Annotated in this window: 48 protein-coding genes and 5 tRNA genes (2 of these 53 running past the window's edge); 14 read left to right on the plus strand and 39 right to left on the minus strand. The window is 35.9% G+C overall.

The genetic code is table 11. The features are described 5' to 3' along the window. Positions 1 to 630, minus strand: partial view of a DUF5458 family protein gene (locus AC59HC_RS13995; RefSeq protein ID WP_062676366.1) — the beginning only. The gene continues 732 nt to the left of window position 1, outside the view; the window shows 630 of its 1362 coding nt (coding positions 1-630); its start codon is at positions 628 to 630; its stop codon lies beyond the left edge, outside the window. Positions 631 to 650: 20 nt separating this feature from the next. Further along, positions 651 to 1097 (minus strand): type VI secretion system contractile sheath small subunit, encoded by a 447-nt coding sequence (locus tag AC59HC_RS14000; protein ID WP_041461881.1) that lies wholly within the window; start codon positions 1095 to 1097, stop codon positions 651 to 653. Between the two features lie 351 nt (positions 1098 to 1448). On the opposite strand from AC59HC_RS14000, the gene AC59HC_RS14005 reads away from it, so the two are divergent. Beyond that, positions 1449 to 2495: a hypothetical protein gene (locus tag AC59HC_RS14005; RefSeq protein ID WP_343643737.1), complete on the plus strand. Its 1047-nt coding sequence runs from the start codon at positions 1449 to 1451 to the stop codon at positions 2493 to 2495. A gap of 58 nt (positions 2496 to 2553) precedes the next feature. On the opposite strand, the gene AC59HC_RS14010 is transcribed toward AC59HC_RS14005, so the two are convergent. From AC59HC_RS14010 to AC59HC_RS14025, 4 genes are all read right to left on the minus strand, one after another. Continuing rightward, positions 2554 to 4650 (minus strand): M13 family metallopeptidase, encoded by a 2097-nt coding sequence (locus AC59HC_RS14010; RefSeq protein WP_202839698.1) that lies wholly within the window; start codon positions 4648 to 4650, stop codon positions 2554 to 2556. Positions 4651 to 5007: 357 nt separating this feature from the next. Next, positions 5008 to 7065 (minus strand): M13 family metallopeptidase, encoded by a 2058-nt coding sequence (locus tag AC59HC_RS14015; RefSeq protein ID WP_110010726.1) that lies wholly within the window; start codon positions 7063 to 7065, stop codon positions 5008 to 5010. A gap of 172 nt (positions 7066 to 7237) precedes the next feature. Then, entirely contained in the window at positions 7238 to 10636 is a 3399-nt protein-coding gene (locus tag AC59HC_RS14020) for a trifunctional glycoside hydrolase family 18/polysaccharide deacetylase/glycosyltransferase family 2 protein (RefSeq protein ID WP_496558846.1), read from the minus strand. Between the two features lie 88 nt (positions 10637 to 10724). Further along, the gene (locus tag AC59HC_RS14025; RefSeq protein ID WP_202839713.1) at positions 10725 to 11975 is read right to left on the minus strand and encodes a CinA family nicotinamide mononucleotide deamidase-related protein; all 1251 of its coding nucleotides are present in this window, start codon (positions 11973 to 11975) and stop codon (positions 10725 to 10727) included. A gap of 114 nt (positions 11976 to 12089) precedes the next feature. Between AC59HC_RS14025 and AC59HC_RS14030 the strand changes: the two genes are divergently transcribed. Next, positions 12090 to 12563, plus strand: coding sequence for a DUF7832 domain-containing protein (locus AC59HC_RS14030; RefSeq protein WP_110010729.1), 474 nt, complete (start codon positions 12090 to 12092; stop codon positions 12561 to 12563). A 79-nt stretch (positions 12564 to 12642) separates the two neighbouring features. On the opposite strand, the gene AC59HC_RS14035 is transcribed toward AC59HC_RS14030, so the two are convergent. The 3 genes from AC59HC_RS14035 to AC59HC_RS14045 form a co-directional block, all read right to left on the minus strand. Next, a complete protein-coding gene (locus tag AC59HC_RS14035) occupies positions 12643 to 13185 on the minus strand; it encodes a lipocalin family protein (RefSeq protein WP_496558847.1) in 543 nt (180 codons plus the stop codon). Between the two features lie 72 nt (positions 13186 to 13257). Next, positions 13258 to 13992 carry a LytR/AlgR family response regulator transcription factor gene (locus tag AC59HC_RS14040; RefSeq protein ID WP_110010731.1) on the minus strand — a complete coding sequence of 245 codons (735 nt, stop codon included), beginning with the start codon at positions 13990 to 13992 and terminating at the stop codon, positions 13258 to 13260. A 102-nt stretch (positions 13993 to 14094) separates the two neighbouring features. Next, positions 14095 to 15888, minus strand: coding sequence for a tetratricopeptide repeat-containing sensor histidine kinase (locus AC59HC_RS14045; protein ID WP_202839717.1), 1794 nt, complete (start codon positions 15886 to 15888; stop codon positions 14095 to 14097). A gap of 138 nt (positions 15889 to 16026) precedes the next feature. Here AC59HC_RS14045 and AC59HC_RS14050 point away from each other — a divergent pair, with 138 nt between their 5' ends. Both AC59HC_RS14050 and AC59HC_RS14055 read left to right on the plus strand, forming a co-directional pair. Beyond that, positions 16027 to 16701 carry an SIMPL domain-containing protein gene (locus AC59HC_RS14050; protein WP_202839719.1) on the plus strand — a complete coding sequence of 225 codons (675 nt, stop codon included), beginning with the start codon at positions 16027 to 16029 and terminating at the stop codon, positions 16699 to 16701. Between the two features lie 344 nt (positions 16702 to 17045). Beyond that, positions 17046 to 18236 (plus strand): VWA domain-containing protein, encoded by a 1191-nt coding sequence (locus AC59HC_RS14055; RefSeq protein WP_496558848.1) that lies wholly within the window; start codon positions 17046 to 17048, stop codon positions 18234 to 18236. 233 nt (positions 18237 to 18469) lie between these two features. Here the strand turns inward: AC59HC_RS14055 and AC59HC_RS14060 are convergent, their stop codons facing one another. Beyond that, complete coding sequence (locus AC59HC_RS14060) at positions 18470 to 19675, minus strand: NAD(P)/FAD-dependent oxidoreductase (RefSeq protein ID WP_343643745.1); 1206 nt, start codon at positions 19673 to 19675, stop codon at positions 18470 to 18472. A 114-nt stretch (positions 19676 to 19789) separates the two neighbouring features. Between AC59HC_RS14060 and AC59HC_RS14065 the strand changes: the two genes are divergently transcribed. After that, a complete protein-coding gene (locus tag AC59HC_RS14065) occupies positions 19790 to 20170 on the plus strand; it encodes a SpoIIAA family protein (protein ID WP_110010742.1) in 381 nt (126 codons plus the stop codon). 71 nt (positions 20171 to 20241) lie between these two features. Here AC59HC_RS14065 and AC59HC_RS14070 read toward each other — a convergent pair whose 3' ends face one another. Further along, positions 20242 to 21441 carry an MFS transporter gene (locus tag AC59HC_RS14070; RefSeq protein WP_343643746.1) on the minus strand — a complete coding sequence of 400 codons (1200 nt, stop codon included), beginning with the start codon at positions 21439 to 21441 and terminating at the stop codon, positions 20242 to 20244. Between the two features lie 183 nt (positions 21442 to 21624). On the opposite strand from AC59HC_RS14070, the gene AC59HC_RS14075 reads away from it, so the two are divergent. After that, positions 21625 to 22518 (plus strand): AraC family transcriptional regulator, encoded by an 894-nt coding sequence (locus AC59HC_RS14075; RefSeq protein WP_411414370.1) that lies wholly within the window; start codon positions 21625 to 21627, stop codon positions 22516 to 22518. Between the two features lie 252 nt (positions 22519 to 22770). On the opposite strand, the gene lipA is transcribed toward AC59HC_RS14075, so the two are convergent. Then, entirely contained in the window at positions 22771 to 23637 is an 867-nt protein-coding gene (gene lipA / locus AC59HC_RS14080) for a lipoyl synthase (protein ID WP_002981042.1), read from the minus strand. A gap of 115 nt (positions 23638 to 23752) precedes the next feature. Between lipA and AC59HC_RS14085 the strand changes: the two genes are divergently transcribed. Beyond that, complete coding sequence (locus tag AC59HC_RS14085) at positions 23753 to 24385, plus strand: hypothetical protein (protein WP_238349607.1); 633 nt, start codon at positions 23753 to 23755, stop codon at positions 24383 to 24385. A gap of 100 nt (positions 24386 to 24485) precedes the next feature. Here the strand turns inward: AC59HC_RS14085 and AC59HC_RS14090 are convergent, their stop codons facing one another. Next, on the minus strand, positions 24486 to 25046 hold the full coding sequence (locus tag AC59HC_RS14090) for an RNA polymerase sigma factor (protein ID WP_110010746.1): 561 nt from the start codon (positions 25044 to 25046) through the stop codon (positions 24486 to 24488). 128 nt (positions 25047 to 25174) lie between these two features. Here AC59HC_RS14090 and tyrS point away from each other — a divergent pair, with 128 nt between their 5' ends. Further along, the gene (gene tyrS / locus AC59HC_RS14095; RefSeq protein WP_227944052.1) at positions 25175 to 26470 is read left to right on the plus strand and encodes a tyrosine--tRNA ligase; all 1296 of its coding nucleotides are present in this window, start codon (positions 25175 to 25177) and stop codon (positions 26468 to 26470) included. 73 nt (positions 26471 to 26543) lie between these two features. Here the strand turns inward: tyrS and AC59HC_RS14100 are convergent, their stop codons facing one another. Next, entirely contained in the window at positions 26544 to 26963 is a 420-nt protein-coding gene (locus AC59HC_RS14100; protein WP_202839733.1) for a hypothetical protein, read from the minus strand. 199 nt (positions 26964 to 27162) lie between these two features. On the opposite strand from AC59HC_RS14100, the gene AC59HC_RS14105 reads away from it, so the two are divergent. Continuing rightward, positions 27163 to 29136 carry a tetratricopeptide repeat-containing sensor histidine kinase gene (locus AC59HC_RS14105; RefSeq protein ID WP_496558849.1) on the plus strand — a complete coding sequence of 658 codons (1974 nt, stop codon included), beginning with the start codon at positions 27163 to 27165 and terminating at the stop codon, positions 29134 to 29136. After that, positions 29126 to 29764 (plus strand): response regulator transcription factor, encoded by a 639-nt coding sequence (locus AC59HC_RS14110; protein WP_496558850.1) that lies wholly within the window; start codon positions 29126 to 29128, stop codon positions 29762 to 29764. Before AC59HC_RS14105 ends, AC59HC_RS14110 begins: the two co-directional genes overlap by 11 nt. A gap of 49 nt (positions 29765 to 29813) precedes the next feature. On the opposite strand, the gene AC59HC_RS14115 is transcribed toward AC59HC_RS14110, so the two are convergent. Further along, positions 29814 to 30245, minus strand: coding sequence for a hypothetical protein (locus tag AC59HC_RS14115; RefSeq protein ID WP_238349608.1), 432 nt, complete (start codon positions 30243 to 30245; stop codon positions 29814 to 29816). Between the two features lie 243 nt (positions 30246 to 30488). On the opposite strand from AC59HC_RS14115, the gene AC59HC_RS14120 reads away from it, so the two are divergent. From AC59HC_RS14120 to AC59HC_RS14130, 3 genes are all read left to right on the plus strand, one after another. Continuing rightward, positions 30489 to 31127: an alpha/beta hydrolase gene (locus tag AC59HC_RS14120; protein ID WP_110010752.1), complete on the plus strand. Its 639-nt coding sequence runs from the start codon at positions 30489 to 30491 to the stop codon at positions 31125 to 31127. 120 nt (positions 31128 to 31247) lie between these two features. Beyond that, positions 31248 to 32567: a PDZ domain-containing protein gene (locus AC59HC_RS14125; RefSeq protein ID WP_202839740.1), complete on the plus strand. Its 1320-nt coding sequence runs from the start codon at positions 31248 to 31250 to the stop codon at positions 32565 to 32567. 3 nt (positions 32568 to 32570) lie between these two features. Beyond that, on the plus strand, positions 32571 to 33098 hold the full coding sequence (locus AC59HC_RS14130) for a hypothetical protein (RefSeq protein WP_137905441.1): 528 nt from the start codon (positions 32571 to 32573) through the stop codon (positions 33096 to 33098). Here AC59HC_RS14130 and AC59HC_RS14135 read toward each other — a convergent pair. The 14 genes from AC59HC_RS14135 to AC59HC_RS14200 all read right to left on the minus strand — a co-directional run bounded on the left by AC59HC_RS14135 (position 33091) and on the right by AC59HC_RS14200 (position 49595). Then, positions 33091 to 34134 (minus strand): L,D-transpeptidase, encoded by a 1044-nt coding sequence (locus AC59HC_RS14135; protein WP_181397984.1) that lies wholly within the window; start codon positions 34132 to 34134, stop codon positions 33091 to 33093. The two genes, AC59HC_RS14130 and AC59HC_RS14135, sit on opposite strands and share 8 nt — an antisense overlap. A 448-nt stretch (positions 34135 to 34582) precedes the next feature. Continuing rightward, a tRNA-Asp gene (locus AC59HC_RS14140) sits at positions 34583 to 34656 on the minus strand. Between the two features lie 267 nt (positions 34657 to 34923). Next, complete coding sequence (locus AC59HC_RS14145; protein ID WP_429816201.1) at positions 34924 to 36111, minus strand: glycosyltransferase family 4 protein; 1188 nt, start codon at positions 36109 to 36111, stop codon at positions 34924 to 34926. After that, a complete protein-coding gene (locus tag AC59HC_RS14150; protein ID WP_202839744.1) occupies positions 36111 to 37244 on the minus strand; it encodes a glycosyltransferase in 1134 nt (377 codons plus the stop codon). The genes AC59HC_RS14145 and AC59HC_RS14150 overlap by 1 nt, the downstream gene beginning before the upstream one ends. Then, positions 37244 to 38344 (minus strand): hypothetical protein, encoded by a 1101-nt coding sequence (locus tag AC59HC_RS14155; protein ID WP_202839745.1) that lies wholly within the window; start codon positions 38342 to 38344, stop codon positions 37244 to 37246. Before AC59HC_RS14155 ends, AC59HC_RS14150 begins: the two co-directional genes overlap by 1 nt. Further along, complete coding sequence (locus AC59HC_RS14160; protein WP_395972725.1) at positions 38328 to 39245, minus strand: glycosyltransferase; 918 nt, start codon at positions 39243 to 39245, stop codon at positions 38328 to 38330. The genes AC59HC_RS14155 and AC59HC_RS14160 overlap by 17 nt, the downstream gene beginning before the upstream one ends. After that, positions 39235 to 40437 carry an O-antigen ligase family protein gene (locus tag AC59HC_RS14165; protein WP_202839747.1) on the minus strand — a complete coding sequence of 401 codons (1203 nt, stop codon included), beginning with the start codon at positions 40435 to 40437 and terminating at the stop codon, positions 39235 to 39237. The genes AC59HC_RS14160 and AC59HC_RS14165 overlap by 11 nt, the downstream gene beginning before the upstream one ends. Further along, positions 40434 to 41420: a glycosyltransferase gene (locus AC59HC_RS14170; protein ID WP_496558851.1), complete on the minus strand. Its 987-nt coding sequence runs from the start codon at positions 41418 to 41420 to the stop codon at positions 40434 to 40436. Before AC59HC_RS14170 ends, AC59HC_RS14165 begins: the two co-directional genes overlap by 4 nt. Continuing rightward, on the minus strand, positions 41413 to 42477 hold the full coding sequence (locus tag AC59HC_RS14175; protein ID WP_202839749.1) for a polysaccharide pyruvyl transferase family protein: 1065 nt from the start codon (positions 42475 to 42477) through the stop codon (positions 41413 to 41415). The genes AC59HC_RS14170 and AC59HC_RS14175 overlap by 8 nt, the downstream gene beginning before the upstream one ends. A 2-nt stretch (positions 42478 to 42479) precedes the next feature. After that, on the minus strand, positions 42480 to 44000 hold the full coding sequence (locus tag AC59HC_RS14180; RefSeq protein ID WP_262896819.1) for a lipopolysaccharide biosynthesis protein: 1521 nt from the start codon (positions 43998 to 44000) through the stop codon (positions 42480 to 42482). 11 nt (positions 44001 to 44011) lie between these two features. Further along, the gene (locus AC59HC_RS14185; protein WP_202839753.1) at positions 44012 to 45178 is read right to left on the minus strand and encodes a nucleotide sugar dehydrogenase; all 1167 of its coding nucleotides are present in this window, start codon (positions 45176 to 45178) and stop codon (positions 44012 to 44014) included. An 11-nt stretch (positions 45179 to 45189) separates the two neighbouring features. Beyond that, a complete protein-coding gene (locus AC59HC_RS14190) occupies positions 45190 to 46485 on the minus strand; it encodes a nucleotide sugar dehydrogenase (protein WP_202839755.1) in 1296 nt (431 codons plus the stop codon). Positions 46486 to 46539: 54 nt separating this feature from the next. After that, the gene (locus AC59HC_RS14195; protein ID WP_496558852.1) at positions 46540 to 48882 is read right to left on the minus strand and encodes a GumC family protein; all 2343 of its coding nucleotides are present in this window, start codon (positions 48880 to 48882) and stop codon (positions 46540 to 46542) included. A gap of 2 nt (positions 48883 to 48884) precedes the next feature. After that, positions 48885 to 49595 carry a polysaccharide biosynthesis/export family protein gene (locus tag AC59HC_RS14200; protein ID WP_238349609.1) on the minus strand — a complete coding sequence of 237 codons (711 nt, stop codon included), beginning with the start codon at positions 49593 to 49595 and terminating at the stop codon, positions 48885 to 48887. A gap of 1270 nt (positions 49596 to 50865) precedes the next feature. Here AC59HC_RS14200 and AC59HC_RS14205 point away from each other — a divergent pair. Next, positions 50866 to 52332: a phage tail-like protein gene (locus AC59HC_RS14205; RefSeq protein WP_411414359.1), complete on the plus strand. Its 1467-nt coding sequence runs from the start codon at positions 50866 to 50868 to the stop codon at positions 52330 to 52332. A 392-nt stretch (positions 52333 to 52724) separates the two neighbouring features. On the opposite strand, the gene AC59HC_RS14210 is transcribed toward AC59HC_RS14205, so the two are convergent. The 10 genes from AC59HC_RS14210 to AC59HC_RS14255 all read right to left on the minus strand — a co-directional run. Continuing rightward, positions 52725 to 52798 (minus strand) — tRNA-Asp (locus AC59HC_RS14210). 32 nt (positions 52799 to 52830) lie between these two features. Next, positions 52831 to 52904 (minus strand) — tRNA-Asp (locus tag AC59HC_RS14215). Between the two features lie 32 nt (positions 52905 to 52936). Then, positions 52937 to 53010: transfer RNA gene (locus AC59HC_RS14220), tRNA-Asp, on the minus strand. A gap of 32 nt (positions 53011 to 53042) precedes the next feature. Continuing rightward, positions 53043 to 53116, minus strand: a tRNA-Asp gene (locus AC59HC_RS14225). A gap of 126 nt (positions 53117 to 53242) precedes the next feature. Beyond that, complete coding sequence (gene trxA / locus AC59HC_RS14230) at positions 53243 to 53560, minus strand: thioredoxin (RefSeq protein ID WP_027374941.1); 318 nt, start codon at positions 53558 to 53560, stop codon at positions 53243 to 53245. 81 nt (positions 53561 to 53641) lie between these two features. Continuing rightward, positions 53642 to 54817, minus strand: a complete 1176-nt coding sequence (locus tag AC59HC_RS14235) for a cysteine desulfurase family protein (protein WP_202839762.1) — start codon at positions 54815 to 54817, stop codon at positions 53642 to 53644. A gap of 2 nt (positions 54818 to 54819) precedes the next feature. Further along, on the minus strand, positions 54820 to 55287 hold the full coding sequence (locus AC59HC_RS14240) for a hypothetical protein (RefSeq protein ID WP_496558853.1): 468 nt from the start codon (positions 55285 to 55287) through the stop codon (positions 54820 to 54822). Positions 55288 to 55311: 24 nt separating this feature from the next. Next, positions 55312 to 55899 (minus strand): HAD family hydrolase, encoded by a 588-nt coding sequence (locus AC59HC_RS14245; RefSeq protein ID WP_202839765.1) that lies wholly within the window; start codon positions 55897 to 55899, stop codon positions 55312 to 55314. A gap of 3 nt (positions 55900 to 55902) precedes the next feature. Further along, positions 55903 to 56628 (minus strand): SDR family NAD(P)-dependent oxidoreductase, encoded by a 726-nt coding sequence (locus AC59HC_RS14250; protein WP_343644180.1) that lies wholly within the window; start codon positions 56626 to 56628, stop codon positions 55903 to 55905. Beyond that, a protein-coding gene (locus AC59HC_RS14255; RefSeq protein ID WP_496558854.1) for an FAD-binding oxidoreductase crosses the window boundary here: on the minus strand, positions 56628 to 57671 show its 3' portion. 276 nt of this gene lie beyond the right edge of the window; only the last 1044 of its 1320 coding nucleotides appear in the window; its start codon lies beyond the right edge, outside the window — the gene reads right to left on this strand; it ends in the stop codon at positions 56628 to 56630. The genes AC59HC_RS14250 and AC59HC_RS14255 overlap by 1 nt, the downstream gene beginning before the upstream one ends.

A 57671-nucleotide genomic window follows, 5' to 3' on the forward strand; every position in this document is an offset into this window, starting at 1 on the left:
TACTTTGTTTTCGTTACAGATTTTTGCCCACTTCTCGATGACCTTGTTTGATCCTAAATATCCAGGTATGGCAAGGATTGAGTAGTTATCTCTAAGGTCAAGACGGTCATAATAATTTTTGAATTCTTCTGAAATAGCATCAATGAACAAAGGATTATCCAGATCGGAAACCTGCTCAAGGCTTGCATTGACGATACTTACGTTATCCACTTTATCCAATTCTGTATTTTTGTAGAATTGCGCTACTGTTCTGTAGTTGGTCTCCAGCATGCGAACAGCATCCAGTGTATTTTTTAAGTTTTTCTTTAAATTCTCGTCGGCCTGTTGTGCTTTACTTTTGCACGTATCAGCCATTTTATCAGCAGATTCGCTACCTTCTAAAAGGTTTACCCAAAGGTTGATCTTCTGAAGAAGTTCTTTTCTTTCTTCTGCTTTATTGCTGTCGTTCAGGAAGATTTCTTTTCTTGCCTTTCTTGTTGGGTTCATATTGGCAATACCGTCTACAACGGATTCAACAAAGCCAAATCCTCCCATTTTATTTAGCTCTGCAAGCGGGTTGCCCTTCGGCTGCCCTGCGTGTTGCTGCTGACCCTGCTGCTGGCTTTCTTGTGCCTGTAATTTGCTATCCATGATTTAATGTAAGTCTTTAATTATTTTTCAAGTTCTTGTGCCACTTCTTTCAATACCTCTATGAACGCAGCTCTTGTCTGATCGTTCTCCAGCATATTGCGTAGAATTTTGTTTGTTTTCAGCTGACGTACTATTTTATTGTACTGCTCCTGTTCCATGCTCAATTGCTGCAGATAATCCGACTTCTGAGTAAGGCTTTTAGGGGTAAAGTCTCCAAGGTTTTGAAAACGGAATTCTTCTTCTACCACTCCACCATCTTCTGTTTCGTGCTGTACCGATACTGAAGGCTGGAAATGTCTGAAAACGTCTTCCACTGTTTTTAATCCTGTTACGATTTCAGGGGTATAAGACTCTTCTGTTGTAAGCTGGCTTACTATCAGTGATTTATTTTCCTGTATTTCCTGAATAGCTTCATTAGCGTCTACTTTTACCTCGTTTCCGCCAACACCATAATTAAACATTGCCATATTATTGTTATTTTGAGATTTACTATTTTGGTTTGGATCTGTCCTTGAGTAATTTACCGATGAATCAAATAAATTACCAATCCAATGTTTAAATTTAAAAAAAAACTGTAACATACAAAATTTTACTAAGATTTTTCTTGGATCATCAAAATTCTCCTGCATTTATTCAACATAAAATCACCGTATTACGATATCACTAAGCTATGAAAAAATAAATAAAGTCTTTCAAGAAAAATTAAATAATTTTTCGTTCTCGTACTCTGTACAAAATGGTAAAATGAATGTTAAAATAAGAAATCCTCAGACTTTACAAGAAAATATTCTTTATATTTAAAGAAAGTGAACAGTGTTATGAAAGATGTAAAAATAGCGTTCAGAAAACCGATATTTCCAGTTTCAGAAGCATTACAGCAATATTTGGAAAAGTACAACAGAACCACCAAAATTAAGTTTCTGTATGAAGATCTTTTGAGATTTAATGATAGTGTGAGTATTCTGGATAAGGAAGGAAAAGATACCTTATGGCTTGGAGTATTGTATTCTGAATATGAGTTTAAAGAAATAGAAGCTAATTTAAATAAAATTTACACCCTCCTTCATTCTGATGGAGATACCGCTACGCTACCTTATCTGACAGTGGATACCATCGATTTTTGTACTTTCGGAAATTCAAAACCCTTCCGGATCCGGGTGAGAAATGTACTGAATGATAATTATACCTATTTTTATATTAAACAGGCTGATGCTTCCCGGATATTCGGACTGGAACTTGAAGATCTGCTTTCTCCCAACCGGATTAACTTTCTGGTGTATAAAAACACTCTGATTGAAGAGCATATCCTAGGAATTCCCGGGGATATCTTTATTCAGAAACATCTGCCCAACTGTACAGAACTGGAAAAAGCACAGATCTCCAAGGAATTTGTGAAATTCAACGAACGCTGCCTTATCGGGCTTCTTGGTGACATGCGTTCTTATAATTATGTGGTGATTCCCATCCATGATTTCGACCAGGTGATTTACAGAATCCGTCCCATCGATTTTGATCAGCAGACTTACGAGGGAAATCTGAAAGTATATCTTCCCCAGTATTTTAAAGAAAACAATCAGATGGTGAATATGGTTCTGGAAAAACTGAAGCCAAGTTCTATAGAACAGTACCGTAAGGAAGTGCGTTCGCAGATTGTAAAAAGAGTTACGAGCAGCCAAAACAGATTTTATGAGCTCATTTCTATTATGAAAAAAGACAATATTGCGCCGGAAGCCAATGTCATAGAACTAAGGACAGCCTTACAAAAACTCACTTACGATGTCAATTTCAAGTATTGTAAAACCATGGGAGATATTATAGAAACCGGAATAAAGTTTGTGCTCCGGAATTATAAGAAAGAATATTAAAAAGAGAATCCGCCTCAAGTGAGGCGGATTCTTTCTTGTCTAACAATTTAAGGTAAAATTACCAGATTTTTATTCTGTCCTGAGGAGCTTTATACATTTTGTCTCCCGGTTTGATATCAAATGCTTTAATGAATGAGTCCTGATTGACCAACGGACCAAATGCCCTGAACATTCCCGGAGAGTGAGGATCGGTTTTCACCTGGTTGATCATATACTGATCGGTAGCTTTCGTTCTCCAAACTGTTGCCCAGCTCATGAAAAATCTCTGATCCTGAGTGAATCCGCTGATCTTTCCAGGGTTTCCTTTATCTTTTAAGTACATCTGAAGGGCATCATAAGCCACTGCCACTCCACCTAAGTCACCAATGTTTTCACCACTTGTAAATTTACCGTTCACGAAGCTTCCTTTTACAGGTTCGTAAGCACTGTACTGAGCAGCTAACTGGCCTACTTTTGCATCAAAGTTTTTACGGTCTGCATCCGTCCACCAGTTATTCAGGTTACCGTCTCCATCGAAACGGGAACCGCTGTCGTCAAATCCGTGAGAAATTTCGTGACCGATTACGGCTCCGATTCCTCCGAAGTTCACTGCAGCATCCGCTTTAGGATTGTAGAAAGGAGGCTGAAGAATGGCTGCCGGGAATACAATTTCGTTGTTTGATCCGCTGTAGTAAGCATTTACAGTTTGTGGAGACATTCCCCATTCTGTTTTATCAACCGGTTTTCCTACTTTATCTAAGCTTCTCTGATATTGCCATGCAGCAACATTCTGAAGGTTTGAATAAAGCGTAGCTCCTTCTTTTGGAGATTCTACTTTCAATTGTGTATAATCTTTCCATTTGTCAGGGTAAGCTATTTTTACGGTAAACTTGGATAATTTTTCCTGAGCTTTCACTTTGGTTTCAGGAGACATCCAGTCTATGTTTGCGATGTGGGTTTTGAATGATTTTAAAAGGTAATCAATATACGTTTCCATCTGCTTTTTAGCTTCTGGAGTGAAGTATTTGTCTACATAAAGTTTTCCGAAAGCTTCACCAAGAACACCATTGACAAGGGTAAGCCCTCTTTTGTTCATCGGGCGCTGTTCTTTTTGTCCCTGTAAATATTTGGCATAGAAATCGAATCTGATCTGCTCTAAATTGTCATCCAGGTTGCTTGCGTTTCCATTGATGATATGGTATTTCAGATAGTCTTTCAGCAGAGGAAGGTTTTTCTGGGTAATGAACTGATCCATATTCTGGTAGTATTTCAGTTCTCCGATGATCACTCTGTCTGTGTTTACACCTGCATCTTTCAGGTATTTGGCAAGATCAACGTTTTTCACAAGACCTGATAATTCAGATACATTTTTAGGGTTGTATCTTAAGTTGGCATCTCTGTTCTGCTCAAGTGTCAGCAAGTAATTGGCAAGCTGTTTTTCAAAGTCTACCACATTATGTGCAGCCTGAGTTGTATTTTTATATCCTAAAACTCCGAATAACTTTCCAACATACGTCTGATATTCGGCCAGTGTTTTTGTATTGGCATCATTTACTTTCTGGTAATAATCTCTTCCCAAACCAAGATCCGGACCACCAAGATACACCGCATTCATCTTGGAATTCTTCATATCAGCACCTACTCTCCATCCGTAGAAAGAATTATCTCCTAATCTTGTAGCTTCCAAAAGGTATTTCTGAAGATCAGCAAGAGTCTTAATAGCATCTATTTTGGCAAGATCAGCTTTAATTGGTGCCAGACCTTCCGTATTTCTTTTATTTGTATCCATAAAAGAAGCGTAAAGATTCTGGATTTTCTGCCCTTCTGATCCTGCAGGGTATGATTCTGTAAGGATTTTGTTCAAAATATCTAATGAAGCATCATCTACATTTTCTCTCAAGGCATTGAAAGAACCCCAGTTGGCTTTATCGGAAGGAATCTGAGTCGTTTTCACCCAGTTTCCGTTCACATAGCTAAAAAAGTCATCCTGTGGACGGACACTTGTATCCATATACGATAAATTAATTCCCTCTTCTTTTGCTTCTTCTTTTACCGGTTCGGCTACTTTTGCCGTAGCTTCAGTTTTATTCTCTGTCCCTGCAGTCTTAGCTGTACCACACGAATTAAGAAATACAATACCTGAAAGGGCAAGTATTCCAATATTTAGCTTTTTCATTAAAGATAATTTTTGATTTTACACAAACTTATCAAATATACAAACTTTAATGATATGTAGTGAATGATAATTAATATATGGTGAAAAGCGAAAAATTCAATGTTTAATGTTTAATGTTATTAGGTATAGAACCACCCCGTCAAAAATTCTTTGAATTTTTGCCACCCCTCCGTGGGAGGGGAATGATGGGAGCCGTTATTGTAACGATTGTCCCTTCGATTACTTATTACTTATTATTTATCACCTATTTTCCCTAATCCCTAAAACCTGCTACCTACCATCTGCTACCTGCTACCTACCATCTATCACCTGCTACCTAAAAAAACAAAACCGCCCATTGCTGAGCGGTTGTTATTTTTACCAGATTTTGATTCTGTCTTCCGGAGCTTTGTATAATTTGTCTCCTTTTTTCACATCAAATGCTTTATAGAAAGCGTCAACGTTGATTAGCGGACCGAAGCTTCTGAAATATCCAGGAGAATGCGGATCAGTTTTCACCTGATTCACCATATATTTCTCACTTGATAATGTTCTCCAAACGGTTGCCCAGCTTAGGAAGAATCTCTGATCCTGAGTAAATCCGCTGATTTTCCCTGGGTTTCCTTTGTCTTTTAAATACATCTGAAGAGCGTCATAAGCGATGTTTACACCTCCTAAGTCAGCGATATTTTCACCGTTTGTGAAAGTACCGTTTACAAAAGTTCCTTTTACAGGCTCATATTTATCATACTGAGAAGCAAGGGCTTTTGTTGCTTTTTCGAAGTTCGCTTTATCTTCCGGAGTCCACCAGTCTACCAGGTTACCATCGGCATCGAACTGTGCACCTGAATCATCAAATCCGTGGCTCATTTCGTGACCGATAACCGCACCGATACCTCCGAAGTTTACAGCAGCATCAGCTTTAGGGTTAAAGAATGGCGGCTGAAGGATGGCAGCAGGGAATACAATCTCGTTATTTACCGGGTTGTAATATGCATTTACAGTCTGCGGAGTCATTCCCCATTCTGTTTTATCCACCGGCTTGCCTATCTTTGCTAAATCTTTATTGTATTGCCATTCGGTAATGTTCTGAAGGTTCTGATATAGGTTTCCTCCCTTAGCTTCAGAAACGATATTTAATTTTGAATAGTCTTTCCATTTATCCGGATAAGCAACTTTTACAGTGAACTTGTTCAGCTTCTGCATTGCTTTTTCCTTAGTGGTAGAAGACATCCATGCTAAGTTATTGATATGAACTGCGAAACTCTTCTTTAAATAGTCAATCAGTTCTACCATCTGAGCTTTTGCTTCAGCAGGGAAATATTTCTCAACATATAGTTTTCCGAAAGCTTCTCCCAAAGTACCGTTGATCAATTCAAACCCTCTCTTGTTAAGAGCTCTCTGTTCCTGCTGGCCTCTAAGGTATTTGCCATAGAAAGCAAACTTCATATTTCCTAAGTTTTCGCTTAAGTAAGAAGCACTTCCGTGGATCATATGGAATTTAAGATAATCTTTGATCACAGGAAGGTCCTGAGCATTGATCAATTTATCAAAATTCTTATAGAATCCTAATTCGCTGATAATGACCTTATCCGTATTTACTCCTACTTTTTTAAGGTAACCAGGGATGTCTACTCCTTTCACCAATGCTGAAAGTTCAGCCATTGTTTTAGGATTGTACTGAAGTGTATTGTCACGGCTCTGTTCATTTGTCAGATAGGTATTTGCAACACTTTTTTCAAAGTTTACAATACCTTTTGCAGCCTCATCAGCATTTTTATATCCTAATTCTTTTAGCATTGAAGCTACATATTTCTGATATTCAGCAATAGCTTCTGTATTTTTTTCGTTTACTTTCTGATAGTAGTCTCTTCCTAAACCTAAAGTGGCATTTCCTAAATAAACGGCGTTCATTTTAGAATCTTTAAGATCTGCATCCACTCCCCATCCGTAAAGAATGTTCTCTCCTTCTTTCGTTACAGAAGTAAGGTAGTTCTGAAGATCAGCCATATTTTTAATAGCATCAATCTTATTCAGATTTTCCTGGATTGGTTTGATTCCGTCTGCATTTCTTTTCTCCATGTTCATGTATGTAGCATACAGATCCTGGATCTTTTTCCCTTCACTTCCGTCAGCAAATTTATCTTTCAGAAGAGAGTTCAGGATGGTCATGGAATTGTTATCCGTATCCTCCGCCAGTTTGTTGAAGCTTCCCCATGTTGGTTTGTCAGATGGAATTTTGGCTGTTTTCATCCATGTTCCACTCACATAGTTGTAAAAGTCATCCTGAGGACGTACAGAAGTGTCCATCAGGCTAAGGTCTAAGCCTTTATCTGTGTTATTCACTGCTACTTTAGCAGCTTTTGCTTGTGCGCTCATAGTCGTCTGAGTACAGATCCCTGCTATTAAAAACAAAGAAAGCGTTATTTTTTTCATTATGATAACAATTTATAGAATATGTATGATTTATTTTGAATTTGTTACTTGAATATGAAAACAAATTTAAATAAATAACATGAAAGCTTCTTAAGTGGAAGTTGGGAGCAGGAAGCTGTGATGAAAATCCGGAACTTCCAGCCTCATTCTTCCTTCCTGCCTTTATTAGTTATCATGAAGTTGCTATCTCTTTTACATTTCCGGTTCTTTTCAGAACTCCCCAGGACTGCATTTCGCCTTTCAGTGCTTTTCTTAAACTTTTAAATAATACAATATACATCAGCCATCTATACCCGAATCTCTGTGGAATGATATACAGCAGATTGGTTAATTTTTCCCGCTGCATGATGAATGCCACTAAAGCCAGGGAAGCATCTACCAAAAGGAAGATCAGATAATAGGTGAATATTTTGTCTCCGTTTCCGGACAGAATTCCAAAGAACATAATCACATCTGCCATCGGCGAGAAAAATGGGATGATATATTGGAATAATAAAATATTCGGCATCGCCCAAAGTCCCAATCCTTTATATCTGGGGTTAAGGAAAGTCTGTCTTTGTTTCCAGAACATCTGCATGATTCCGTAGGTCCATCGGAAACGTTGTTTTAAAAACTGATTGGCGGTTTCCGGAGCTTCTGTGACGGCAATTGCTCTGTTCTCGTTAGCCACCGTATATCCGGCTTTTAAAATTTTTACGGTAATATCACAATCTTCTGCCAGGGTATCGGATGAATAGCCTCCCGTTTCAATAACCACTGCTCTTTTAAATGCCCCGATAGCACCCGGAATTACAGTAATGGCATTAATGTGAGCATACGCCAGTCTGTCGAAGTTCTGACTCGTTGTATATTCTATAGCCTGCCATTTGGTGAGCCAGTTGACTCTGTTTCCGACTTTTACATTTCCTGCAACAGCTGCTATTTTTTCTTCCGGATCAGAATTTAAAAACCTTGCAATAAGATATTTCACGGCATCCTGCTGCAGTTTGGTATCTGCATCAATACATACTACATATTCGGCATCGGTTTGTGATATTCCGAAATTTAAAGCAGTTGCTTTTCCACCGTTTCTTTTGGTGAAAATTTTCAGTTTCGGATGATCAGGAAATGCAGCTTTTGCTTTTTCATAAGTAGAATCTTTACTGCCGTCATCTACCATAATGATGTCAAAGTTAAGATACGTCTGTTTCAATAAGTTCTGCAGGGAAGACACAATATTCACTTCTTCATTATAAGCAGGAACAATAATGGAAACCTTCGGATAGGATTTCAGAACCGGAAGCTCACCCAGTTTTTTCTCTTTATTTCTTTCTTTAAAAGCCCAGTATGCCATCAGCAATAATCTGATCAATCCTAATACAATGAAAATAGTAAATAATGCCACGAGAAAATGACTTACTCCATAGATAACGGTAGCCAGCACAAGATTCAGCTGCATGATGTAATATGACTTCGTTTTAGGCACTTCAGGCATCAGCTCATTTCTGCTTTTGTGCAAAATGCTGGTAAGGTTGGTAAAATAATAACCCTGTTTCTGAAGGGTCGGAATCAGAATCTTTAAAGCTTTTACCGTTTCTTCTCTGGTATCTCCTCCTGCATCGTGAAGAAGAATGATATTCCCTCTCTCCTGTTTGATTCCGGCTAATACCCGTTTTACAATTTCATCTGCTTTTATTCCCGGCTGCCAGTCTTCAGGATCTATATTTTCTCCAATATCAAGATAATTCTGCTGTCTGGCCAAAGCTACCGGAATAATCTCTTCCGAAGTGGTAGGTTCAGAGTCTGCGTTGTATGGTGCTCTGAACAGGATTGTACTGTGTCCCGTCACACACTCTATAAGCAAACGGGTAAGTTTCATTTCAAGCAAAGCTCTTTCCGGACTTACTTTTGCAACATTTTCATGGGTAAAGGTGTGATTTCCTATTTCATGTCCTTCTCTATAAATTCTTTTCACAAGCGGAAGGTTTTTTTCTGCATTTAAGCCTACCAAAAAGAAAGCGGCCGGAACATGATATCTTGACAATACATCCAAAACCTGCGGTGTAAAGATTTCATCCGGACCATCATCAAAGGTAAGCACGAGTTCTTTCTGAGGAGCACTGCCATATTTCTTCACTTCATAAGAACTTGGATAGGTAACATAGTTTTCGTCTGTGATAATTTTCTCTTTCGGATCTACTTCCAATGCAATTTTTCCGTCATGAGGCGTATTCAGGACATCCAGCACTTCCCCGTCTCCAATGTAATCCACCATGGTCTGCCCTTTTACATTTTCCAATGTTTTTAAGTTCAGTTTGGATAGCCCTGCAAACGTAAGATCTTTATCATAGAAGTTCCACACTCTGCTGTCTTCACTTCCAAGTCTCCAGAGTGCAGTTCCTGCCAAAGGATATTCCGAGGAGAAACGCATTGTATTGAAGATAGAAGCCGCATCATTGAAAAATACAGTGTGGGTAAGATTTTTGGAATCCGTATAAGAATAATTTAAATTAAACGTATTGTCATTAAAATCTATGACCGCTTTACTGGCGCTGGCTTTCGTAATTGCCTGCATATAAGTAACAGAAGTATTGTCATCCGGATTAGAGCTCCAGTCATAGCCATAAGCTCCAAGGCCCAGAATTATTTTTTGCGGGGAGGTTTGTTTTACAATTTTTCCTGTCTGCTGTTCGATCCATTTCTGAGAAGACACCGGACCGGCATCGCTTCCTGCAGAGTATTCATCATAAGCCATCAGCACAAAATAATCTACATAAGGATTCAGCCTTGGAATATTGTAATCATCATTGTCCGTCATGATATCCATGGTAACCAGTAACTGATTTTTTTTGAAAGTCTCTGAAAGCTCTTTCATAAAAGCAATCAGATTTTCATCAGAATTCAGGTTCATATCTTCAAAGTCAATATTAATTCCTTTGAAGTGGTATTTTTTACATTGCTGAGTGATTTTTTGGATCAGATGAGTTCTTTTCTGAGGATCGTTAAGAACTTTTATCAGTCCTTCCGAGCGGAATTCTCTGTCAAAGTTATTACTCAGCATCGGCATGGCAGCCACACCTGTTCTTTTGATCACTTTATAGCCTTCCGGATCTACATTGGTTTTCAGATCTCCGGTTTTAGGATCAAGGAAAAACCATTCGGGGAAAACAAGATTCACGTGTCTGATATTTCTTTTCAGAGACATCAGAGACTGAGGATCCCAGGCTACATAAAATGCAGAACGGATTCCTCCCGGAAACTGAGCCCAGTTTCTGTTCTGATTTTTATATCTTTCTGCTCTTGCTTTCTCAATCTTGTCGAGATTGGTGTGAATTGTTTTTTCAGAAATAAAGCTTCTGAAACCTTTATATTCTTTAGAAATTTTATTCTCCTGAAGGTAAGGTTTATTGGCTGTAATTACTGCTTTATAATCTTCTTTAAAAGGAATTTTAGGACTTTTGTCCAGAGTCATCATCAGACCTAAAGCAAGAAGAAGCAGTACTCCTATAAAAATAAAGACACGGCTTCCCCATTGCACACTTTTCCAGCGTTTTTTGCTGTTGGTCTGAAAAATCTGTTTGGAATTTTCCACGATTTTGAAATTTATTGAATGGCAGTCAAAAAGCGTGAAAAACTGTATAAAAATTAATTAAAAAAAAATTAAAAAAACAATCCTCTATCTAACTGTTTATAAGAAGGCTAACCAAATCCTGAATCACCTTCTGGGAAACGAAATTCATAAAATCTACCCTTTCCAGATGCGGCATGTATAATTTTGAGGTTACTTCCTGATCATTGATTCTGATCGTATAGTAAACTGTTCCAACATCCTTACCGTCTTCTCCTTTCCCCGGACCCGCAACACCGGTTGTAGAAAGGGAAATATGAGTTTCAAACAATTCCTGACAGCCTTTTGCCATTTCCTGTGCCACCTGTTCGCTCACCACGGTAAACTGTTCTACGGTCTTTTCAGAAACATTTAAAATTTTAATCTTTTTCTCTGTGGCATAGGCAACCACTCCACCCAGGAAATATTTCGAGCTGCCGGAAACTGAAGTAATCATTTTTGCCAGTTCACCTCCTGTACAACTCTCTGCTGTGGAGATCGTCATGTTTCTTTCGGTAAGCATTTCTGCCAGAATATTTTCAATTTTATCCTCAGATACTGCAATGACATGGCCTTCTACCAAAGGAAGCAATTTCTGGATTTCTTCTTCTGTTATTTGCTTCAACTGCTCTTCGTTATCACCGGAAGCTGTCAGACGAAGCTTTACACGGGTTCCCACCGGAAGATAAGACAGTGCAATATTTTCCGGAAGTGCCAGTTCCCAGTCTTCAATTTTGTCCGCAAGGATACTTTCAGGAATTCCGACCACAGAAACAATCCGGGTATGGATATAATGCAGACTGAATCTTTGCTGTAAATAAGGAATAATCTGATCTTTAATAAGCGGTTTCACCTCATAAGGAACCCCCGGAAGGCTGTAGCACAATTTTCCGTCCTGTTCCATCATCATACAGGGTGCCGTTCCGTAATGGTTTTGAAAAACGATGGATTTGGTAGGGACAAATGCCTGTTCGCGGTTTCTTTCGAGAATATCTGCTCTTCCACGTCGTTCCATATAGCCTTTCAAATGATTGAATGTCACCTCATCCAAAGCAATTTCATCATCGAAATATTCAGCCAGTGCTTTTTTGGTTTTATCATCACGGGTTGGCCCGAGGCCTCCTGTTGTAATGACTAAATCGCCGGTTTCAAAAGCGGTTTTCAATGCATTTTTAATGGTTTCAATTTCGTCTGAGATCGTAAGAATCTGAATGACTTTTATTCCTATATTTTTAAGTTCAGTCGCAATAAAATTAGAATTGGTATCTACCGTATTTCCGGAAAGGATTTCATCACCGATAGTAATCAGAACAGCTTTTTCCATATGTTTTTTTGTTGAAAAAAATTCTATGCAAATGACGGAAAATTCTGTGGCAGCGGCAATATAAATTGATTTTTTCTATTTTTGAAGAAATTATCTAAAACTACAATACAAATTATGTCTAAATATGATGATGCTTCATGGCATTATGGCGGTGATTTTCCGGAAGGCCTTCCTCAGAAAAACGGGGCTACCCACACAGGAATGTTCCTGAACTGGTGTATCCATAACGATCTGATCTCTGATGAACTGAAGGAAGATGGTGAAGAGGAAATAGAAAAAGTAAAGCGAAGAGAAATAACCGGTGCTGAATTCATTATGGATTCCTGCGACGGAAAATTCTCAGAATATGACCTGAATGAACTGGGAAATCTTTTTGCAAAGGATTATTATGCTGATGATACCGATTTTGGAAACAGATACAGCTCATTCGCTGATGATTACGTGAATATTTTTGATGCTAAAGCAGAAGAAAATGACTATGAATATGAAACTTTCTATCACATTGAGGATACCTATGAAAATTATGATCTGATGAAACAGGTGATAGATCACCGTTTTGAAGAATGGAAAGAATATATTAACAGCTAAAACATAAAAGGGCAAAATTGTACATAATATACTTATCTGCATTTTTGCCCTTCCACTATTTTGCGATTTGGATTATTCTTTACTGATTATGTCTTACCCAGATCAGCTCATCGGTATTATAGCCGATTTTTTTTGCTTTCTGGAGGAAACGCTGACGGATGCTTTCCGGAATGCTCGTAGTACGGGAAAGGATCCACAGATATTTTAAACTGCTTCCTGCCACAAGAGCATATTGATAGTCTTCATCAATATCTATGACGTTGTAACCGGCCCAGATCGGCTTAAAAAATGAAACTTTCAAACGGGCTTCTGCAGGATCTTTTACAAATTTTGCTTCCCCGATAGATTCATTCCATACTTTTTTAGTGTAATCATAGCCTTTATTTCTTACCTGAACGGTACCATCCGGATTCTCTGTATACTCTGCTGTAACATTGTCCATGTTTTTCTCGAACCTGTAATCGAAACGGGCGACCTCATACCACTTGCCCAGATATTTTTTAATATTAAAATTCTTTACCGCAGATGCTCCTCTGGGAATTCTTACAGAACAGGAATTGAAAATAATAAGCCCCAGTGCTCCCAATGAAACGGGAAGTATAATTTTATGAATGGTTTTCATGACAGGAATATTTTGGTGGTTATGATAGAACGTCAAAAATAATGCCTTTGGTCTGTTAAGGACCCATAAATTCTATGAAAATACTTTCAGGAAATTATCTTTAAAGCTTCCTGAAACCTCTATTTCCGTATCATCCGCCAGCATCACGGTTCCGCTTTTATGATAGGATTTTACAAAACCTGTATTAATGATATGAGACCTGTGAACCCTGACAAACGGGTTTTCCAGAAGATCATCAAAGTGTTTCAGAAACCGGCACACCATCTTCTTTGAACCATCGGTAAGGTATACCTGAGTAAAATTTCCATCCGCCTGAAGTCTTACAATATCTTCTGTTTTTACAACGTCAAATCCCTGTAAAGTTGGCAAAATCAGCTGCTGTTTCTCAGGTTTTAATTTCAGATTCTCAAGAAGGATCTTATTCCGGTTGAGCTCTTCTTTTTTCTCAAGGCTTTCCGCCACTTTATTCACTGCCAGAATCAGTTCCTGAATATCGATAGGTTTTAAAATATAATAGCTTGCTGATTTATTTAAAGCCTGTAAAGAATATTGTGAAAATGCAGTAATGAAAATGGTTTCATAGGAGAAATCTTTGGTAGCTTCCAGCACATCAAAAGCATTTCCGAAAGGCATTTCTACATCCAGAAAGACCAGTTGAGGCTGCTTTTCAGCAATTAACGGAACTGCTTCTTTGATATTTTCAGCTTCACCCAGAATTTCCACCTGCGGACAGTATTTGGTAAGATAGCTTCGTAAAACTTCTCTTGCTATAAGTTCATCGTCAACAATGACAGCTTTTATTTTCATTTGAACAGATTTTAGGTGGCAGATAACAGATTGCAGATGCAAATTAGTGATATTTAACCAATCGTACAATTGGTCCAAAACTTACAGTCCGCCTTAATCCTGCTAAGCAAGATTCATCCGGATAGTCACCAAAACTCCACTGTTATTTTCTTTATCCTTTATAGAGCAGGTGATGTCTTTTTTATACAGATCGTTCAGGAGCTGAATTCTTTCCAGTGTATTTTTCATTCCCCTGCCCTCTCTTGTTTTTTGATGTTCTGTTTTTTGCTTTTTACTTTCCTCAATACCTATTCCGTTGTCTTCAATAAGGATTTTAAGATGCGATTCACTTTTTTCGAAGCTTAATGTTAAAAATCCTTTTTCGGTTCTGTAACGGAGTCCGTGCCAGACAGCATTTTCCAGAAATGGCTGTATCAGCATTCCCGGAACCTGAAGGTTTTGCATATTCAGATTTTCATCTACTTCAATTTCGTAATCGAATTTATCTGCAAAACGGGTCTTTTCAAGCGCCAGATAATTTTGCAAAAGGTCAAGCTCCTGCTGAAAAGGAATAAAATCTTCGGTGGAATTTTCCATTACACCGCGCATCAGCTTCGAAAATTTTGTAAGATACTGATTCGCTTCAAGCTCATTATTGGTGGCTATAAAATGGTTGACACTATTTAAACTGTTAAAAATAAAATGAGGATTCATCTCTCTTCGCAGCGACTGAAGAGCTATTTTCTTATTTTTAATCTGAACTTTTTTCAGCATTCTGAAAATGAAAATAATAAGTCCGGTGAGTACAATCAACGCTCCGATCAGACTGTAATTAAAGACGTTTTTCTTTCTGATCAATTCATCTTTCAACTCTTTTTCTTTTTCCAGCTGTGAAATTCTCTGTTCTGTATCTTCCAGAATTTTATTATCAACAAGGCTTCTGTCTTTGGAAACAAGATTTGGAAGTTTTCCCAAAAAGTCTCTGTATAACTGAACGGAGGCATCAATATTTCCTGAGATCGCATAAAGGCTGTCCAGCTTTTTTACACTTTTCTGTGCTTCCAGTGTATGACCTTTGTCCAGCGCAATTCCATAGGCATTTTTTAAAAGATCTACGGCTTCCTCCGGATCATTTTTTTTAATATAGATATCTGCCAGTTCCTGAATCTGATTAACTTTTTCCTGCGAGTTTTCTTTTACAAAGTCTTCTTTCAAAACTTTCTTCTTGGCTTCAATAGCTTTTTCGAAGTTTTTGTTTTCAACATACAGGTCTGCCAGCTTCTGATTGATGGCAAGAGCCTGTTGAGGAGCTTCTTTTTTAGAAATTTTATAGGCTGTATTCAGGTTTTCTTCAGCACTGGAAACATCTTTCTGTTTCAGGTTAACATCTGCCAGCTGGCTGTAGCTTTCTGCAAGGTCTCCCTGATCATTTTCCTTTTTAGTCAGATTGATATTATTCTGAATCGCTTCTGCTTTCAGTTCGGGTGTAGGAGAAGAAAGTCTTGCCGCATCATTAGAATTCACAGCTTTACTTTTTTCGCTGTAACTTACCTGTGCAGCCATGCTGTAATTGCTGATAGCAGGAGTTATTTTATTCTGTTTCTCCTGTGACTGGGCTAATCTTCGGGTTGCTTTCTCGATATTGGGCTTATCATTGAGCTTTTCATACAGTTTTTTCGCTTTTGTATAATACTCTTCACTTTTGGGAAAGTTTCCGCTATTGAAAAATGTTTCACCGATATTATAGTAAGAATCTGCTTGGGCAGGCTCATTTTTGGTGTCCATTGCTCTTTTCAACTTCTTTGTTTCTACCTGCACTTCTTCCACAGCAGCACTGCTGTTAGTAGTGGTTTGGGAAAAGATTGTATTTCCCGAAAGCACCAATAAGAATAGAGTAAAGAATTTAAGCATTTTCATAAAACAAAGATATACATATATATAGTCTGCTCAAAAACTATTCACCAAGTGAAAGTTCCATTTCACCAAGTCTCCAGGATTCCGGTTACTGATCTGTGTAATTTTACATCAGAATTAAAAATTTAAAAACAGGAAATTATGAAATTGAAACATTTTTTATTAATCGGAATTTTAACTCTTGGAAGTTTTGTAAACGCTCAGGAAGTAAAGAAAAATGCAATTGAAGTAACAGGAGTGGCAGAAATGGAAGTAGAACCGGATGAAATTATCTTCAGTATCGGGATAAAAGCTGATAATAAAAACGATCTGGCAGATAATGAAAAGAAATTATTTGATATTTTGAAAAATGCAGGGGTAAAGAATGAGGATATCAAATTCAAATCCATGTATCAGAATATTTACTCTAAAACCGCTAAGTTTTCCAAAAATTATCACTTTAAAGCCGGTACAAAATCAAACCTCAGCAAAATCTTTGAAGACCTGAATCAAAAGTGGGTAAGCAGCCTGAATATTGCGGAGGTAAAGAATACCAAAATTGCAGATTTCAGAAAAGCAGTGAAGATCAACGCTTTGAAAGCAGCCAAAGAGAAAGCAGACTACTTACTGGAAAGTATGGGTAAAAAGACAGGAAATGCCCTTGAAATTGTAGAGATAGAAGATTACACCAGCGATATGATTATGCCGGCAGCCTACAAAGGAAGAGCAAGCAATATCCAGCTGGAAATGGCTGATGCTCCGGTAGATTTTTCTTTTGATAATATTGAAAACATCAAGCTGAAATACAGCATTAAAACAAAATACGAAATCCTTTAAAATAACAGATTTGAGAAAGCTGCCTTTTGGGCAGTTTTTTTGTTTTTTACTATTGGGTTATTGCGTTTTTGACTGAAGAAAAATACCTGTCGATCTATTAAAGTTTTTCGAATGGTAAAGGCTTCGACTCCGCTCAGCCTGACAGTATTGAAATGACACATTAGATTATTACGATCACATATAATCAGATCCTTCCGTTTTTATTATCCACCAAGTGAAACCTTCCGTTCACCAAGTTTCCCGATTTTCAGCCTTAAATAAAGATAATTTTACTTCAGGAATTTAAAATAATAAGGATTTAAAGATTTCCGATTACAACAAATAACCAATAAAAAAACAACAATATGACAACGTTAAAAATCTTAGCACTTGCAGCCGGTACAGCTTTGTTAAGCTCCGGAAACATTCAGGAAAACCGCTCTGCAAATAGTAATACTGACAATCATTTACCGGTACAAAAAACGGCATTGATTCCGGTAACCTCAACGGTAAAAGACAATAAAATTCAGGTTGCTCTTCTCCTGGATACTTCCAATAGTATGGACGGATTGATTGATCAGGCAAAATCCAGACTGTGGAATATTGTGAATACACTTACCACTCTTAAGTACAACGGAAAGGCTCCCGAGATCGAAATTGCCCTTTATGAATATGGCAACGACGGAATCCGTGATGAAAATTACATCCGCCAGGTAACTCCTCTCACTCAGGATCTGGATCTTGTCTCTGAAAAATTATTTACCTTAAGAACCAATGGAGGCAGTGAATATTGCGGTGCAGTGATCCGTGATGCCTCTGCCAACCTCAATTGGGATGGGAATGAAAAAAGTATGAAACTGATTTATATTGCCGGTAACGAAGCATTTGATCAGGGAAAAATAAATTATAAAGAGGTTGTTTCAAAAGCAAAAGCTAAAAATATTTACACCAACACCATTTTCTGTGGAAGCCGCGAAGAGGGAATCCAGACCTTCTGGCAAAACGGAGCATCCCTGGGAGGAGGAAAATATTTCAATATCGACAGCGACAGAAAAGTGATGTATATTGAAACACCTTACGACAAAAGAATTTCTGAATGCAATGCCAGGTTAAATGATACTTATATCTACTACGGAAATCATGGCTCAGAATACAGGCTTAAACAGATCACACAGGATAAAAATGCAGAAGCACAATCGGCATCCAACCTGGTGGAAAGAACAGTTGCTAAATCCAAAAAGAACGCTTATAAAAATGATCACTGGGATCTGGTAGATAAAGCTGAAAAAGATGCCGGATTTATTGCCACTGTAAAAGAAAGCGAACTTCCTGCTGAATTAAAAGGAAAAAGTAAGGAAGAAATTCAAAAAACGATTGCTGCCAAATCAGCAGCACGTGATACAATTCAAAAGGAAATAGAAGAACTTTCCAGAAAACGCCAGACTTATATTGATTCCGAAATGAAAAAAAGAGGAAATGATGATTCTGATGATTTGGGAAAAGCCATTGAGAGCTCAATTCTTGAACTTGCGAAAAAGAACGGGTATAGTTTGTAGTTAAAGCGGGTTAAGGCCCGCTTTTATGCTATTCGGCACCATTATGATAAGTGCTCTTTATCTTACAATAATTTAGCTTAGATTCTTACGGAATGACACAATTGAAATAATGATTTATGCAGTCAGTATATCATTCCGTAGGAATCTAAGTAACCTTTTTACACCTGGCATTCGCAAACCTGAAGCTTAAAATATGTAGAAGATTCAAAATCTTTGTGACTTTTGTGGTAAGATCATCTTCCAAACTTAAAATATCTTGATAACGGATGCTTTTTGCCTTTCATAAACAAAGAAGTCATTTCCATTCCCGCGACTGAAAAAGTAATGCCGTTTCCTCCGAAACCCAACACAAAATAAGAATTTTTAAATTTTTTATGCTCGCTGATATAGGGTAAACCGTCTTTTGTTTCCCCAAAAGTTCCAGCCCAGACAAAGTCTGTATAGAAATGATAATCGGGTTTTATTTTCTTTAATGTTTTGATGATCTTTTGTTCTTTTTGATCTAAAATAGCATCACGCTTTTCTGCATTATAAAAATCCTCATCTTCTCCTCCTATTAAAAGCCTTCCGTCATCAGTAGTCCGCATATAGAGATAAGGAGTATCGGTATTCCATACTAATGTGCTGCTGATGTTTTTGAACTTGTCTTTATCAATTTCAGAGACGGCCGCATAAGTACTTTTCAGGTTGACAAAGTTTTCTTTGATCAGGTTTTTGCTTTCATATCCTATACAGTAAATCATCTTTTTTGCTTTGATCTGAAATCCGCTGTCCGTGGTAACCAGATTAAATCCTTTACGCTCCTCCACTTTTACCATTTCAGTTTTATCAAATACTTTCAATCCTTTCTTTGCATTATGCATGAAAAGCTCATGAGCGAATTGAAAAGCATCAATGCTTGCACCTTGTTTTGATAAGATTCCGCCATAGGTATTTTCAAATCCGAACTGTTTCAGAACACGACCTGCAGACAGCCACTTTACTTCAAATCCCGCAGCCTTTCTCGCCTCATATTCTTTTGTCAGCCATTCCAGATCTTTCTTTTTAGAGACATAATACAATGATTTTTTGCGTTTGAAACCTGCTTTGGATCTTATGGTTTTTGTGATTTTTTCCAGGGTATCAATAGCATCGCTACAGGCCTTATAGCTTAAGACCGCACCTTTTTTTCCTATCTGATCTATCAGCTCATACAGAGGAATATCTATTTCGTACTGTAACATTGAAGTGGTGGCGGAAGTACTTCCGTTGCAAAGTTCGCGTTTATCAATCAGGATGGTTTTGTACCCGTCTTTTATCATCTGATGAGCAATCAGGCTTCCCGTAATCCCACCTCCTATAACGAGAACATCACATTCTTCATTTGATTTTAACGATGGATAAGATGCTAACAATCCGTTTTTTATAAGCCAGAAAGGTTCATTTGATTTGAGATTCATATTAATATTTTACACTGAAACTAACAACATTTATACCTTTTTTAACAATTTTCTACTAAATTATGGTGTAATTATTGTTATTCTTTTAAACTGAACCACCATAAAATATTTATTATGATAACAATTATTCCAGAAGCCCCGGAGAATGTTGCGGCATTCAATGCGACGGGTGAAGTAACGAAAGAGGATTTTGAAAAACTGGTAATTCCGCGTGTAAAAGAGAAGGTAGAGCAGTTCGGTGAGCTGAATTATTTATTGTATTTGGATACCGATCTGGATAATTTTACCATGGGTGCATGGCTTGAAGATTTATTGTTGGGACTGAAAAATCTTACCAACTGGAACCGCTCAGCCATTGTTACGGATAAAGAAGGGATACGGAATTTTACCAGTGTTTTCAGTGTTCTGATGCCGGGAGAGTTCAAATCTTTCCCAAAAGAAAATTTATACAATGCCCTCTACTGGTGTAAAAACGGAGATGAGGTAGAGGCATAACATTTATTTGATAAAAAATCGCCTGTTTCTTACTGAAACAGGCGATGTTATTTTTAACTGTGACTTCTTTTTTATTTATCACATGATACGCATTCTGCAGCTATTTCTTTTTTCTCAGTTTTTGAACTATACAGGTACATATATCTTACACTTATAACCAGTCCGATAAAGGTCATCCCTACTCCCACCAACGATGGATAGTTGAATGAATACCCATATTCCAAAGGAATTCCTCCAAGGAAAGCTCCCATTGCATTGGCAATATTGAAACCGGCCTGCATAAAAGCTGCGGCCATCATTTCACTTTTCGGGGCAGCTTTCATCATCATAATATTGATGGGTGATGCGATAGACATGGATAGAGCGCCACACATGAACGTCAGTACCAAAGCAATATTTTTATATTCTGCAAGGAAGAAAACACCTCCGAGAGAAATCATCATCAGGAAGATCAGGAGTACACAGGTTTTTTCAGGACCTAATTTATCCGAAACAACTCCTCCCACAAGATTTCCTACTACCATTCCGGCTCCGGCAAGTACCATTACATAAGCCATCTGGCTGCTTTTGATCCCGGCAACAACAGTCATTAAAGGAGTAATATAGCTCAGCCATGTGAACAATCCTCCAAATCCAATGGCTGTAATAGCCAATACCAGCCACGACTGTTTATTTTTAAGGAATTTCAGTTCTTCCATGAAATGGGTATTCTGGTTGGATTCCAGATTGGGAAGCCACATTTTTAAAAATAAAATGGCAAAAAGACCAATCACTGCTACAATCGCAAAGTACAGTCTCCAATGGAAGGTATGCCCGATATAGGTGACCAGAGGCACCATTGCGAGATTGGCAACCGTAAGCCCTGTAAACATCATCGATATATAAAATGCTTCTTTTCCTTTTCCTGCCATTCTTGAAGCCACTACTGTTCCTACACCGAAGAAGGCTCCATGCGGAAGTCCGGACATAAAGCGGATAACCAGCATACTGTTGTATCCCGGTGCAATAGCCGAAAGCGCATTAAATAATGTAAAAAGGATCATAAAAGCCATCAGGACTTTTTTCGGAGGGAATTTTACAGAATATCCAATCAGGATTGGAGCTCCGATAACCACGCCCATGGCATATGCTGAAATCAAATGTCCGGCTTGCGGAATCGTAATCTGTAATGTTTTGGCAATATCCGGCAGCAGTCCCATGACGGTAAATTCCGTAGTTCCTATCCCTAAACCACCAATTGCCAGTGGTATTATTCTTTTGTCAATCTTCATTGTCTCTAAATCTTTTTCTGAATTAATTTCCTTCAAGTTAAAGGATCACCTGAGTATCTTTATTTTGAAAGTGCAAAAATCGCAAGAAAGTTTGAATTTCACTCCTACTTGAATGATAAAAATTTGCTCCATATTAACCTTTTTAATTAATTTTAAATTCAGAAACAATCAAATAAGAACAAAATGAAGATCCAGAAAGAAATTATTGAGTTTGAAAAAGGGAAATCCTTCAAGCTATTTTCTCCTTCTCTGAAAAACTGTTTTTTCTGGCATTATCATCCGGAAATTGAACTGGTATATGTAGAAGCTGTGAACGGAATCCGCCACGTTGGTAAAAACATTTCCGGCTTTACAGACAGTGATCTTTTACTGATTGGTTCCAACGTTCCTCATCTTAATTTTGACTATGGTATTCAGACCGAATGCAGGCAGCTTGTATTACAGATGCGGGAAAGCTTCCTTCAGGACATTATTCTTCCTGTTCCGGAATTTGAGAATATTAAGACCCTTTTAGAACGTTCTTATCTCGGACTTTCATTTTCCGGAGAAACCAAAATTACAGCTGTTGAAAAACTACAGGCTATTAAAGATAAAAACTCTTTTGAATCATTGGTTGGGCTGATTGAAATTCTGCAAATTCTTGCCCATTCCACAGAAGTGAAAGAACTGAATAAGGAAGATACCCGGATCAAATGGTTTTTGAATGATAAGATCAGAATGGGAACCATCTACGACTATATCCACGAAAATTATGACCGGAAGCCCAATGTCAATGAAGTGGCCCAGGTTGTCAGCTTGAGTACACCTGCTTTCTGCCGGTATTTTAAAAAGCAGACGAATATGACGTTTACTGATTTTGTTAACAATTACAGGATCAATCAGGCTAAAATATTTCTGCTGAAAGATCAGTCTGTAACGGAAGTTTGTTTTCAGGTAGGTTTTGAAAGTCTTTCTTATTTTAATAAATTGTTTAAGCAGCATACGGGAGAAACACCTTCCGAGTTTAAGAAGAAACATTTCAGACCGATTGAAATTAATGGGAAGATTGGAGTGATTAAGAAGGATACGACTTGTTAAGTAATTTTTGTGATTGCGGACTAAAGTCCGCTGCTATGGATACTTTTGTGAGTGTTGTATCAACCACCCCGTCAAAAATTCTTTGAATTTTTGCCACCCCTCCAAAGGATGGGAATGATTGCAGCCGTTATTGTAACGATTGCCACCTTCATTAGTAACCACTAATATCTGCAACCTATCACCTATAATCTGCTACCTGATCCCTGCTACCTAAAAAACAAAAAACCGCTCATTGCTGAACGGTCTGTATTTTTAGTGAATATGTTTTTCTGCGTGGTAAGAACTTCTTACAAGAGGAGAACTTTCAACGTGTCTGAACCCTAAGCTTCTGGCGAAATCCCCGAACTCATCAAATTCTTCAGGCGTGATAAATTTCTTTACCGGAAGATGTTTTTTAGTCGGCTGAAGATATTGTCCAAGGGTGATGACATCTACATTGGCATTTCTGATATCTTCGATGGTCTGGAAAACCTCATCTTTAGTTTCTCCCAATCCAAGCATTACTCCTGTTTTGGTTCTTCTTTGTCCGGCTTCTTTCAGATATCTTAATACTTCAAGGCTTCTTTCATATTTTGCCTGGATTCTTACTTCTCTGGTCAGACGTTTTACCGTTTCCATATTATGAGAGATTACTTCAGGAGCTACTTCTACTAATCTGTCAAGGTGTTTTGTGATACCCTGAAAGTCAGGAATCAATGTTTCCATTGTGGTTCCCGGAGAAATTCTTCTTACGGCATTCACTGTTTCTCCCCAAAGAATAGATCCCATATCTTTCAGATCATCGCGGTCTACAGAAGTAAGCACGGCATGTTTGATCTTCATTAACTTGATGGATCTTGCTACTTTTTCAGGCTCATCCCAGTTTACGTCAAGTGGTTTTCCTGTTTTTACACCACAGAATCCACAGCTTCTCGTACAGATATTTCCTAAAATCATGAAAGTAGCTGTACCTTCACCCCAACATTCTCCCATGTTCGGGCAGCTTCCGCTTTGGCAAATGGTGTTTAATTTATATTTATCAACCAAAGTTCTCAGCTCTCTGTAATTCTTTCCGGTAGGAAGTTTTACGCGGATCCATTTTGGTTTTTGAACGGTAGTGTCTTGAACTGAATTTTCCATTTCTAAAATTGAAGTTCAAAGTTAAGGATTTTTTAATGGAAACCATCAACCGGAAATATTGATGAAACTGATCATCCGAAATTCATTTGTATATTTATGGCTCCAAAATATTCTTATGAAAAAAATATTCTTCCTTTTATCCGCGATATGCGGAACATTTTCTCTTGCCCAAAAACAATTTCAGCCTGCAGGTTCCACGGTTATTGAGACTGTAGACGGAGATCTTGATAGTGATAAAATTCCTGAAAAAGTAATTATCTACAACACAAAGGACACTACTGATATGGGAAACATCCGTGAAATCCAGATCCTGAAAAAGGTTGGCGGTGCATGGACAATCCTTGAAAAATCCAGAAATGCTGTTATGGAAAGCAACGGCGGAGGTATGATGGGTGACCCTTACAGAGAAACGAAAATAGAAAAAGGAATTCTGATTATTTCTCAAAACGGCGGAAGCAGCTGGAAATGGGATGTTACAGACAAATACAGATTTCAGAACGGACATTTTGAACTGATAGGAACCTCCTCTACTTCGGGAAGGCCGGGAGATTACTGGAAAGATATAGATTTTAACCTTTCAACAGGACAGCTGAACTATTCCAAAGAAGTAGAAAATACAGCTGAATATGGTAAATCCTTAAAGGAAACTTATATTAAAAAAGGACTAAAGATCAATCTGCAGAACAGAAACCAGGAAAAGCAGCAAAAAATAGTTCTTCCCAAAACAAAAGAGGAAGTTTATTTTTAAATAAAAGTCGTAATATTTAAGTTTTGGCTGAAGCCAATTTGAATTTGTATTTTTTAGTAAATGGGTTAAAACCTGTTTCTATTGAATAATATTATTGAATTTAATGATCATCAAACTCATTATTTTTCAGGAGTTCTGCCAGGACTTTTTTGGCCCGCATGACCCTTACTTTGGTATTGGCGACTGAAATTCCCAATTCATCAGCAATTTCTTTGATACTTTTTTCTTCAAAAAATCTCAATCTGATAATGTCCTGATAATTGGCATCCAGGGATTCTATGGTTTTGATGATTTTCTTCTGTTCCTCTTCGGAGATAAGCAGTTCTTCCGGTGATTTTGCGTATTGGTTTTTGACCTCATCAAGATTTTCAACAGCGTCTTCGTTGTCGCGGTTTTTCTTTCTCCAGAAATCAATCACGGTATTCTGGGCAATGGTAAGCACCCAGGTTTTAAACTGAAAATGAGGATCGAACATATCCAGTTTTGACAGTACTTTTGAAAAAACATTGACAGTAATTTCATCGGCATCATTTTCATCTCTCACTTTCTTCATAACAAAGGAGAAGACATCCACCCAAAAAACATTGATGAGTTTAGTCTGGGCCTTCTGGTCTTTATCCTTGGCCTTCTGGATGAGCAGGAATAGCTGTTCGTCGTTCATTAATAACAAATATAGATTATTTGGGCTGAAAAACAAAGTATAGGAAAGGTAAAATGGTAAAAAGGCTTTACCCTTAATACTTCGGAATTTACTATCTTTGCATCTTAAAATTTTAAAGTTAAAAATCAATGAATTCCTTTATAGAAGAACTGAAATGGCGTGGTCTGTTTGCCGATATGATGCCAGGAACCGATGAACAACTGAATAAAGAGGTAACTACTGCATATATTGGTTTTGATCCTACCGCCGATTCTTTACATATCGGAAGTCTTATCCAGATAAAAATCCTGGCTCACTTCCAGCTGCATGGCCACAAACCTATTGCTCTGGTAGGAGGTGCTACTGGAATGATCGGAGATCCATCCGGGAAATCTGCTGAAAGAAATCTTCTGGATGAGGAAACTCTTTTACATTATGTAGACTGTTTAAAGAAACAGCTTTCAAAGTTCCTTAATTTTGAAGGAAATGAGCCTAACAAAGCTGAGCTGGTAAACAACTACGACTGGATGAAGAATATTTCTTTCCTTGATTTTGCTAAAAATGTCGGAAAGAATATCACGGTCAACTATATGATGGCAAAAGATTCCGTAAAGAAAAGATTCTCAGGAGAATCCGGTGCAGACGGAATGAGCTTTACAGAATTCACGTACCAGTTAATCCAGGGATATGATTTCCTTCATTTATACCAAAACAATAATGTGAAGCTTCAAATGGGAGGTTCTGACCAGTGGGGAAACATCACTACAGGAACAGAATTGATCCGTAGAAAAGCTCAGGGTGAAGCTTTTGCTTTAACAGTTCCTTTAATTACGAAAGCAGACGGTTCCAAATTCGGAAAGTCTGAAAGCGGGGAAAATTACTGGCTGGATAAAAAGAAAACTTCTCCTTACAAGTTCTACCAGTTCTGGCTGAATGCTACGGATGAGGATGCTGAAAGATTTATTAAATTCTATACTTTCTTAGGAAAAGAAGAAATTGAAGCTTTAATTGAAGAACATAAAACAGCCCCACACGAAAGAAAGCTTCAGAAGAAACTTGCGGAAGAAGTTACCGTTTGGGTACATGGAAGAGAAGAGTATGAAAAAGCATTGAAAGCTTCTGAAATTCTTTTTGGCCGTTCTACTGCTGAAGATCTTGTAAGCCTTGATGAGGAAACTTTCCTGGAAGTTTTTGATGGTGTTCCTCAGAAAGAAATTGCAAAAGCTGATGTTCTGGGAGTGAATATTGTTGATCTTCTTTCTGAAAAATCAGGGTTCTTGAAATCTAAAAGTGAGGCACAAAGAGAGATTAAAGGAAATTCAATTTCTGTCAACAAGCAAAAAGTAAATGATACTTTTACAGCCAATGAAACAGATCTTATTGATGGTAAATTTTTATTGCTTCAAAAAGGTAAGAAAAGCTACTTTATTGTCAAAGTAAGCTAATCTGAAACACTATATAAAAATCGGCGCTGGGATTCATCTCAGCGCCGATTTCATTTCCTAAATAAATTTAATATTAAAATGTATAGCTTGTAGTAGCCGACAAATATTGTCCACTGGAAGTTCCTTCTTTCTTCAGTTCTCCGTCTACCCAGATCTGAACTTTCAAAGTTGCAGAAGCATCCGGTCCGACAGCGTTTACTCCAACGGTGGCATTGTATGCTCCCGGTTCTGATGTTACCTCAGGGCTGCTCCATGTTGTTCCGCTAAGACTTGTCGCAGTGGTAGGGTTACCGTCAATTCCGTACACCGCTACTTCAATATTACTGCCTGAAGAAGCGATTGCTTTAAAGACCACTTTATGACTTTTCCCTGCTCCATTCACATTGTTGTCGTCATCATCGTTACTGCATGACACTGTAAATCCAATAAGCATTGCTGCTATTACTGCAACGAATGCGCCTCTTAACAGCTTATTCATACTCATTTTTTTCATAATCTTTTGTTTAAATTTTAGTTACTATATTGAATATTCTATGATCCATGATTTGATATCTGCAAAGCTATGAGCATCACCTACGTCTATCAATCCTGAAAAACCAGTAATTTTTTCTACCTAAATTCCGGTATTTTTTATGCTAAAATTTTTAATTAAATTGAGCGTTTAAAAAAATATTTTACAGAATTGATCCATAATGAAGAGATTACTTGTCCTGTTAAGCCTGTTTTTGTCTTTGGCATTACAATCCCAGCAAATCATTCCGCTTAATGAGAAATCTTATATAGACAGCTTACAAAGCATTACAAGAGGAAATCATCCTGATACTTCAAAAGCAACGGCCTTTTTCCTTTTATCTAATTATTACAGGAACAATGATTCTGTTTTGAGTAAAAAATATCTTTCCAACGGAAAAATACTGGCGCAAAGCCATCCTTTTATTTCAGCCAAATATTATTATTACGAAGGACAGTATAATCTGGACAGGAATAAGAAGAAAGCTGCTGTTTCTTATCAGCAGGCTATTCAGTCTCTATCAAAATTTAAAAATGAAGAATCCGATTTTCTTCAGGCTCTTGCCTGGTACAGCTACGGAGTTTCGCAAAAGGATAAAGAGGGCTATATTCCTTTGGTTAAAATCATGCTTGAAAAGAGTATTCCGTTGGTTGAAAAATATAAGAACAGCAGAAACCTGGGATTCCTGTATACTCAGCTTGCCGTTATTCTTACTTATAATGCCCAGTTTAAAAAAGCTGAAGGTTATAATAACAAAGCCCTGGAAATTCTTGAAAAACAATATCCGAATTCTGCTGAGCTATTTTTTACCTATCTCAATTCTGCCAACAATTTCTGTTATCAGGCTAATGGGGATCAGGCTGAAAAGTATTTGAATAAAGCCGAAAAGCTTATCAGGGAATATCCTGAATCTTCATCCAATGCTTTTTATTATTACAGCAAAACCCTGTTGTATATTACCCGGCAGAAAAATGAGGAAGCTCTTCCTGTAATAGAAAAAGGGATTTTTTATACCAGAAAGTACAATCAGAATCTCCTGGCTCAAATGTTTTATTTCAATAAGTTTGACATTTTAAAGAAACTTAAAAGATATAAGGAAGCTAAGGCTACCCTGGAAGATGTTTTAACGGAAAAATCCCTGGCTATTGATCTTAATAACAGAAAAACTTTTTATAAGCAGCTTTCCTTGCTTAATGAAGAATTGGGAGATACTAAAGAAGCGCTCCTGTGGGAACAAAGATATTCCAAACTCAACGATAGTTTGAATACAGAAAATGTAAAGCTTGAAATCAACAAACTCGAAACTAAATTCAATACCGCTGAAAAAGAAAGAAAAATAGCAACTTTAAATGCTGAGAAAAACCAAAAAGATCTGGAAGTTAATAAGAAAAACTCTTATTTGTGGGGAATGGGTCTTGTTTTATTGTTGGCGTTAAGTCTTCTGATCTTCCTGTTTATTATTTTCAGAAAAAACAAAAAAATAAATGAACAGAGAATCAATGATATTAAGCAAAAGGAAGAATTATCGTTAACCAAAGCTATTCTTGATGGTGAAGAAAGGGAAAGAGAACGTATCGCAAGGGATCTTCATGATGGCCTTGGAGGAATGCTTGCGGGTGTGAAAATCAATTTTTCTACCTGGTCTTCCAGTCATTTAAACCCTGAAAAAGATCAGGAGTTTTATAAAATTCTCGGACAGCTGGACAGTTCTGTAAGTGAACTCCGCCATGTGGCCAGAAATTTAATGCCTGAATCATTGCTTAATTTTGGTTTGGAAACTGCCATCTGTGATTTGTGTGAATTTTACAGCAGAAAAAATCTCGAAATTGACTTTCAGGCTATTGATATTGATAAAGCTTTACCTTTAAATATCCAGCTTAATATTTACAGGATTGTACAGGAGTTACTGGCCAATGCTGTAAAACATGCCAAAGCCAGCAGTATTCTACTTCAATGTTCACAGTCCGGCGAAAATTTTCTCATTACGATTGAAGATAACGGAAAAGGATTTGATAAAAATATAGAAAATACCACCAAAAGTATGGGACTTCGCAATCTGAAAAACAGAGTCAACTACCTGAAAGGAAAAATGGAAATCAATTCTGACCACCAGGGAACAGCAATTAATATAGAACTCAATATCCATGGAGAATGAAAAAATAAATATTGTCATTGTAGATGATCATCCTATTGTCATTGAAGGATTAAAAATGATGCTGAAAAGCCAGCCTTTATTTAATGTAGCGGGAAGTTTTGCATCCGGTGAGGAAACACTGGGTTTTATCCGGTCAGAAATGGTAGATATTGTTCTTCTGGACATTTCGCTCCCTGATTCCAACGGTAAAGATCTCTGCAGAGAAATAAAAAAAATATCACCCAATACCTCTGTCATTATGTTCAGCAACCGTTCGGAAAGAAGTATTATTATGCAGTCTATACAAAACGGAGCAAGCGGCTATCTTCTTAAAAATACGTCCATTGATGATCTTGTAGTATCTATAAGAGGGGCGCTTTCCGGAGATATTGTTTTCTGCAATGAGACCAAGCAGATAATCAGCCTTCCTTCTCAAAATATCCTCCCTGTTCCGAGGCTCACTAAAAGGGAGAAACAAATTCTACAGATGGTAGCACAGGGGAAAACAAGCAATGTAATTGCTGAAGAACTTTTCTTAAGTCCTCTTACCGTAGACACCCACCGCAAGAATCTGCTGCAGAAATTTCATGCAAAGAATTCAACAGAATTGATCAGTCTGGCTGTACAGCAGGGTTTGATTGAAGAATGAAAAAAAACCGCTTTGAAAGCGGTTTCTTTTATATAATGTTTAAAATAATTTACGGTTCTAAGAAGCTGTAATCAATAGAAGCAACTAATACACCTTTACCTTTTTTCTTAACAGTTCTTACTACTTCTCCATCAATGTAAAGATTGATTGTTAATTCAGAGTTATCATCCGGCATTGATGCGTTGGCATCAAGATTCAGTTGTGCCTGACTGGAATTCACAAAGAATTCACCACTTGTCCATGGCGAAGTTACAGGAGACTGTGGAGTATTGTATATGGTGTTCTGCGTTGTACCTACCTGTGTTACAACACTTATTATTTCTCCTCCGGAAGTTGTCTTCACTTCGAATTGAACCACATGATCCTGAAACTCTTCATCGTCATCTTTTTTACAAGAATTGACAATGGTGATTACAGAAAATAATAAAACGAATAAAAAAGAAAGTCTAAGTAAACTTTTTGAATTGTAAAATTGCTTCATTTCTCCAAATAGATTTTTTAATGTTTCAAATATAAGTTTTTTATTAATATAAAAATAACTTTTATGAAAATTTTCCAATAAAGATTTCCAAATAATATCAAATCAATAAAAATAAAAAAATCACGAAAAATTCAAAAATACACCACAGATAATTAATCATTACACATACATCATCGTGCAGCAGAAGTTCATTGTATGAATAATAAAGTTAAGATTCTGCAGGTATTTAATTATCTTTGCTGTATGAATTTAGATTACTTAGTAAGAGAGCCGGAACATATTACTTCCCAAACTCCCATTCTTTTTATGCTTCATGGCTATGGCAGCAATGAGCAGGATCTTTTCAGTTTTAGAGAAACGCTTCCCAATGACTGGATCATTGTAAGTTTCAGGGCTCCCCGTGATACTCAGTTTGAAGGATACTCATGGTATGATATCAATTTTAATGATCCCGAAAATTTTATCGATGTCCCTCAGGCCAATGAATCTTTACATGCAGTTCTGGAAAGTATGTTGAAGATTATTAACCACTATGGACTTACGGAAAGCAAAGCTCACCTTTGCGGCTTCAGCCAGGGAGGAATACTGTGCTACGCTCTGGCTTTAAAACATCCTGAGCTTTTCAATCGTGTTGCCTGTATGAGCAGCTATCCTGAAGAAAAAATTCTGGACGGTATTGTAAAAGATAAAAAGAAACTGGAAGGACTTCGTTTCTTCATTTCTCATGGTACGGATGATGCTGTGATACCGCTTGAGTGGGGAAGAAAAGCCGCAGATCTGCTTTATGATCTCAGCTGTTACTTTACGTTCAGAGAGTATATGAGCGGACATGGCGTCAATCAGAAAAATTATATGGATTTGATGGACTTTTTTTCAAAATAAACAAAGACTGTTTTGAAATAAATTCAACAAAAAAACCTACATTATTGTAGTTTATATAAACATTCCAGCTTTTGGAATGTTTTTTTATTATCATATAGATAAATTCAGTAAATTCAGTAAATGAAATTTAGATTGTTTTTACTGGGATTATTGCTTAGCATTTTTGTAAGTGCCCAGAACACTTTTGAACTAATTAATACTAAAAAAGCGGTTATTCCTTTTCGGTTTATCAACAATCTTATCTTTATCCCTATCAATGTTAATGGTGCTGATCTTACCTTCCTGCTGGATACCGGAGTTTCGGAAACCATACTTTTTAGTCTGGAAAATAAGGAAGTAAAGCTAAGCAATATAGAAAAAGTAAAGTTTTCAGGTCTTGGAGGAAGTTTAAGTATTGACGGCCTGAAATCGGAACGCAATATTGGCAAAATAGGAGATGCTATTGTCAATACCTCTATGTCTCTTTACATTATTATTGATGAAGAGTTTAATATTTCGCCTCATGTAGGAATTCCTGTAAATGGAGTGATTGGCTATCATTTTTTTAAAGACCATCCTATTTATATAGATTATACATCAAAGAAAATAACCGTTTATGAAAATATTGCCCTCCTGGAAAAGAAAATCAGACGGTTTGAAGAGTTTCCCATTACCATTGAAAAGAATAAGCCTTATTTGCATGCCGATGTAGAAATGACCAATGAAAAGAAAGATTCAAAATTACTGATTGACCTTGGAAACAGTGATGCGATCTGGCTCTTCCCTGCTCTTATTAAAAATTTCGTTTACAACAGACCCAATATTGATGATTTCCTTGGCCGCGGTTTCAACGGAGATATCTATGGCAAAAGAAGCAGAATTCATAATTTTTACCTCGGAAATTTTAAATTTGAAAAGCCACTTACTGCTATGCCGGATGAATTTTCTATCCAGCATGTTAATTTGGTAGAAAACAGAAAAGGTTCCATAGGAAGTGAAATTATGCGTAGATTTACTGTAGTTTTTGATTATCCCAATCAAAAGTTATATCTTAAGAAGAACAGAAACTTTGACGATCCTTTTCATTTTAATATGAGCGGACTGGATTTCAGACAAGACGGATTGGAATGGCAGCAGGATAGAATAAATATTGAAACTCAAAAATCAGCTAAAGTAGTAAATGAAGTTTATAAAGAAGCTTTTCGGTATAAATTCAGTCTGAAACCTATATTCTCCATTGCAGGAGTAAGAAAAGACTCTCCAGCCTATGAAGCAGGCCTTAAAAAAGATGACAAAGTTCTGAGCATTAACGGAGAACGAACTGCAGACATGACTCTCGAAAAGATCATGGAACTTATGAAGTCCAGCGAGGGCAGAAATATTACCATGATCATTCAAAGGAAAAACGAAGAACTTACATTCCGCTTCATGCTTGAAGACCCAATTCCTTATCAAGAATAAAATATGAATACTGAAGAAAGCACCTTAGACAGAATAAGAACCAGACCCAGATTTAAAATGTTTACTCATCTTACCAAAGAAGAGTATGCTGAAAATCTTAAAAAATATATGGAAGAGCATAAAGATGAATTTTCAGGAAATATTAATAAGGAGGTTGCTACCATTTGGGTAAAAACAGAATATGATAATTACTGGAAGCCCTGCCTTGCCTTAAGGGTAGAAATGGAAGATGAGCATACGGCAATACGCGGAGTATTTGGCCCTAGCTCCGCAGTGTGGACGTTTTTTATGTTTCTTTACTTTTCTTTTTCTATTCTGTGGATGACATTCTTCACGATGTATTACGTGGAGAAACAGATAAAAAGCGCCGAATACCCATGGGCACTGAGCGCTTCTTTTGTCATGTTATTGTTTATTCTTCTTACGTATATTGCTGCAAGATTCGGGCAGCATAAAGGTAAGGAGGAAATGATCAAACTTAGAAAATTTGCTGAAGAATCTACTTTGCAATTTGAAAAGAAAATCAATTAGATAAAGGTTCTGCAGGCTTTTCATTCTGAACAGGTGCAGATGCTGCTTTTGCTGCTTTGATAGAATCCACCACTTTTTCTCTGTTGCTTTGTTCTTTAAGCATTTTTGGAACGTCCGGCTCTAAAAGCTTCGTCAATTCTTCAACGGAAATATTGTTGGCATTAGGATCGTCCAAAAGATTTCTCCATGGTTTTCTTCCTCCCCATTTGTAATCTCCGAATACCATTACCGCTGTTCCTTTGGCTTTTGTTGTAGCACCGCCGGGATTCAGAATCCAGGTATCTGCATAAGAATACAGCCATTGGGCATCTTTCCTCAGCAATCGGAGACATGAGTGGGAAGCAGGATATCCCGGAAGGGTATATTCATGCCATCCAATTCCTCCGATATTGTGAATATTAAAGTTATAAGGAAGTTTCCATTCAGTACTTACCGTAGAAATGGCAAGTTTCTTTTTCCAGTTGGCAAAAGTAAGCCCTCTTGTGGTCTGGGCTGCTTTTTTACCCATACTTGTCGGGCCCCATTTTACAAGACTTCCATTGGAATATACAGCAAAAGCCTGTATAGGATATGAGAATATGACAAACTTTTTCACTCCGCTTAATACATCCAGCTGCATTGGAAACGGTGAATATGCCATCAATGTTGTATCTATTTTTGCAGGAACAACCAAAGTATCGGCATTCCATTTACTTTTAGAGTCCAGCCTGTTTAAAGCTAAAATAGCAGTTCTCTCTTCTACACTGTATTTCTTGCTGAATTCTGCATACACAGAATCACGCATTTTTTTATCCTTCGGAAGAACAAAGGCATTATAGAAACCATTCTCCTGCATAACAGGCGGAACAGATTCTTTTTTCACTACAGGAACAGAATCTTTCTTTATGGAATCCTTTTCTACCTCCGAAGCTTCCGAAGAAGCAACAGTATCTTTAAAAGTATCACTTATCTTTTCTATTTCCTTTTTACAGGAAATCAAGAAAAAAGCGCATAAACAGACATAAAGAAAGGATTTTTTCACAGATATGTTTTTCATAAATAAATCGGCCATTTAGTTTGGCTACCCAGTACAAATATCAGACCTAAATTTGAATCATAAAAGATATTCTTAAAAATACCGTAAAAAAACGGAGGTTTAAGGATTGCAAATGAGGAGTTATAGTTAGTTCATTTTTATAAGGTTAGAATTCCAGACAGGGATTCCGGGAGTCTCACATAAACATTATTCTCCTTTCCAGTTCTTTTTGAAAATAGTTTTACACCAAGATCAGTTTACATTAAAAAATTCAGTATAAATCTCACAATACATAAAAAAGCAATCAGCAACAGTATGTAAAACTGAACTTTATTTACTTTTCTATTCCCGAATTTCCAGACGAGAATTCTGTCAATGATAAATTATCACTTTTACAGGAATGAAATTGAATAGTAAATGGAAGGGGGGGGAAATAAAAAAGCCTTCTATTTCTAGAAGACTTTTTTTGCGATCCGGACGGGACTCGAACCCGCGACCTCCGCCGTGACAGGGCGGCATTCTAACCAGCTGAACTACCGGATCAATTAAAGTAGCATTTGCTTTTAACTGGTGCAAATATATAGCTTTTTTTAACTTTTCCAAAGAAACCTATTTCTTTTCTTTCAAAGCAATCTGTAAAATACACATTTTCAAATATAAAAATTAAAGATATAACTGCTATTAGACACCTTTATTTTAAATTTCACTTAGAAAATTTAAGAAAATAGATTATAAACACACACAAAATCAACATTCCTGTTACTTTAAATTCTAAGATGATAAATTCCCTGTACTATTTAACTACCGGGCTTATTCTGTTTGTTCGATAACTTCAACAAATTTTTTACAAAGAATGGACTTGTCATAAACTGTTTCAGCCAATTTTCTTGAATTTTGTCCCATGCTATTTACCACCTCAGGATTGTCCTTCAAATAGAGTACTTTTTCTACAAGTTCTTCCGGACGGTTGGGGTTTACATAATATCCGCAATGGTATTTTTCAGCTATATCTTTCGTCCATCCGGCGGAGTTTACAATAATCGGTTTTCCTGCAGACAATGAATCGAAAAGTTTGTTGGGAGAGTTGGTATACAAAATCGGAATATCCAGAAAGGAAATCATAGAAACATCGGAAAAATTAACAATCTCAGATACGTCTGTCATAGGGAACTTTCCGAGAAACTTCACATTTTTAAGGTTGTTTTTCTCTACTTCATCTACCAAATCCTGTTCGGTAGAACCACCTCCTACAAACAAAAATTCTATATCTTCTCTATCTTTTAATAACTTGGCAGATTCAATAATTGAATGAGCTCCATTTGCCAATCCCAGAGACCCAAAATGAACTATTTTGAAGGAATCTTTTTTTAAACCAAGCTTTTCCATCAGTTGATCGTTTTTTCCCCTAGGCCAGAATTCGTCCATTTTAGCCATATTAGGAATCATTGATGTTTTTTCTTTTGGAATATATTTTACGACTCCATCCTGCATACCGGGAGAAAGTGCAATAACACGGGAAGCGTTTTTATAAATCGTTTTTTCCAGCAGACGAGTTGTTTTAATTGTCCAGCTGTTTTTTATGGCTCCCATTTGTATAGGCACCTCAGGCCAGAGATCCCTTACTTCAAAAACAAAAGGTTTCTTTTTAAACCACTTTAATATAAGTGCCGGAATACCTATTGTAAGAGGAGTAGATGTAGCAATCACCAAATCAATATCTTTCTGTTTCCATCCTACTACAGATGATTTGTACATAAATTTCAGGAAAGCCTTTAATCTTCTGGAAACACTCATATTCTGGTCATAGTCTTCTTTTATATAAACGACTTCAATACCATCAATGTTTACCACTTTAATATCCTCTGAAAATTTCGATGATGAGGTGAGCATAGTAACTTTATGCCCGTTTTTAATAAGTTCTTGTGCTAGCCAATACGATCTTGTTCCTCCGGGTTCCTGAGGAGTTACGAAATATTGGTGGATGTATAATATGTTCATTATTTTTTTTCTGTATATAATTGTTGGTATACTTCAGCTATTCTCTTCCAGTCATGATTTTCTAACAATTGCTCCATATCAAAACTATAATGATCTTGTTTTTGGATTAAACGTTCAAGCGCCCGTTCGATCGCAGAAACAGAAATGTCTTCCACTTTTTCCCCAATAGAATCATCATAAAAACCGTCGATCCCTTCATTTTGTGTGTACATCACCGGTAAACCCTGCAGAAGGGCTTCTATATACACCAGGCCAAAGGTTTCTGCTTTGGAAGGCATTGTAAAGAAATCACTTCGTTCATAGTAGGATTTTAAAACAGGCAGACTCTCAACTTTTCCTACAAACTCAAAGGAAGGGTCGTTTTTAATAGAATCAAGGATTCTTTTCTCGTCATTTCCTCCTCCTCCAATCAGTGTTAATTTTATCTTATTCTGAACCTTGTGATTATAATTCTTAACAGCATTAATAAGGTTAAAGACATTTTTTCCCTTATTAAATTTCCCTATATAAAGCAACTGAATGCTTTTTTCATTCTTAACAACATTCCTTTTCATCACCTTTGATTCGATCCAGTAAGGATCTACACCATTTGGGACCACTGTGAGTTTTTGCTGTACATTCTCCAGGATATGAGACAGTCTTGAATCTTCAAGCATTCTTTTTTTATAGACTGCCGAAATGGTTATGATCTTATTCGCATTCTGAAGAATTTTTTTTCCGTAGCCTCTTTCGTGCAGAAAATATTTCAAAAACACATTAAGATCAGTATTACGCACTGCTACTATGTAGGGAATATTATATTTTTTATGAAGTTCATAGGCCGCTCCGCCATCGCTGTACCATGTGTGAGCATGAATAAATTTGACAGTCTTGAGATCTATTTTTGCTTCAATGTCCCGTACAATTTTTTTAATTTTTCTCTTATACAAAACCCGATCTGCATATTTTGATAAAATATGGCTGTAGATAATCTGAGAGCGGTTATTTTTAAAATTTATTTTATTTTTTCCTATTCTGGAAGCCTCCCGAAATGGATTGTATACAATCTGCTCCACCCCGTTACTATCCAGCTCCCTCACTAAATTTTTATAAACTGTGGATCCTGAGTAATCATTTGTAATGTGGAGTATCATTATGGATAAATTGAATTAAACTGCAGCTCTAAAGAGGAATTGTTAATTTTATTACTATAATTTGTAAGGTTTTTCTCGACCAAAGGATATAAACTTGTATCAAAATAGATAAGTTTCATCCAGCCATCCGATATTTTCCATCCTGTATTTTGTACACTTGGATTTGTAGTACCGTCTACATTATCAGCAATACTGTCTCCTTTAAGAATCTTAAGCTTCAGGGTATTGCAGAGGTAACTGAAATTAAAGTCGGTCCAATTGGCATTTCCCAATTCTTTTGCCTTTATTAAATATAATACGACATGATTTCCATGTGATACATCCTGTATAACGGGCTTATAATTCTTAATTTTCTGTAAAGCCTTACAAAAAGCATCCGGATACGTACTGTTCCATGTATAATACAAAACGCTACCTGTGCTTTTATTTAAGATCAGTGCTTTTTTCAGCTGCTGATCAAACTGATTTACAAACACGGAATATGAGTTTTTATTAGATTCGTCATATTTCATCAGATATAGTGCAACAACTGCCCAGTTTGCTCCGGTATGAAGCCTCTGATGAAACAATAAAGAATAATCTCCATACTGGCTAAAACTTCTGGCTTTCCATTTATCGAAAGAGTATTTTAAACCACTTTCTATCGCCGGCTGATAATTTGTATACAGTTTATTCTTAGCTAAAATATCCAAAAATTCGCCAATGTATCTGAAAAAATATCCTTCTGAAATTAAATGCTCCTGTCCGTTCACTTTTGCATTCTGATTACCTTTTCCCACATTCATCACCCAGCCATTTTTTTGGTAAGATGTCTTTGAATTGGTGTCAATCAGGATTGGTTTTATGACAGAAATATTAGTATCAATATATTTCTTATCTTTTGTTTTAAGATACATATTGTTATTGGCATTGATAAAATATCCTAATGCCATGAAATCGTAAGTATTTTTACTTACCGACGACAATTCCATTTTTTGCAAACCATAGCTTTTGGATGCCTGCATATCTGCATTATACCTGCTTACTCTGTTTTGCTGAGCATACGAAAAGCTAAACAGTAGTACCGCACTAATCTTTATAAAATCACTTAAATATTTCATAATTATTAATATTATAATTTTGAATCAGATTCTGTAACTGCTTATCATTACCTCCATCGGCAACGTTTTCCTGGCTTAGTTTAAAAATTGAATTTTTATTTTCAATGGGAATCAGGTTTGAAAAATAATTGGATTTCACAGTCTTTGTCTTATTCAACTGAGCCATCATATTCAGCCAGACATCATCCGCCATAAAACATAAGCTGACAAAAACCTCTTTGTTTAAAACTTCTTCACTAAAAAAATTAGTCTTATACAAAGTTCCTCCCCCACTTGTGTGAAATAGATCAAATGTCGGTCCAAAATTTCCAAAAACCTTTTTCCACTTAGAATATCTGCTTATTGTATCATCATCATTTCTCACAATTTTATGTGCTCTGTGACAACAGATTGTATCAGGAAATTTTTCATGTAAATCCATTAAATCTTTAATGATATTTGATGGATAAAAGATATCATCATCTATTGTTATGATAACGTCATTTTGATATTCTTTAAAGGCGTAGTAATATTTTTTATGAGACCTGAGATCTTCGTCTACAAATTTTATTTCCAGTTGATTCTTTTTATAGTACCCCATCAAATTATCCGGTATATCTTTTAATTCATTCGGAAACTGATCTTTTGCCAAATACAATACAATTTTATTTGGAAGCTGACTTTGACGTAACATACATTCTATAACCATCCATAATTTGGATATCCTTCCCGGGAATGTTGTCAATGATACAATAATATTTTCCGACGATTGTTCGGGTAGTACTATTTCTTTTTTAGTGTTTTTAAGATATATCGGAAAGACAAAATTTGAAAACTTTCTAATAGAAAATCTCGCTAAAGACTGAACTTTAGTAAGTTTTCTTAACGATGAATATTTTCTATCTATATAATCAATTAACATTTTTAGCTATCGTTTTATAAAATGATGATATACAATAAAGACTTGCTAGCCAAATCCACATGTAAGGATTATTTAAATAAACACTATTAATTGTAAACGCCAATGGCATTACAAGTAATGATCCTAACAAAATATAGTTTGGAATTTCACGCTTTTTAAAAATTTTTTTCGGGTTAAAAATTTTATATAACAATAAAAGAAATGTAAAGAAGACAACAATTCCATATTGAGAAAGTAATTCTATAAATAAATTATGGGGTACCAGGATAGGATTTTTCGTCATTTTACTGGCCGTTTCAGAAAAATTACCAGCTCCGACACCCAGAAATTTTGAGTTTATAAACATATCGATACCAACATTAATCATTTCCTTTCTGGAATTGTCTTCCAGACCTTTTTGTTCAATTCTTGTCTTTAAATAAGAAAATGATGCATTATTCATTACATATATATAACCTGCAAAAGATACTATTATCGAAATGAATGTATAAATAATGGTTTTGCTTATTGACTTACTGGAATAAAAAATAATATATATAATTGTAGATATTAATAAGCACAGCATCGTTCCGCGGCTTGCATTAGTCAGTACAACCCAAACGATTGCTAAAATAAAAAGGATATAAAGTATTTTAAAAAACTTGCTTGAAATAAACTTAAGTTTGGCTAAAATAAAAGGGAATGAAATTGCCAAAAGGTGATTATACAAATTATAATTTCCAAAAGTAATAGCGGCATATTTTCTGATAGTTCCCACACCTCCTAATACCGTATCATCTCCAAATTTAGAATTGGAAAAGTGCAAATTGAAATTAATTTCTATAATTGCTATCGGAATACTTAGTAATACAAATATAACCCAGCCATTGATCAGTTTATTTAAACTTAAATACTTGCTAAAATTCAGTATTTCAATGAAAATGATAAAATTTATTAATGCATAGGCAAACTCTTTTAAGGATTGGTCATTATTAAATGTTAAAAATAACATTGACAATACGCAATACATGATAAAAGAAAAGAAAAACAATAAAACCTCTTTTCCTTTTATCAGTTTTTTATTTAAATCCCTTATTAATAAGGGTAAAAATAGGATAGCAAGAATTCTCGGTGCCTGTAACATACCACCGTATAAACCAAATATTTGTGAAATGATTAATATTGGGGTTATATTTTTCTTTAGGTAATTCATCTATTAATCAAATTATCCAATCTTATCAGAAGGAAAATAAAATTCCAATTTTTATAAATAAAAACCGATTTGGAAGGAAATAGTTTTCTTTTGATATATTTCACAATAAAAGAATCATACTCTCTTGTAAAAACAAAAAAGTCTTTTTTACTGATACTATTTAAAAGATCCATAATTTCATTTTTTTTCATATTGCTTTTATGTAAAAAAATGAACAGCAAACTAAAATAATAGTGATGTCTGTTTATGATGAATTTTTCAGGAAAGAAATCTATTATATCTTTCTTATTATATAATTCTAAAATTTTTAAAACTGATTCTACATTTTTTATAGTCTGCTTTTTTTTCATGATTGACTCTCCCCTTTGTACATAGTTTACGAAGATATTGTCAATAACTTGCAGATCAGGATTTTTACTATAGACTTGTGTATTAAATAACACATCCTCATAGATAGCTCCTTTTTCAAATATGATCCTATGTTGATCCAAGAACTTTTTTGAATAGATCTGTGTCCATGCCTGAACACCATAGTTATTGTATTTTAACAGCAAATCGTGGCCACTGATCTTTTCTTCATTTTCAAATTTTTCAAATTTGACAATTTTATTTTCATAAATTTCCTGATAATTAAATAATAAAATATCGGTCTCTTTATTGATTTTTTCAAAAAAGATATCAATACTCTCACTTTCAATATAATCATCTCCATCAACAAACCAGATATATTCACCTTTGGCTATTTTATATCCGGCATTTCTGGCATCAGAAAGCCCCCCGTTTTCTTTTTCCAGGATGACAATTCTTTTATCCGCTTCTTTATATTTTTTACAAATACTGATACTATTATCCGGAGATCCATCAATTACCAGGATCAGTTCAAAATTAGCAGAAGTATTTTGTATTATACTGGCAATACATTTTTCTATATAATTCTCAACATTATATATTGGGACGATAATTGATAAAAAAACATCATTCATTTACATTCTCTATTAATGGTAGGTAAAACTTCCTTATCTCCTGAGGATTATATTTTTCATAGTTATCATTACTCAATAACTCATCTATTGCTGTGTTTGCTTCCTCTACATTTTTAACAAACTTGATATATTTTAAATACTTAATCCAGTTGTAAGTTCCTATAACTTTCTGATTATAATTCGAAAAAACCACGCATGGTGTTCCTGTAATGATGCAAAGAACCATTCCATGTAGTCTGTCAGTGACCACTATCTTTGCCTTAGAAAATTGTAACAGCTTATTAGTCAATATTTTCTTTCTAACAGATTTTATATCTAAATCTGTTATTTTTTCACAATGCATATCAGAATTAATTATTTTGGCAAATCTTTCTTTTAAGATTTGGGTAATTTTATCTTTATCATCTGCTGTTAATATTGATTCCTGATCATTTCTGATTACTTCCAATGCATATTCCCGCTCATTTTCAAAACTATATTCAGTGTAAAGAACAATATCGGGAGTCAGAATGACTTTGTTTTTTGGAAAATATTTTTGCATTAATTCAAATGATTTTTCCTCCCTGGCTGTCAAAATCAAATTTTTATGTTTTCCAAAAATATCTTGTGTTCTTTTTAATTCAGATTCACCAATCTGATCATTTGAATAATAGATCGTTTGTGGAAACAGTATAATTTTATTTTCAGGAAAGTTTTGAATTACCATTCTCCTTAAATTTTCTTCCCTCATGTATTCATTCCCGAAATTGCCACCTCCATGAACAAATATCAAATCATCAGGCTTAATAGTATTTCTGTACTTTTCTATAAAATACTTCATCTGAGACTGATTGATCTCAAAAATATGATACCCGGGTAAGTTTTCCTGAAAAAATTTTAGCTGCCCCTCGGCAATAGCGTGATCTCCAATATTAGTATGAGTAGGAGTCTGAAATAAAAATAACCGCTCTGAACTGCAATTAGAAATTTCATCAGCAATTTTATCTACTCTGGCATTATTCTGTATATTATTGATAATTGAATTTGCTTTATTTTTTATTTTGTTAAATAAATCCATATTTATTTCTTTATTTTTTTTATGATTGTTTTCTTAAACTGTTGATACTCTTCCCGCTTAATACCAATAAGAATAATTAATACCAACAAAATAATCTCAGCACCAATGGTTGAAGATATTGCAAAAAAGTAGCTGTTGAAATCTAATTTTTTTATGACCCATACCAGAATAAAACAAGAGAAAATAACCAGGAAGGTCTGTTTTAAATAAAGTAGTACATCTGACCAATCATATTTCAATTTATGATTAACATAAAGAAAACGAAATATGAAGGTGCATAAATTTAAAATAACATTTAAGCTCATAATATATACAGGAGAAAAACCTAATTTTAAGAATATATATGCCAGCGGAAGATTTAATAATAATATCAATGAAACACCTAATTGATAATTTCTGATATTTCCAATGGCATTAGCAGACATCCAAAATGGTCCAACTATGGCATTGATAATAGAGCCTATAATAACGATCTGAGTGAAGCTTACAAGATATTGAGGTAAGTTGACACCCAGCCATAATTTTAAAATGAATTCGGTATGTAATAAAATCGGTATTGATAAAACTAAAAATAGAAATACTGAATATTTCGAAGTATTTAATACTAATCTTTTATGCGTTTCCAAATCATTCGAAGCATAACTTTGAGTAATTTGTGGATTGAATGCTACCTGCATATTGGAAACAAAACTATATAAAACACTATTTACCTGATTCGCAATACCTAAGGCAGCATTTACAGTTACACCGATGAATATATTCATAATCATATTCAATCCCTGTGTTGAACTTAAAACAGCCACTTGTCCGAATAAGCTCCAACCAGAAAAAGATAATAATTCTCTGAATAGTTTTTTGTCAGAAAAATAATGGTAAGCAGTTTCTTCCTTAAAGTTCCTATAGCAATAAATTTTATAGATTACATTAATTATAAGATTGACCAGTAATAATAAAAATGAATACACTATTAGCTGATCATATTCAACAAAAAGAGATAATAAAAATACAATAGCTAGTTTTAATATAGTCTCTACTATACCCAGATAGGCATAGAAAGACATCCTTTCATTCGCGAGTATGGTAGCATTGAAGGGTATTCTAATGATATTAATTATTGTTGTAATTATAGAAAATTGAAATACAAAATTCGCTGCATTAAGCCGGTTAACTGGAATATTTAATTTGTAATTTAAAAACCACAATCCAATAGTCTCCGACAAAACCAATACGATAATTGAGATAATTATATGAATATTTAGACTCATACAAAAAACTCTATTAACTTTTTCTTTGATTTTTGAAGCTAATTCAATATTTAAAAATCGTTGAGTAGCACTTGTCATTGCATTATTTAAAAAAGAAAATAATACAACTACCCCCGCCACTAAATTATATATTCCAAAGTCATCTACTCCTAACTTCTGTAAAATAATCCTTGAAGTATATAAGGAGATCCCCATATTGATGATCATCCTTATGTAGAGTAATATTGTATTTTTTGCGATCTTTTTTGTACTGGACAATTTATTTACTTTTAATCATTACCAAATAGATCCCTTGTGTACACTTTTTCCTGTACATCAGCAAGTTCCGCTGCATTGCGGTTAGAAATAATTACATCGCATTCTTTCTTGAAAAGTTCTAAATCTTTTACTACTCTGGAACCGAAAAAAGACTCTTCATTAAGGGCCGGCTCAAACACTTCCACTTCTACTCCCTTAGCTTTAATCCTTTTCATTACTCCCTGTATGGCAGATGCTCTGAAATTGTCGGAGCCTGCTTTCATGATCAGACGGTAAACACCTACCTTTTTTGGTTTTCTGGCAAGTACAGAATCTGCTATAAAGTCCTTACGGGTCCTGTTGGCATCTACAATTGCCTGGATAATATTATTGGGAACAGCGTTATAATTTGCCAAAAGCTGTTTGGTATCTTTAGGCAGGCAGTATCCTCCGTATCCAAAAGACGGATTATTATAATGTGAACCAATTCTTGGGTCCAGTCCAACACCTTCTACAATCTGGCGGGTATCCAGTTCATGAATCTGTGCGTAGCTGTCTAATTCGTTAAAATAAGCTACCCTCAATGCCAGATAGGTATTTGAAAACAATTTAATGGCTTCTGCTTCGGTAGGATTAGTAAACAAAACCGGAATATCCTTTTTTACCGCACCTTCTTTCAGTAATTCTGCAAAAATCCTTGCCCGCTCGCTCTGCTCCCCGACAATAATTCTCGAAGGATATAAATTATCATATAAAGCTTTGCCTTCTCTCAAAAATTCCGGAGAAAACACTACATTATCTAAATGCATTCTGCTTTTTAACTCTACAGTATATCCCACCGGAACTGTAGATTTAATAATAATTACAGCCTCAGAATTATACTCTGTAATTTCCTTAATTACATTCTCAACACTGCTTGTGTCAAAATAATTGGTAGTGGGATCATAATCTGTGGGAGTGGCGACAATAATATATTCAGCCTTATCGTAAGCTTCCTTCTTATCTAAAGTGGCTTTGAAATTAAGGGGTTTAGTACTTAGAAACGTACTGATTTCTCCATCTTCAATAGGAGATTTTTTAGAATTAAGCAATTCTACTCTCTCCTGAACAATATCTAAAGCTACAACTTCATTATGTTGGGCCAATAAGACGGCATTAGACAAACCTACATACCCTGTTCCTACGACTGCTATTTTCATTCTCTATTTTTTTATAAACGATTATCGTATTTCTCTAAAATTCCTTTAACATCATATAAAACTCCTCCTTCCTTCAGATAGCGGGAAAGATCAATATTCAGGAATTCATCATGAGAAACTGTAAGAACAATTGCATCAAACTGTCCCTTCACATCTTCAAGAGAATTGGTAGATTGTATACCATATTCATGCATTACTTCTTCCGGATTTGCCCACGGGTCGTATGTTGTAACTTCAACAGAATAGTCTTCCAGAGCATTGATAACATCTGCAGCTTTCGTATTTCTTACATCCGGACAGTTTTCTTTAAAAGTGATTCCAAGATTCAGTACCTTGGCATCCGTAATGTTGATTCTTTTCTTAATCATTGTTTTTACCACCTCGGAAGCTACAAACTGCCCCATGGAATCATTTAGTCTTCTTGCCGTAAGGATAAGCTCAGAATAATATCCTACATCCTGCGCTTTTTGGGCAAGATAGAAAGGATCTACTCCAATACAGTGTCCTCCTACCAATCCGGGCTTGAATTTCAGGAAATTCCATTTCGTTCCCGCTGCCTCCAAAACTGCATGTGTATCAATATCCAGGAGATTAAATATTTTGGCAAGCTCATTCACAAAAGCAATATTGATATCACGTTGTGAATTTTCGATAACTTTCGATGCTTCAGCTACTTTGATGGTAGGTGCCAAATGGGTACCTGCTGCAATTACAGATTTATATAATTCGTCAACTTTTTTACCAATTTCCGGTGTAGAACCCGAAGTTACCTTTAAAATCTTCTCTACGGTACGTTCTTTATCTCCCGGGTTGATTCTTTCAGGAGAATATCCTGCAAAAAAATCCTCGTTAAACTTCAATCCTGAAACTCTTTCCAGCACAGGGATACATTCTTCTTCTGTAACACCGGGATAAACAGTAGATTCATAAATAACAATATCCCCTTTTTTCAATACTTTTCCTACTGTTTCAGACGCTTTATATAAAGGCGTCAGATCCGGACGATTATGTCTGTCTACCGGTGTCGGAACAGTTACGATATAGATGTTAGCCTCTTTAATATCTTCCAGATCAGATGAGCAAAGCAATCCTTTTGATGAGTTTGAAAACGGATTATCTTTCACTAAAACCGGCTGCAGTACTTCATCTTCTACTTCCAAAGTGGAATCTTTTCCGCTATTCAGTTCTGCAATTCTGGCCTGGTTGATATCAAAACCTACTACGGCATATTTTGTTGCAAATAAACGGGCCAGTGGTAATCCTACATACCCCAATCCGATTACCCCAATTTTATTCTGTATATTCATATTAAATGTGATGTTCTTACTTTATTTTAATGTTTATTTTGAAGATAATTTGATTTATTTATTAAAAAGCTTTTGCCACCAGTTTTTCTTCTTATCAGCTGTATATCCATAACCATAGCCATAGTTGTAGCCGTAGCCGTAACCACCAACATTTTTAGAAACATCATTGATCACGAAAGAAACGTTTGATATTTTTGATTCTTTAACCAGTTTATTGGCAAAATCAATTAATATTTTTCTTGACACTCCCGATCTTACCACGTATAATGAAGCGTCGGCTGTATCAGAAATACTCAATGTATCTGAAACAAGCATCAGCGGAGCAGAACCAATCACAATATATTCGTAACGGGACGACATCTCACTGATAAGCTTCTGATAACGGCCGTTGGAAAGAAGCTCCTGAGGATTTGGAGGAATAGATCCCGCATAGATTACATCACATTCAGGATTGGTATCGGAAGTATGTATAAGGTCTTCTACATCTGTAGTTTCATCATATAAATATTCCGTAAGACCGGCATTCTTAATACGTTCATCATCATATCTTTGGATCTGCGGATTTCTGACGTCCGAACCAATGAGTAATGATCTTCCGTTTTTGCTTCCCAATGTCAGAGCAAGATTTACAGAAACCAGCGTTTTTCCTTCTCCTTTCACAGAAGAAGTTACCAGTATGACTTTCGCGGAATCTTTCTTAGGAAGTAGAAATTTAAGATTGGAAACCAATATTCTGAATGCTTCAGCCAGCTCTGAGAAATCGTTTTTTTGTACAAGGTGATTCTGATTATCTTTAAGAGAAGGAATATCTGCAAGCACTCCAAGTGACGAATTTTCTGAAATATCTGTACGGTTGTAGATTTTATCATCCCACATGAAGAAAAGATAGAACACTCCCAACGGCAGCATCAATCCTAATAGAACTGCAGCCAGAAGAATGATATTTTTCTTAGGTGAAACAGGAACATCATCAGTATAAGCAGGATTTACAATTTTAGCTTTCGGAACATTAACAGATAGATTGATCGCATTTTCTTCCCTTTTTTGTAAAAGGAAAAGGAAAAGCTGCTCTTTAAGGTTCTGTTGACGCTCGATACCTCTGTAGATTTTCGACTGTCCCGGAACTTTTTCAATCATTCCTGTGCTGGCAGAAATCTGGCTGTTTACCTGCGCAATAGATGCCTGGATTGTTGCTTTCTGCTGACGGATGTTATCTCTTACGATTTCTTTTAGTGAAGAAATTTCTTTATTCATTTCTATCACTGCAGGGTTTTCATTGGTAGCCTGCTTCAAAGTTTTATTTCTGGTGATAACCAGCGTATTATATTGTGAAATTGCCTGTTCCAAAGAAGGATTAAGTCCTAAATTTGAAGGCATAAGCTGATTATCTCCTTTTGAAGCTTCATTTTGAAGGGAATTAAGAAGATCCAGCTGTGTTTGCTGCTGAAGAAGCTGCTTTGTGTTCTCGTTTGTATTTTGAAGCGCCAATTGAGCCTGAGCCTCTAAGTCTACGATTTTGTTACGGTTCTGGAAGTCTTCTTTCTGATTCTCAACTCCGGAAAGATCCCGTGAAATAACTTCTAATCGTTTATCGATAAACTCCTGTGTATTTTGAGCCTGTAAGTTTTTATCTCTTAGCCCATCCAGATTATATTGTTTGGTTACTTCATTAAGGATGGCTTCTGATTTTTCGGGAACAGTTCCCACGATGCTGATGTCCATAAGCATCGCTTTCTGATCCGGAAGATCCACCTGGATTTTCTTTTCTAAAGATTTTACCTTCTCTATTGGATTCCAGAAAACAATTTTATACTTATCTTTAAAGGTAAGGCCCGGAACTTTTTGAAGAACTACAGTTCCAAAATCAAGTGTCAGGTTTTTACCAAAAGTTCCCTTTACTTTTTTGTTTTCCTTATCCTCCAGAACAAATTCATTTCCATTTACTTCTTTTACTTCATATTCGGAAGAAACAAATTTCTTGACATTTTTATAAGAAATAATTTCTGCAACAATGGGTACCCGGGTAAATAATTCAGAATCCCTTATCTCACCCGAATTATAATATTGTATATTAAGATTTAGATTTTCAACAACCTTCATCAAGATGGGTCTTGAGTTTACTACAGCCACTTCACTCTTTAGCTCATCTGCATTTCCTATACCAAGCCCCAAGTTATCAAGATCAATTAATGCACCTGTTAAATCAGACTGTTTTTTATCAAATTTTAATGTAGTAGTTGATTGATACTGAGGTACAGCGTATCTTAGATATATAAAGGCCACAGTAAAAAATAATAGGACAGATGCTATAAACCAAGGCCATTTGACTAAATATTTCCCAATGATCTTTCTTAAATTCAAAGATTCTTCACTTTCCTGAAATTCTATCTGCTGCATATTTATTTACGAGTTAAAGCAATAATAAGTGTACCAGCTGTCAGTAAAGCACCAATAATCTGGAATGTAAGGGCTCTGTTCGGATTCGAGTTAGCCTGAACCTGTTTATTTTTGTCCGGCTGCACATATAATATGTCATTCTGCTTCATATAATAATAGGGCGAACTGACTATATCAGATCTTGTAAGATCGATATTAACAATCTGATCTGTTCCGCTATCATCGGCACGGATAAGCTTAACATTGGTACGGTCTCCGAAATCCGTCATATCACCTGCAAGCCCAAGCGCCTGAAAAATATTGATTTTTTGAGAAACACTTTCTTTCTGCCCCGGTTCCTTTACCTCTCCTAAAACGCTTACATTAAAATTTTTAAGGGTAATGGTCACCAATGGATCTGTCAGATATCTCTTAAGACGCGATTCAAGCTCCTGTTTTAGCTGTACCTGTGTCATTCCTTTAACGTACACATTTCCTAAAACCGGAAAAGAAATATAACCTTCTTCATTGACAAGATATTGACTTGGTTCTACATATTGGTTAATTCCCCTGCTAGCGTCGCCCCCTACCTTATTTGCGGTATTAAGGTTAAAAGGCTTCACTGCTATTTCGTCAAGTGCAGATACAAGAATCAGGAGAGCATCTCCTTCCTGAATATGCAGGCCCTGAAACTTGGCTTTTGCAACCTCTTCTTCCATATTATGCTTTGACATATATACCATATTCTGCTTCGGTCTGCATGATAATAAAGTAACCGATAACAGTACTATATATGCAATAATAGTTTTATTCATATGTTATTATTCTTATCTACTTGTGTTATTATTTAGGTTTATCGAACTGATTTCAACTATATTTAAATATGTATTGTAATAAAACGACTATACTATTTAAATATTTTAAAGCGTGCTTTAAATTCTCATGCTAAAATCACTTCTTTCTCTAGCAATTTTCATTCCGTTTAAAAACAAAATGATGAAATTATTATTTTAATATCAACTTTTTTATTTATTTAATTCTTTAATTTTAATTATATGCTTCATTTTCAGATATTCTACATTGCTTGTAAATTTTTAATGACATTTCCTTTTTACAATTCATCAACTCAATTTCTTCAATTTAATCCTGAATCATAATGTTTATATCATGAGGAATTTTTCTGACACATTTATTATTAAGAAATGTAGTTACCATTTTAAATATTGTAAAAACAAAGAAAAATAAAAACAGAATAGAGGACAAATGAACGGGAGCACCGAAAACAAATCCGGATATAAAATATAATCCAGAAAATACTATCAATGCACTGGTAGAAAACCATGCAGTTTTAAAAAAGTCAAAAGAAACAAAATGTCTTATAATTTCATTTTCTGTTATAAGCAGGATAACAATCTTTATCATCAAAATTATTTTTTCATTTTGATGCCCAATCAAAATTAATTTGTACCTCCAGGTTTTTTAAAAGTAAATATGAAATTAAAGCTAAAAAAAATATGAAAGAAATATCAATAATAAAAAACGACCACCCAATCACACATCTTAACTCCCTGATTTTAAAAAAATTCCCCATACACAAACAAACCTGAATGTAGATTTTCTATTAATTCAACAACCAGTGGTTTCTATTATCAAGCGAAGATAATAATTATAATTAATATTTTTAATTACACATATTAATTTTTATTTAAAACATAAGATTTATATCGATATAATCCAGAAAATAAATTCAAAAACAAATCATAAAAGTGATTGTAATTTTTTGTCGAAATTTGATATAGAAAATAATACAAAAATCAGGAAAATAGTATTTTTTTATTTCATTCATTATCAATGCCTTAAATTACATCACATAATCTATCCAAAAAAATGTCCCGCTGAAAATAAAGCAAAATAACAAATGTAGTATAAGTGATGTACCCTGTTATTCTTTTTCATTTTTTTAATCTTCTAGATTTGCAGCACAATTAAGATGATTTAAAAAGGATGAAAAAAAATGTTTTATTATTAGGTAGTATTTTAATTTCTTTACAAATATTCTCCCAGGTGGGAATTAATACTACAACTCCTCAGGCCAGTTTAGATGTAACAGGAAAGCCCACTTCTACCAATGTACTGGACGGCATTATTGCACCAAGAATTACAGGAACCCAGCTTAGAGCAAAGACCTATACAGCCAGCCAGACAGGAGCAATGGTGTATGTTACAGCCGCTGATACAGCCCCGGCAGGCCAGACTGTTGATATTAAAAACTCCGGATATTATTATTTTGACGGCAGTCTGAATAAGTGGCAAAAGTTGTATGCAGGAAATATAGCTGCCGGAGACCTTACGCCGGATGCTTTTATTGACGATCCTGTTAATACAATGGTAAAATTAGGAAATACTTCTTCCGGTACAGGAAGGGTTGCCAATACTGATTTTGTGATTAAAGACGATGGTACGGTGGGAATCGGTACTTCATCACCGGACAGCGGATTGCATATAAAAGAAAATTCTACAACGGGAAGTCATCAGATGAAAGTAGAATCTGTAAGCAATTCTCCTTTGATTGCGTTAGAAAGAACCGGAAACAGTAACTTATCTACCGGAACGGAGCTTGGAAAATTATCCTTTAATGGAAAGATTTCAGGAGCTGATTTTCCATTAGCAGGGATAAAAGCCAATTATTGGGGAAATGGAACAACCAATTCTTCATCCCTTACATTCTCTACCAGTGACCGGCCAGCTGCCGTAATCAATGAGAACGGGAATATGGGAATAGGACGTTCTGATATCAATTATGCCATGTCTCCTACCCAAAAGCTTGATGTAGACGGAAATGTAAGATTCAGAGGTGTCCCGGATGAAACAGGTGTAGCCTCTACAGAAAGAATTATAGTATTGAAAAGTGACGGAACAGCAAAAAAAGTTCCTTTGGAAGCTATGTTTCCTCCTGACAAATTCAGTTTAGATGATATACTTGTCAATAAGGCAGGAGGTTCGGTACATTACGATTACAACTACCCTATTATAAGCTACGCAAATATAGATCTAGTTAATTTCAGCAGAACGATTACCATCCCTCCCAATACTGTTGGCAGAGTCATTTTGAACTATTCTATTCCTGCCGGTACTCATGACACCAATTGTGCAAATCCGGACAGGGTATCTTACATCGGGGTTACATTTTACAAAAATGGTGTAGAACAGCAGGAAGGCTCCAGAAAAGTATCCTTAAAAGGACTAACTTCGGCTGCAAGAATGGGAACTATCAATGGTAATTTTTCAGAAGACATCACCAATAACACCTCTTCTGATATGACTGTAACCTATAAGCTAGCGGGATATGCAGAAGGGAGTGGAGCAGGAACATGTATGCTTGTTTATAATATGTGGGATGGAGGAAACCAGCCAAATTACAATTGGGGCCGTGGAACTATGACCATTCAATTGTTTAAAAGAGCTTTATAGACAGTAACCGTAAATAATATATTTGATAAAAGATTACAGAATCCGGAATAGCAATATTCCGGATTTTATAATTATGATCCCTTGTCATTGAAATCAAAGCTGCTTTGGAAAAAACTTAAGAATATACTTTCTCCGGTGTGAATTCTTTAGCCTTTCATATAAAAATATTTGTTTATGCAACCGTAGAAAGCATCCTGATAAAGAATCAATTATACAACGCTATTTTAAAACTTTTGCACTTGATTCATAAAAACTGAAGATTTCACAGGGATGGTGTAAATAAGTGAAAACTGTTCTGAACTTACATCTTATTCAGGCTATCGACTCTCCTTATATCATTCCGCTTACAAATGGAAAATAAAAAAGTCTTCTAGAAATAGAAGACTTTTTTGCGATCCGGACGGGACTCGAACCCGCGACCTCCGCCGTGACAGGGCGGCATTCTAACCAGCTGAACTACCGGATCAATTTTTTTAAAGTAAATTGAGAAAACTTCCGCGATCCGGACGGGACTCGAACCCGCGACCTCCGCCGTGACAGGGCGGCATTCTAACCAGCTGAACTACCGGATCAATTTTTTTAAAGTAAATTGAGAAAACTTCCGCGATCCGGACGGGACTCGAACCCGCGACCTCCGCCGTGACAGGGCGGCATTCTAACCAGCTGAACTACCGGATCAATTTTTTTAAAGTAAATTGAGAAAACTTCTGCGATCCGGACGGGACTCGAACCCGCGACCTCCGCCGTGACAGGGCGGCATTCTAACCAGCTGAACTACCGGATCATTATTTTAAAGAACGTCGTTTCTTTTTCGTGGTTGCAAAATTACAACTTTTTTTGTTACCTGCAAATTATTTTAAAAAAAATGCCTCCCAATACTGGAAGGCGTTCATTATCAAACTTATTTTTTTTATAAGTGAGCGCTTAATTTTTCAGCGATTACCTCTTTTGGAGCTACACCTACTAATTTGTCTACTACTTCTCCGTTTTTAAAAATAAGAACTGTAGGAATATTTCTGATACCGTACTGCATAGAAATCTCCTGGTTGTTGTCTACATCTACTTTCCCTACTACTGCTTTACCTTCAAAATCTGATGCTACTTCTTCGATGATTGGTCCTAAAGTTCTGCAAGGTCCGCACCATACTGCCCAGAAGTCTACTAATACCGGTTTATCTGATTTTAAAACCGTATCCTGAAATGAGCTGTCTGTAATTTCTAAAGCCATTTTTGTTTCTTTTATTTTAATTAATATTATTTTCTTTTAATCCTTTTGGATATTCAAAATTACGATTTTTAAAGCACAAGACTATCTATGCTCAACATTAGTTTTTTCTATAGTGTAATCGCTTGAGATTTCCTTTAATGCGTTGACCAGTGTGTCAATCTCCGCTTTAGTCGTCATATGGCTGAAAGAGATACGTAATGGGGTACAGTGATCCATTTCATCCTCAGAAAGCACCATCATCATCACCATTGAAGGCTTTGATGCTCCTGATGAACATGCACTTCCCTGAGAAATTGCAATTCCTTTCATATCCAGCTGAAGTCCTATCAATGGATTTTTATAAGGCAGTAATGCGCTTAAAACTGTATAAAGGCTATTTTCCTTTTCTGCACTTCTTCCATTGAATTTAATTCCTTCAATTTCGGCAGAAAGTCTTTCAATTGCATAATCCTTGATATCCTGCATATGACGGGTGTATTCCTCCATATGATTCAGAGAAAGTTCTAATGCTTTTCCTAATCCTACGATACCACAAACATTTTCAGTTCCCGCTCTAAGGCTTCTTTCCTGAGGTCCTCCGGTAATAATTCCTTTTAAACCTGTTGCTTTTCTGATAAATGCAAATCCAGCTCCTTTCGGACCATGAAACTTGTGGGCACTACACGATGCAAAGTCCACAGGGATATCAGAGAAGTCAAGGTTCATATGAGCCATTGTCTGCACGGTATCTGAGTGGAAAAGTGCCTGATACTGTTTGCAAAGCTGGGCAACCTGTTTAAGGTTAATGATATTTCCGATTTCGTTGTTGGCATGCATTAAGCTTACCAGTGTTTTTTTATCTGAAGCTTTTAAAAGTTCTTCTAATTTAGCAAGATCAATATCTCCTTTTTCATTCGGACGGATGTAGTTTACCTCTACTCCTTTTCTGTTTTTCATATCCAGAATACTTTCAGAAACGCATTTATGTTCCAGAGGAGAACTGATGATTCTTTCTACCCCAAGGTGTTCTACCGAGGACTTGATGATCATATTATTTGATTCCGTACCACAGGAAGTGAAAATGATTTCAGCAGGAGTTACATGAAGATAGTCTGCAACCTGTCTTCTTACATTTTCAATAAGGATTTTTGCTTCCTGGCCAAAGCTGTGCGTTGAAGAGGGGTTTCCGAAATTCATCTTCATTGTGCCCACCATTGCATCTATAACTTCTTCTGCAAGCGGAGTGGTTGCGGCATTATCTAAATATACTTTATCCATTGTTATTTTGAATATTTTAATTCTACGGAGTTAAACTGATAATCTGCGGGAACAGTAAAAATAAACCACGGGTTTGAAATTACCTGAATTTCCATTCCACCGGAAGGCTCTCCGGCAGGAACTTCTACATACAGAATCTTATTTTTCACAGATATATTTTTAATTTCTTCAATTTTGTGACTTCCAGATCTGAAGGTTCCCAAATTGTATACAACAACTTTTTTATTTTTCGGAAATTGTGGATATTTAATATAAGATTCTTTTCCCGGTTCTGAAATACCAAAACTTCCGCTGATAATATTACGAAAATCCTTTTCGTCTTCAATGATCTTAAAGCCGGGAGCATCGGTTCCTCCCTGATTTTCAGAAACGAGGAGCTCCGTACTTTGCTGCATAACAGAAGACTTCTGAGATGAAGTGCTGGAACAGCCCATAAAGAGTACTGCACATGCAATGATCAGGCTTTTCATTTTTTACAATTTTATCTCCCAAAATTAGTGAAAAAATTGGTAATGTCCCTCATTTGCCCATTTCAACATTGGCCGATCTCCGGAAGTATCACCAAATGCAATAATTTTATCGTACTTGGAATCGTTAATTTCCTCTTTGATTCTTATCAATTTTTCCTTTCCGTTACAATTTTTTCCTACAAAGTTTCCGGTGAAAATACCGTTTTTAAACTCTGCCCGCGTAGAAACAAGCTCCATTTTCAGTTCTTCGGCGAATGGTTTTACCCAGATGTCCAATGAAGCGGTTACTAATAAACTCTGTGTATTATTCCTATCGATATTTTTTATAAAATCCAATGCATTCTCCCTTACTATTTTAGGGTAGTGCTGTTCAAAAAACTGTTTAGACTTCTGTTCAATTTTCTCCTGGGTCTGTCCTCTTAAAATAGAACCGATAAAGCTTTTTTTCACTTTTTCCGTTTCAGCCAGTTTTAGCTTCAACAGGATAAAAAGAGGTACGTGTCTCAAAAATTGTATACGGTATTTTGTTGAATCGTAAAATTTAAGATACATAAACATGGTATCTTTATACGTAATGGTTCCGTCAAAATCAAAACAATACAATTTTTTCATTTTTTAAAGCTTTAATTTTTTGAATATAAACTCAGGAATATTCCTGATAATCATCATAATAATACTCCAAACCGGCAAAACATATGCCACATTCCTACCCTTTTTGAAGGCTTTATAAATACAGGAAGCAGCCTGTTTTGGCGTTGCTGTCAGTTTCGGATTTAAAGGCAGCCCTTCTGTCATTTTGGTTGCCATAAACCCTGGTTTTATCGTAAGAACGTGCACTTTTTTATCAAAAAGATAATTTCTCAAACCGCTCAGATAAGTCGTAAAAGCTGCTTTTGCACTTCCATAGATAAAGTTACTCTGTCTTCCCCGGTCTCCTGCCACTGATGAAAGACCGATAATCGTTCCTGATCTTCTGCTTTCAAATTTTTGAACAAAATAATTCATGACAGGCACAAGTTTTGAATAATTGATATCAATGATACGCTCTGTATTTCTATTATCATATAATCCTTCTTCTGTTCCTTCACCCAAATATCCTACGGCACAAAATAATACATTTGAATTGATATTATCAAATCTATTGTAATCAATTTCTTTTGTCAGATCCAATTCAATGACTTCCGCCTGCTGCAGAAACTTTACATCAAGATGTCTTGCAAAACGCTCTGTAGTTTCTTTATTTGAGGTAAAAAGATAGATTTTTTCAAACTTTTCTCCTTCCTGAAGTGCTTTTTCCACAAAAGCCTGTGCTACTTCAGATGTACTTCCCAGAACTATCATTACGAATTGTTATTTATGATTCTTTTGTGCTGTAAAGACACAAATTTAGGATTTTGAATATTTTTCAGGTAGTTGGTAAGCGATGATCTGCTCATGCTGTCTTTGGTAAGATAAATTCTTCCTCCAAACTCCTGAACAATAGCATCCAACTGATCTACCAGTTTTTTCAGTTTTGAATTGACTTTAAAATCCAGCGCCAATGTATACCCTTCCACAGGGAATGAGTTGTAAGCCTGAGGATTATTTTTTCCAAAAAGTTTTAAAACTGCTAAGAATGATCCGTTTCCGCTTTTGGCGATCGTTTCAAGGATTCTTTTCATTCCTTCTTTTCCAGTTTCTTTAGGAATGACCATCTGATACTGTATAAAACCGGACTTCCCATAGATCTTATTCCAATCTGTGATCGCATCCAAAGGATAGAAAAACGTTTCATAATCGATAAAGTTTTTCACTTCTTTTTTAGATTGCTTTTTATAGTATAACCAATTGAAAATTTTTACAGTAAGAGCATTCAGTACAAATCCCGGAAAATAAAAAGGAACTGTAGGAGAAAATTTCTTCTTCAATCTCAAAGGCGTTTTGGAAAAACTCTGGGGAAGTTCATGTTGGAAAGCATGTTCTCCTCTCATGAGAATACTTCTTCCGATATTTTTTCCTTTCTGAAGACAATCAATCCAGGCAACCGTGTAGGTCCAGTTTTCACTTTCATCGAACAGCTTAAAGATCTCATCCAGATTGTCTGCTTTGATACTTTCCTGACGAATGTATGCGGACTCTATATTTTTAAGTTTAAATTTTGCTGTGAGAATAATACCGGTAAGTCCCATTCCACCAATGGTAGCCCAGAACTTTTCTGTATTTTCCTCTCTGGAACAGGTAATGATCTCCCCTTTCTCAGTCATGAGCTTGAATTCAAGCAAATATTCTGAAAAACATCCTTCTGCATGATGATTTTTTCCATGAACATCGGATGCTATAGCACCTCCTACCGATACAAATTTTGTCCCGGGAGTAACGTATAGAAAATATCCCTGCGGAACCGC

This window comes from Chryseobacterium sp. DZ-32 (genome assembly GCF_059587025.1).

Bases quoted from the DNA above. Each gene is read 5' to 3' on its own strand.
- AC59HC_RS14000 (WP_041461881.1), bottom strand. From the start codon at position 1,097: ATGGCAATGTTTAATTATGGTGTTGGCGGAAACGAGGTAAAAGTAGAC.
- AC59HC_RS14005 (WP_343643737.1), top strand. From the start codon at position 1,449: ATGAAAGATGTAAAAATAGCGTTCAGAAAACCGATATTTCCAGTTTCA.
- AC59HC_RS14010 (WP_202839698.1), bottom strand. From the start codon at position 4,650: ATGAAAAAGCTAAATATTGGAATACTTGCCCTTTCAGGTATTGTATTT.
- AC59HC_RS14015 (WP_110010726.1), bottom strand. From the start codon at position 7,065: ATGAAAAAAATAACGCTTTCTTTGTTTTTAATAGCAGGGATCTGTACT.
- AC59HC_RS14025 (WP_202839713.1), bottom strand. From the start codon at position 11,975: ATGGAAAAAGCTGTTCTGATTACTATCGGTGATGAAATCCTTTCCGGA.
- AC59HC_RS14030 (WP_110010729.1), top strand. From the start codon at position 12,090: ATGTCTAAATATGATGATGCTTCATGGCATTATGGCGGTGATTTTCCG.
- AC59HC_RS14035 (WP_496558847.1), bottom strand. From the start codon at position 13,185: ATGAAAACCATTCATAAAATTATACTTCCCGTTTCATTGGGAGCACTG.
- AC59HC_RS14040 (WP_110010731.1), bottom strand. From the start codon at position 13,992: ATGAAAATAAAAGCTGTCATTGTTGACGATGAACTTATAGCAAGAGAA.
- AC59HC_RS14045 (WP_202839717.1), bottom strand. From the start codon at position 15,888: ATGAAAATGCTTAAATTCTTTACTCTATTCTTATTGGTGCTTTCGGGA.
- AC59HC_RS14050 (WP_202839719.1), top strand. From the start codon at position 16,027: ATGAAATTGAAACATTTTTTATTAATCGGAATTTTAACTCTTGGAAGT.
- AC59HC_RS14055 (WP_496558848.1), top strand. From the start codon at position 17,046: ATGACAACGTTAAAAATCTTAGCACTTGCAGCCGGTACAGCTTTGTTA.
- AC59HC_RS14060 (WP_343643745.1), bottom strand. From the start codon at position 19,675: ATGAATCTCAAATCAAATGAACCTTTCTGGCTTATAAAAAACGGATTG.
- AC59HC_RS14065 (WP_110010742.1), top strand. From the start codon at position 19,790: ATGATAACAATTATTCCAGAAGCCCCGGAGAATGTTGCGGCATTCAAT.
- AC59HC_RS14070 (WP_343643746.1), bottom strand. From the start codon at position 21,441: ATGAAGATTGACAAAAGAATAATACCACTGGCAATTGGTGGTTTAGGG.
- AC59HC_RS14075 (WP_411414370.1), top strand. From the start codon at position 21,625: ATGAAGATCCAGAAAGAAATTATTGAGTTTGAAAAAGGGAAATCCTTC.
- lipA (WP_002981042.1), bottom strand. From the start codon at position 23,637: ATGGAAAATTCAGTTCAAGACACTACCGTTCAAAAACCAAAATGGATC.
- AC59HC_RS14085 (WP_238349607.1), top strand. From the start codon at position 23,753: ATGAAAAAAATATTCTTCCTTTTATCCGCGATATGCGGAACATTTTCT.
- AC59HC_RS14090 (WP_110010746.1), bottom strand. From the start codon at position 25,046: ATGAACGACGAACAGCTATTCCTGCTCATCCAGAAGGCCAAGGATAAA.
- tyrS (WP_227944052.1), top strand. From the start codon at position 25,175: ATGAATTCCTTTATAGAAGAACTGAAATGGCGTGGTCTGTTTGCCGAT.
- AC59HC_RS14100 (WP_202839733.1), bottom strand. From the start codon at position 26,963: ATGAAAAAAATGAGTATGAATAAGCTGTTAAGAGGCGCATTCGTTGCA.
- AC59HC_RS14105 (WP_496558849.1), top strand. From the start codon at position 27,163: ATGAAGAGATTACTTGTCCTGTTAAGCCTGTTTTTGTCTTTGGCATTA.
- AC59HC_RS14110 (WP_496558850.1), top strand. From the start codon at position 29,126: ATGGAGAATGAAAAAATAAATATTGTCATTGTAGATGATCATCCTATT.
- AC59HC_RS14115 (WP_238349608.1), bottom strand. From the start codon at position 30,245: ATGAAGCAATTTTACAATTCAAAAAGTTTACTTAGACTTTCTTTTTTA.
- AC59HC_RS14120 (WP_110010752.1), top strand. From the start codon at position 30,489: ATGAATTTAGATTACTTAGTAAGAGAGCCGGAACATATTACTTCCCAA.
- AC59HC_RS14125 (WP_202839740.1), top strand. From the start codon at position 31,248: ATGAAATTTAGATTGTTTTTACTGGGATTATTGCTTAGCATTTTTGTA.
- AC59HC_RS14130 (WP_137905441.1), top strand. From the start codon at position 32,571: ATGAATACTGAAGAAAGCACCTTAGACAGAATAAGAACCAGACCCAGA.
- AC59HC_RS14135 (WP_181397984.1), bottom strand. From the start codon at position 34,134: ATGAAAAACATATCTGTGAAAAAATCCTTTCTTTATGTCTGTTTATGC.
- AC59HC_RS14145 (WP_429816201.1), bottom strand. From the start codon at position 36,111: ATGAACATATTATACATCCACCAATATTTCGTAACTCCTCAGGAACCC.
- AC59HC_RS14150 (WP_202839744.1), bottom strand. From the start codon at position 37,244: ATGATACTCCACATTACAAATGATTACTCAGGATCCACAGTTTATAAA.
- AC59HC_RS14155 (WP_202839745.1), bottom strand. From the start codon at position 38,344: ATGAAATATTTAAGTGATTTTATAAAGATTAGTGCGGTACTACTGTTT.
- AC59HC_RS14160 (WP_395972725.1), bottom strand. From the start codon at position 39,245: ATGTTAATTGATTATATAGATAGAAAATATTCATCGTTAAGAAAACTT.
- AC59HC_RS14165 (WP_202839747.1), bottom strand. From the start codon at position 40,437: ATGAATTACCTAAAGAAAAATATAACCCCAATATTAATCATTTCACAA.
- AC59HC_RS14170 (WP_496558851.1), bottom strand. From the start codon at position 41,420: ATGAATGATGTTTTTTTATCAATTATCGTCCCAATATATAATGTTGAG.
- AC59HC_RS14175 (WP_202839749.1), bottom strand. From the start codon at position 42,477: ATGGATTTATTTAACAAAATAAAAAATAAAGCAAATTCAATTATCAAT.
- AC59HC_RS14185 (WP_202839753.1), bottom strand. From the start codon at position 45,178: ATGAAAATAGCAGTCGTAGGAACAGGGTATGTAGGTTTGTCTAATGCC.
- AC59HC_RS14190 (WP_202839755.1), bottom strand. From the start codon at position 46,485: ATGAATATACAGAATAAAATTGGGGTAATCGGATTGGGGTATGTAGGA.
- AC59HC_RS14195 (WP_496558852.1), bottom strand. From the start codon at position 48,882: ATGCAGCAGATAGAATTTCAGGAAAGTGAAGAATCTTTGAATTTAAGA.
- AC59HC_RS14200 (WP_238349609.1), bottom strand. From the start codon at position 49,595: ATGTCAAAGCATAATATGGAAGAAGAGGTTGCAAAAGCCAAGTTTCAG.
- AC59HC_RS14205 (WP_411414359.1), top strand. From the start codon at position 50,866: ATGAAAAAAAATGTTTTATTATTAGGTAGTATTTTAATTTCTTTACAA.
- trxA (WP_027374941.1), bottom strand. From the start codon at position 53,560: ATGGCTTTAGAAATTACAGACAGCTCATTTCAGGATACGGTTTTAAAA.
- AC59HC_RS14235 (WP_202839762.1), bottom strand. From the start codon at position 54,817: ATGGATAAAGTATATTTAGATAATGCCGCAACCACTCCGCTTGCAGAA.
- AC59HC_RS14240 (WP_496558853.1), bottom strand. From the start codon at position 55,287: ATGAAAAGCCTGATCATTGCATGTGCAGTACTCTTTATGGGCTGTTCC.
- AC59HC_RS14245 (WP_202839765.1), bottom strand. From the start codon at position 55,899: ATGAAAAAATTGTATTGTTTTGATTTTGACGGAACCATTACGTATAAA.
- AC59HC_RS14250 (WP_343644180.1), bottom strand. From the start codon at position 56,628: ATGATAGTTCTGGGAAGTACATCTGAAGTAGCACAGGCTTTTGTGGAA.